Below are 55,660 nucleotides of genomic sequence, written 5' to 3' on the forward strand. Positions count from 1 at the left end.
GCTCGCCGAGGGTGAAGACGGCGCGACCGAGCAGGCCTGGCTCGCCCGGCAGCTCGAGGCCGCCGCCCGCTCGAAGGAGACGCTCACCGTCACGGTGCGCATGCCGGGCGGCGACACCGCCGACTACCTGCTGGCCCCCGCGAGCGTCGCCAACGGGCGGCTCCGCGCGCGCGACCGCAAGGCCGACATCGAGCGCACCCTGCCGCTGTCGGCGATCGCCGCAGTCTCGCCGGCGCCCGCCGAGGCATGACGGCTGGCGTCGACCGTCGCCCTCGGCTCACTGCCGTCGCCGTCCGCTCGGGCATCTGCACGGTTTCGGACCGCATCGGCCCGCGACATCCGATCGCGTGCAGATGCCCGTTCCGGTGCCGAACGGCCGACCTCCCACGAAGCGGGCGTAGACTCGACCGCTATGTCAGACGGCCCACTCATCGTGCAGAGCGACCGAACCGTCCTCCTCGAGGTCGCGCACCCGCTCGCCGAAGACGCGCGCCACGACCTCGCGGTGTTCGCCGAGCTCGAGCGCGCGCCCGAGCACATGCACACGTACCGCATCACCCGGCTCGGCCTCTGGAACGCGAGGGCCGCCGGGCACGACGCCGACGACATGCTCGCGACGCTCGAGCGCTACGCGAAGTTCCCGGTGCCGCAGACCGTCGCCGTCGACATGCGCGAGACGGTCGGCCGCTACGGGCGGCTCGTCGTCGACCGCACCGACGAGGGCGCCCTGCGCCTGCACAGCGACGACATCGCGGTGCTCACCGAGGTCGCCTCGGCCAAGCGCATCGCGCCGCTGCTCACCGAGCGCCTCGACGACCGGAGCTTCCTCGTCGAGGCGTGGGCCCGCGGCGCGCTCAAGCAGGAGCTCGTGAAGCTCGGCTGGCCGGCAGAGGACCTCGCCGGGTACACGCCCGGCACGCCGCACAAGATCGACCTCGAGGAGGCCGGCTGGCACCTGCGCGGCTACCAGCAGCAGGCGATCGACAACTTCTTCGACGGCGGCTCGGGCGTCGTCGTGCTGCCCTGCGGCGCGGGCAAGACGCTCGTCGGCGCCGGGGCGATGGCGACGGCCAAGACCACGACGCTGATCCTCGTGACGAACACGGTCTCCGCCCGCCAGTGGCGCGACGAGCTGCTCCGCCGCACGACCCTCACCGCCGACGAGATCGGCGAGTACTCGGGGCAGGTGAAGGAGGTCAAGCCCGTCACGATCGCGACCTACCAGATCCTCACCGCGAAGCGGAAGGGCGAGTACGCGCACCTCGCGCTCCTCGACGCCCTCGACTGGGGCCTCGTGGTCTACGACGAGGTGCACCTGCTGCCCGCGCCCGTGTTCAAGCTCACCGCCGAGCTGCAGGCCAGGCGCCGGCTCGGCCTCACCGCGACGCTCGTGCGCGAGGACGGACGCGAGGGCGACGTCTTCAGCCTCATCGGGCCGAAGCGCTTCGACGCCCCGTGGAAGGAGATCGAGGCGCAGGGCTTCATCTCCCCCGCGGCCTGCTACGAGGTGCGCATCGACCTACCGCAGTCCGAGCGGCTCACCTACGCGGCATCCGCCGACGACGAGCGCTACCGCCTCGCGGCGACCGCACCGGCGAAGCTCGGCGTCGTCAAGGACCTCGTCGCCAAGCACGCCGGCGAGCGCATCCTCGTGATCGGCCAGTACCTCGACCAGATCGACGAGCTCGCCACGGCGCTCGGCGCCCCGCAGCTGACCGGCTCGACGCCCGTCGACGAGCGCGAGCGGCTGTTCCAGGAGTTCCGCGACGGCCGTACCCCCGTGCTCGTCGTCTCGAAGGTCGCGAACTTCTCGGTCGACCTGCCCGAGGCGACGGTGGCGATCCAGGTGTCGGGTTCGTTCGGTTCCCGCCAGGAGGAGGCGCAGCGACTCGGCCGACTCCTGCGGCCGAAGGAGTCGGGCCTCAGCGCGAACTTCTACACGCTCGTCTCGCGCGACACCGTCGACCAGGACTTCGCGCAGAACCGCCAGCGGTTCCTCGCCGAGCAGGGCTACAGCTACACGATCCTCGACGCGCACTCGCTCGAGGCTGCCTGACCGCCGGGTCGGCTCGTACCGAGGTCAGCTGCGCGCATAGCGCAGCAGGAGCAGGTCGCCCGCAGGGATCGCGTGCACGAGGTGCATGCCGCGCTCGAGCTCGGGGGCGCCCCGCACGATGCGCCCGGCGTCGCCCGCGACGAGCATCGGGCTGAGCGAGAGGCAGAGCTCGTCGACGAGGTCGGCCACGAGGAGGCTCCCGAACAGGTGCGGCCCGCCCTCGCACAGCACCTGCCGGAGCCCGCGTTCGGCGAGCACGTCGAGCATCGCGCGCACGTCGACCGCGTGCTCGCCCACGACGATGACGTCGGCGACCGCTTCGAGTGCGGCTCGGCGCGCCGCGGGCGCGGCGGCGTGGGTCACGACGATCGGTCGCGTCACGGCGGTCGTGAAGAACGGCGACGCGGGGTCGAGCGCGAGCGACGAGGAGACGACGGCGAGCCGCGGTTGCTCGGCCAGGCCGTTCGACACGCGCCACGCGGCATCCGCTTCGCTCACCGCGAGGCCGCCGTAGCCCTCGACCCGCACCGTGCCGGCGCCGACCAGCACGACGTCGGCGAGGGTGCGCAGCACCTGCATGGCGAGCCGGTCGCTCGCATCGCCGAGGCCGCCGCTGCGGCCGTCGACCGTGGCCGCGCCGTCGAGGCTCGCGACGAAGTTCATCCGCACCCGCCGGGTCGCTCGATCGGGCAGCGCGTAGGCGGCGAGCAGCGCGTCGCGGTCGGGGGTCGGAGCCGCGGCGGTCACTGGTTGTGCTCCAGGAAGACGGGCTCGCGCCATCCCTCGATCGCCTCGACCATGCGCATCGCGTCGACGGTCTCGCGCACGTTGTGCACGCGCACGATGCGCGCCCCCTGCATGACGCAGTAGACGGCGGCGGCGATCGAGCCCTCGATGCGCTGCTCGCGCGGGCGGCCGAGGCTCTCGCCGACGAAGTCCTTGTTCGAGAGCGCCACGAGGGTCGGGTAGCCGAGGCTCGTGATCTCGCCCAGGCGCCGGGTCAGCTCGAGCGAGTGCAGCGTGTGCTTGTTGAGGTCGTGGCCCGGGTCGACGACGATGCGATCGGATGCCACGCCTCGCGACTCGGCGAGCGCCACGCGCTCCGCGAGGAATGCAGAGACCTCGGCCACGACATCGCCGTACCGCGGCGAGGGATACGGCGTACGGGGTTTCGCGAGGCTGTGCGTGACGACGATCGTGGCGCCGGTCTCGGCGACGACGTCGGCCATGGCGGGGTCGTGGATGCCGGTCGTGTCGTTGACCACGTGCGCACCGGCGGCGATGGCCGCTCGGGCGACCTCGGGCAGGAACGTGTCGACCGAGATGACGGCACCGGAGCCGGCGAGCGCGGCGACCACGGGGACGACTCGCTCGATCTCCTCCTCGGCCGGGATCGCGGGCCCCGGCGCGAACTTCGCGCCGCCGACGTCGATCCAGTCGGCGCCCTGCTCGATCGCGAGGGTCGCCGCGGCGACCGCCGCGTCGAGCGCCTCGGTGCGCCCCCGGTCGTAGAAGGAATCAGGCGTGCGATTCACGATCGCCATGACCGCGACCTCTCGCGCGAAATCGAACTCGCGGGGGCCGATGCGCCGGATCACCGGGGTTCGAGTCGCCATGGTGCCGAGTCTTCCACGCCTGCTGCACGGCACCAATCCGGATGACGCCGACACACCGGTTCCGCGACCCTCGAAGAATGTTCAGGAAAGTTCCAGCCGATGCGCAGAGAATCATCACATGAGCGACGGACCACGAATTCTCATCGTCGACGACGAGCCCAACATCCGCGACCTCCTCACGACGAGCCTGCGGTTCGCCGGCTTCGCGGTGCGCGCGGTCGGCAACGGCGCGCAGACCATCTCGGCGGTACTCGAGGAGGAGCCCGATCTCATCATCCTCGACGTCATGCTGCCCGACATGAACGGCTTCGGCGTCACCAAGCGCCTGCGCTCGGCGGGTTACACCGCCCCGATCCTCTTCCTCACGGCGAAGGACGACACCGAGGACAAGATCACCGGCCTCACCGTGGGCGGCGACGACTACGTCACGAAGCCGTTCAGCCTCGACGAGATCGTCGCGCGCATCAAGGCGATCCTGCGCCGCACGATGCACGCCGAAGAAGACGCCGTGATCCGCACGGGCGAGCTCACGATGGACCAGGACACGCACGAGGTGCTCGTCGGCGACGTGCCCGTCGAGCTCTCCCCCACCGAGTTCAAGCTGCTGCGCTACCTCATGCTGAACCCCAACCGCGTGCTGTCGAAGGCGCAGATCCTCGACCACGTGTGGGAGTACGACTTCAACGGCGACGCCGGCATCGTGGAGAGCTACATCTCCTACCTCCGTCGCAAGCTCGATCAGCACTCCGCGGAGCCGCTCATCCAGACCAAGCGCGGATTCGGCTACATGCTGAAGTCCTCCAAGCCCTGACTCAGGAAGGCCCACCTAGACTCGGCCCGCCATGAATCAGATCTCCGAGCGGTGGAACCGCATCTCGCTGCGTACCAAGATCACGGGCGTCACCGTGCTCATGCTCACGCTCGGGCTGCTCGTCTCCGGCATCGGCACCGCGGCCATGCTCCGCTCGTACATGGAGAACCAGGTGCAGGGCAAGCTCGAGACGATCGCCTCGGGCGACCTCCGCAAGTACTTCACCGACGAAGGTGCGGTGCCGAGCGACAAGGCGAACCTCAACGACCTCACCTTCCGTCCGAACCTCGACGTGTTCGTCGCCGTCTACGACGGCGAGACGGGCGAGCTCGAGAAGTACAACTGGCGGGACCGCGACCGCTCAGAACTGCCGGAGATCCCCGAGTTCCTGACCACCGCAGAGGTCAACGCGAAGAACCAGGGACAGTACGAGGTATTCGCACTGCGCGACGACGCCGGCAACCCGACCTTCCGCGCCGTCTACGCGATCACCTGGGCCGACAACCACGGCAACTATTCGCCGATCATCCTCGCGATCTCCTCCAAGGAGACCGAGCAACTGCTCGCGATGTACCTCACGATCTTCTTCGGCTTCGGCTTCGGCGTCGTGCTCGTCGGGGCACTGCTCACGCGCATGCTCGTGACGACGACCTTCATGCCGCTCCGCGAGGTCGAGCGCACCGCGGCGGCCATCGCCGACGGCGATTTCAGCCAGCGCCTCGGCGGCGCGACGCCCAACACCGAGGTCGGGCGACTGAACCGCTCGCTCAACACCATGCTGAACCGCATCGACCGGGCCTTCCGCGACCGCGCGCGAACGATCGACCAGATGCGCCGCTTCGTCGGCGACGCCTCGCACGAGCTCCGCACCCCGCTCGTGTCGGTGCGCGGCTACGCCGAGCTCTACCGCATGGGTGCGCTGCAGTCGCCCGACGAGGTCGGCCAGGCCATGGATCGAATCGAGAAGGAGGCCATCCGCATGGGCCTCCTCGTCGAGGACCTGCTCGCACTCGCCCGACTCGACGAGGCGAAGCCACTCGAGCTCACCGAGGTCGACCTCGTGCCGCTCGCACGCGATGCAGCCCTCGACACGATGGCCGCCCACCCGGCCCGCACGATCACGGTCATCGCGCCCGAAGACCTGAACACGACGGATGCCTCGGGCGAGCCCGCCCCCGAGCTCGAGGTCGAGCTCGACCCCTCGGGCGACCGCGCCGCATCGCTCACCGGACCGATCTCCTTCGCCGGGGCGACGCTCGCGCGCCTGCGGGGCCGCCGCCCGAAGGCCGAGCCGGCCACGTCGACCGGCAGCCGCCGGGCGGCCGCCAAGGCGAGCGGCGCACCGGCCGGATCGAAGCGCGCCGCTCGCGCGTCCGCGGCGGCAGCGGCTGCCGCAGCGGCCGCGTCCGACGCGATCGCGGCACCGTCGTCGACGCGCACGTCGACCCCGGGCGCCGGCCAGCCGATGCCGGTTCGCCGCACCGTGGTGCTCGCCGAAGAGAACAAGATCCGCCAGGTCATCACCAACCTGATGGGCAACGCGATCCGCTTCACCTCGCCCGAGAGCCCCATCGAGATCCGCATCTCGGTCGACGACGCGACCGAGCGGGCGATGATCGAGGTCATCGACCACGGCGAGGGCATCCCGCCGCAGATCCGCGAGAAGATCTTCCAGCGCTTCTGGCGCGCCGACACCTCGCGCACCCGCGAGACGGGCGGGTCGGGCCTCGGGCTCGCGATCGTGTCATCGATCGTAGCGGCGCACAACGGCACGGTCGACGTCGTCGAGACGCCCGGTGGCGGCGCCACCTTCCGCGTGTCGCTGCCGCTCGCGGGCTCGGCCGCGGCCCCGCAGTCCGTCACGGCCGACTGAGCCGCGCACCCCTCCTCACAGAACTCGGCCGCAGTACCGCAGTCGGTCACGGCCGACTGGTCCGCGCACTCCTCCTCGACAGGCGACCGAAGGCGGATGTCCGGGCACAATCGCTGCCGGCGACCGCTCGTTCCGCCGCCGCGCCGTAACGTGGCGCGCACACCGAACGAAAGGGGCCGAGATGGCCGTCTACCAGGTCGATGCCGAACAGGTTTCCGCCGCCACCCAGACCGTGCAGGGCACGATCGGGCGCATCCAGTCCGAGGTCGCATCGCTGCTCGGCCAGCTCACGGGGCTGCAGTCGTCGTGGTCGGGGCAGGCCTCGACCGCCTTCCAGGGCGCCGTCGCCGACTGGCGAGCCACGCAGTTGCAGGTCGAGGAGAGCCTCGCCGGCCTCAATCGCGCGCTCGGCGTGGCAGCCATGCAGTATTCCGACGCCGAACAGGCGAACGCCCGGCTGTTCCTCCGCTGACGTTTCGCCGCGAGGCACCGCGGCACCCCTTCCCTTCTCGGCATGGAGACATAGCATGGGGTCGAGACGTCGCCCCGATGACGGCGCCCCGACCAACGATGAGGGAGCGATGATGTCCGAATCGAACCGACCCGCTGATCCGCAGTCCTCCGAGGAGCCGGGTGCACCCGCCGACTCGGTCGATGCCACCGACGACCTCGAGGGCAGCTACACCGAGGTCGACGGCGAGGGGCCCCACGAGCGCACGGTCGCGGGCGAGTACACCCGCAGCGACGGCGTTGCCGACGACGAGACGAGCGTCGGCGACTACACGTCGACCGAGGCGCACCCCGATGAGCACGATGCCGCCGAACGACACGGCAAGTTCGTCCGCACGGAGCCGCCGAAGCCGCACCCCGGCCTGCACCACACCTGACCGGCGCACGCCGGCCGTTCAGCTGGCGGCGACGACTCCGGTCTCGCTCGCGAGCTGCGCGCCGGCGGCCTCGAGCCAGCGCAGCGGATCCGCCATCGCGGGTTCCGCTCCGCCGGCGAGCCCGGTCAGTGCGACGGATGCCGCGAAACCGCGTGGTTCCGCCGTGATCGCACCTGCCACGAGTGCGACCGGGACTCCGGTCGCCGCCGCGAGCCGGGCGACCTCGCTCGGCGCCTTGCCGGCTTCGGACTGGCCGTCGAACCTGCCCTCGCCGGTGATGACGAGGTCAGCGCCCACGAGGTCGCGGGCGAGACCGATGGCGTCGGCGACGAGCGCGGCTCCGCCGCCCATCGCAGCACCCCAGGCGAGCAGGCCGAAGCCGACTCCGCCGGCCGCACCGGCCCCTGGAGTCTCCGGCGAGAGGCCTGGGACGAGGCGCGCGAATCGCGCGAGGTTGCCATCGAGCACCGCGACGGTCGCGGCATCCGCGCCCTTCTGCGGGCCGAAGATGGCCGCCGCACCCTGCTCGCCGAGCAACGGGTTCGTGACATCGCCGAGGATCACCGCGCCGCCCGGCGGCAGGGGGCGCAGCCCCGTGAGATCGACGGTGACGAGGCCGCCGAGTCCGCGGTTGCCGAGAGCCACCTCGCGCTGCTCGCCATCGAGGAAGCGAGCGCCGAGGGCCGAGAGCGCGCCCGCGCCGCCGTCGGTCGAGGCGCTGCCGCCGACGGCGAGCAGGAGCCGTTCGACCCCCGCGTCGAGCGCGTCGACGATCGCCTCGCCGAAGCCCGTCGAGTGCGCGTCGAGCGGTGCGAGCGGGTCGAGCAGCGTGATGCCAGACGTCGCCGCGAGTTCGACGACGCCCGTGCCGTCGGGAAGCAGGAGCCAGTGCGTCCGCACCGGCACGGAGACCGGACCGCGCACCGTGAGCGGCATCCGCCGCGCGCCGGGCACCGCCGCCTCGAAGGCATCGAGCGTGCCTTCGCCGCCGTCGGCCATCGGACGGGTGACGACCTCGTCGGCGGGGCGCACCGAGTGCCATCCGAGGGCGATGGCCGACGCGGCATCCGCTGCATGCGCCGTGCCCTTGAACGAATCGGGCGCGATGACGACCCGGCTCACCGCTCGTTCGCCGTCGGCGCCGGCACGTGTGCGAGCCATTCGAGTGAGGCCGCGAGCAGGGCGCGGTGGCCGGCGGACTCGTAGGAGCGAGGATCGTGGCCGAGGGCGTCGTAGACGAGGCGCGAGCGACCGAACTCCCGCGCCCACACGAGCGGATGGCGGACGCCTTCGTGCTCGTGCTCGGCGATGGGTTCGATCACGTCGTCGAGCCGGAAGTCGGTGTACCGCTCGTCGAACACGGTGAAGTCCTCGAGGCCCTCGGCGATCGCATGATTGCCCACGAGGTGCACGGCGGCCTCGCCGATCGGCGGATGCCACGAACGGTCGCGAACCCAACGCGCACCGAGCGCATGTTCGAACGCGGGATAGTCGCGCAGGCTCGCCGCCGCGGTGTGCATCGCGAGGATGCCGACGCCACGCTCGATCGCCGCTTCGAGAGCGGCGTTCGCCGCGGCGACGACGGAGTCATCCGGCGGGGCGACGGCTTCGCCCTCGGGCGTCGGGCCGTGCGGGTCGCCGGCGTTCACGACGATGAGCGAGATGTCGTCGGGAAGGGACGCGATCGCCGCATCGATGTCGTCGACGACGTCGACGGTGAACCCGGCCTCCGCGACGAGTTCGGCGAGCGCCTCGCTCGTCTCGGCGTGCGGGTGCCAAGGATCGGCGTAGCGACCGGATCCGTTCAGAATGACGGCACGCATGGCGCCTCCTCGCGTTTCGGGCATCTTATCGCCGCCGCCGGATCGCGCGCCGTGAGCGCCCGGACCGTGACGACCGGCCACTTCCGGCCGTGCACGATGGGAAAGCGTTATCCTCCATGCACAATTCCTATCAGGCGAGCGACGAGCGGCCAAACCCGGGCACCACGCGCGATAGGGTCGAGCCGCAGAAGCAGCGCACCGAACGGGAGGCACGATGAGCGCCGGAGGCACGAGCGGCGAGCGGCGCGCACCGGCGACGCTGCACGACGTCGCACGCGAAGCGGGCGTCTCGCTGGCCACCGCGTCACGATCGCTCAACGGAAGCACCCGGAAGGTCAACGAGGAGTACCGTCAGCGAGTGCTCGCGGCCGCGGCGAAGCTCGACTACTCCCCCAATCTCTCCGCCCAGGCCGTCGCCCGCGGAACCTCGACGACCGTCGCGCTGCTCGTCGCCGACATCGCGGACCCCTACTTCGCCCAGATCGCCGCCGGAGTGGTTCGCGAGGCCGACCACGAGGGGCTCATCGTCACGATGGCGGCGACCGAGCGCGACTCGGAACGCGAGCTCGAACTCGTGCGGAGCCTCCGCGGCCAGCGACCCCGGGTCATGATCCTCGCGGCATCACGACGCGCCGGCGACGCGGCCTCGGCGTTACTCGCCGAGGAGCTGCGCGCCTTCGAGGCGAACGGCGGCCGAGTGGCGTTCATCGGCGCCGTCGAGGCTCCTTACCGCAGCGTGCCGCTCGACAACGCCGCCGGGGCGGAGTCGCTCGCACGGGCCCTCGTCGAGGCGGGCTACCGCGGCTTCGCCGCGCTCACCGGCGCCGAGGGGCTGCGAACGGCCGAGGACCGCCTCGGCGGATTCATCGCCGGGCTCGCCGCCTCGGGGATCGCGCTGGACCCGGCCCGGATCGTGCGCCCGGCGTTCACCCGTGACGGCGGCTACGACGGCATGCGCACGCTGATCGAGCAGGGCATCGACGACCTCGACGTGGTGTTCGCCGCCAACGACGTCATGGCCGTCGGCGCGATGTCCGCCGTGCGCGACGCCGGGCTCGTCCCCGGGCGAGACGTCGCCATCGCCGGGTTCGACGACATCCCGACCGCGCGCGACGTCACGCCCCCGCTCAGCACGGTCCGGCTCCCCCTCGAGGAGATCGGCCGCCGGGCATTGCGCCTCGCGCTCGGCACCCTCGACGCCGGCGAAGAACTGCCGGTTCACGCCGAGGTCGTGCTGCGGGCGTCCACCCCGACTCGCACCAGCTGAGCGCGTCGCGGCGCCACGCCGCGCGACGCCTCCGCGACATCCGCGGTCCCGCCCGGAACCGCAGCGATCGCCGCACGCCCCGCGACATCCGTCTCCAGCACCGCGCACTGCCGAGCCCCGCGACATCCGCCGGCGGCACCGCGCACCGCCGAGCCCCGCGACATCCGCCTGCGGCACCGCGCACTGCCGCGCCGCCGCGACTGCTTCGCGCACCGTGATGTTGCAGATCCGCCTGCTCTGTTCTACTCTCGGGTAAACGCTTTCCGGCAGCATCGACGGCACCTCGCCGCCGGCCGACGACTCGAGAAGGACGAAGCACATGGTCGACCACTCCGCCCCCCAATCCATCGGCATCATCATGAACGGCGTCTCGGGCCGCATGGGGTACCGCCAGCACCTCGTGCGCTCGATCCTCGCGATCCGCGAACAGGGCGGCGTGCTCCTCGCCGACGGCGAGACCCGCGTGCAGGTCGAGCCGATCCTCGTCGGCCGCAGCGAGAAGAAGCTCGCCGACCTCGCCGCCAAGCACGGCATCGAGCACTACACGACGAACCTCGACGAGGCGCTCGCCGACGACCGCTGGCAGATCTACGCCGACTTCCTCGTCACGAAGGCGCGCGCCCAGGCCATCAAGAAGGCGATCGCGGCCGGCAAGGCCATCTACACCGAGAAGCCCACCGCCGAGTCGTTCGAGGAGGCGCTCGAGCTCGCCCGCCTCGCCGAGGAGGCCGGCATCAAGAACGGCGTCGTGCACGACAAGCTCTACCTCCCGGGCCTGCAGAAGCTCAAGCGCCTCATCGACTCGGGCTTCTTCGGACGCATCCTCAGCGTGCGCGGCGAATTCGGCTACTGGGTGTTCGAGGGCGACTGGCAGCCCGCCCAGCGTCCGAGCTGGAACTACCGCGCCGAGGACGGCGGCGGCATCATCGTCGACATGTTCCCGCACTGGAACTACGTGCTCGAGAACCTCTTCGGCCGCGTCGAGTCCGTGTACGCGAAGGCCGTCACCGAGATCCCCGCGCGCATCGACGAGCGCGGCGAGGCCTACCCGGCCACCGCCGACGACGCCGCCTACGCGATCTTCGAGCTCGAGGGCGGCGTCATCGCCCAGCTCAACTCGAGCTGGACCACCCGCGTGAACCGCGACGAGCTCGTCGAGTTCCAGGTCGACGGCACGCACGGGTCCGCCGTCGTCGGCCTCTTCGGCTGCAAGATCCAGCCGCGGAACGCCACCCCGAAGCCCGTCTGGAACCCCGACCTCGCCGACGCGCACGACTACGCCGGCGACTGGATCGAGAGCCCCGGCAACCGCGAGTTCGAGAACGGCTTCAAGACGCAGTGGGAGGAGTTCATCCGCCACGTCGTCGAAGACGCGCCCAACGAGTTCGACTTCCTCGCCGGCGCGCGCGGCGTGCTGCTCGCCGAAGCCGGGCTCGAGAGCTCCAAGGCCGGCCGTCGCATCGACATCCCGGTCGTCTCCCTCGACGGGGCAGCGGATGCCTCGGCGGCCGAGTCCGCGGCACCGCAGCTCGCCGAGGTGCGCTGACCGTGTCGGCGCTCACCCTGCTCGACGCGAACGGCACGCTCGCGGCGGCGCCGCTCGCCGAGGCGCCCGCCTTCACCAAGCCGAACGCGCCGCTGCGCTCGCGAGTCGCCTACGCGGCCGCGCATGTCGTGCCGAAGCCGTTCGCCGACAACACGCCCGGCCGGCCGGCCGAGATCGACTGGGACGCCACGCTGGCGTTCCGGCACCACGTCTGGTCGTGGGGGCTCGGCGTCGCCGATGCGATGGACACCGCGCAGCGCAACATGGGCCTCGACGCCGCAGCCACGCGTGAGCTCATCTCGCGGAGCGCCGCCGAGGCGGCCTCGGTCGGCGGCGCGGTGGTGGTCGGCGTCAACACCGACCACCTCGAGACGGAGCACGCCTCGCTCGACGCGATCGCGGATGCGTACAAGGCGCAGCTCCACCACACTGAGGACGCCGGCGCCGGAGCCGTGCTCATGGCGAGCCGGCACCTGGCGCGTGCGGCGCAGAACGCCGACGACTACCGCCGCGTCTACCGCGACGTGCTCGGTGCCGCGAGCGCACCCGTCGTGCTGCACTGGCTCGGCACCGCGTTCGACCCGCAGCTGGCCGGGTACTTCGGCTCTGCGGACACGGAGGCCGCGGCCGACGTGCTCGTCGAGCTCATCGCGGAGCACCCCGACAAGGTCTCGGGCGTGAAGATGAGCCTGCTCGACGCCGACGCCGAGATCGCGGTGCGTCGCCGGCTGCCCGGCACGGCACGGATGTACACGGGCGACGACTTCCACTACGTGAGTCTCATCGCGGGTGACGACGCAGGGCACTCGGATGCCCTGCTCGGCGCGTTCGCGGCCCTCGCCCCGAACGCATCGGCCGCGATCCAGGCGCTCGACGCCGGCGACGAGGCGGCGTACCACCGCATCCTCGGCCCCACAGAGGCCCTCTCCCGGCAGGTGTTCGCCGCCCCGACGTACTTCTACAAGACGGGCGTCGCGTTCCTGGCCTGGCTGAACGGACACCAGTCCGCATTCCAGATGGTCGCCGGGCTGCACGCCGCGAGGAGCCTGCCGCACCTGTCGCGCATCGTGGAGCTCGCGAACGCGTCGGGCGCACTCGAGCAGCCGCAGCTTGCCGTCGAGCGGTGGCACGGGATGCTCCGCATCAACGGGATCGACCCGAACGCGGCGACCATGGTCGCCGCGAGCTCGGACGCCGACTCGGCGGCGCACGCGATGGAGGTCAACGCATGACCGCCCACCCGCGCCTCTCGATGAATCAGGCGACGATCAAGCACGCGCCCCTCGACGAGGCCCTGCGCCTGACACGGGAGGCCGGCTACGAATCGATCGGACTCTGGCGCGAGCCCGTGCAGGCCGTCGGCCTCGAGTCGGCCGCACGTCGTCTGGCCGATTCGGGACTGCGCGTCTCGAGTCTCTGCCGCGGCGGGTTCTTCACGCTCCCCGAGGGCTCGGAACGCCGCGCGGCGCTCGACGAGAACCGGCGTGCGATCGACGAGACGGCGACGCTCGCAGCCGCGGGCGCACCCGGCTCGGCCGCCGTGCTGGTGCTCGTCGCCGGCGGCATCCCGGGCGGGACGACCGACCTGGCCGGCTCACGCGAGCGGGTCGCGGACGCGCTCGCGGAGCTGGCCCCCGACGCGGCAGCCGCCGGCGTCACCCTCGCGATCGAGCCGCTGCATCCCATGTACGCGTCCGACCGGGCGGTCGTCTCGACGCTGAAGCAGGCGCTCGACCTCGCCGATCCGTTCGACGCGGCGACCGTCGGCGTCGTCGTCGACACGTTCCACCTGTGGTGGGACCCCGAGGTGTTCGAGCAGATCGCGCGCGCCGGGGCATCCGGTCGTATCGCGAGCTACCAGGTGTGCGACTGGGCGACGCCGCTGCCGGCCGACGTGCTGCTCGCGCGGCACTACCCGGGCGACGGCGTGATCGACTTCGCCGCGTTCACCACGGCCGTCGAGTCGGCCGGCTACACCGGCGATATCGAGGTCGAGCTCTTCAACGAGGCCATCTGGGCCACCCCGTGGCCCGAGGTCGTCGCCCGCACCGCGTCGTCGTTCGACGCCGTCGTGGCCCCGGCCCTGAGCGCCGTCTCCGCCTGACCTCGCGCGGGGCGCAGTTGAATTGTCGCTGCGCCCCGGGTGGGGAGACACCGGGGCGCAGCGACGTCGAATGAGCGTTCTGCTCGGTCAGTTCGCGGTGGTCGCGCCGTACGGGGCCGCGATCGTAGCTCCGTACGGTGCATCCGCGATGCTCGCCTCGACGCGCACGGTGACCGCACCGCCGTCGATCGATCGCGATCGGGTCGTGAAGGTGTGCGTGGCACTGCCCCCCGGGGCCACCGCCGGGAACGACTTCGTGCCGAAGTCCGACTCGAACTCGATCGCCACGGGAACGTCCTCGCCGTTCTGCGCCCGCACGGCGACGACGACGCGCCCACCGATCGAGCGCGTCGAGGTCTGCACCGCGACCTTCACCGGCGCGTCCTCGACCTGCACGAGGTTGCGTGCGCGCAGGGTGTAGATGCGCCCGGCCTCGTCGACGTTGAGGTGCGAGCCGCTGTACCAGGCGCCGTTGATCTCGGGAACGACCACGGTGACGGCGAACGTCCTCGGATCGAACCGGAACAGCGTCGTGTCGGACACGGCGTACACGACCCCGTGCTTCTCGACCATCGCGGCGAAGCCCGGGCAGAGCGTGCCGTGGTCGGCCGTGTGCACGATCGTGCGCCGTGCACGGTCGATCACCACGAGAGCGCCCTTGATCGTCAGGCAGTAGAGGTGGCGTCCTCGAACGGCGAGGGCGGCGATGCCGTTGGCCTGCGCGGTCTCGATGCGCCAGAGCTCGGCGCCCGCGACCGGATCCCACGCGACGACGGTGCCCCGCGTTCCGGTCTTCTGGGCGTTGTCACCGCCGAGGTAGGCGATGCCGTCGGCCGTCGCGATCGCGCGCACGAGCTGGATGTCGTCGATCGGGTCGATCGCGCTCGTCGAGGCCCCGCTCGCGGGGTCGAACGTCCAGAACGAGCCGCCACCCTCGGTGTCGGACTGCACGCCGACGAGGAGCAGGCCGTTGACCGCGTCCCAGGTCGTGTCGAGCGGCCGGTTCTGCTCCGAGGCGAACTTCGCCGCCTGCTTCGCATCCTGACCCGTCGACGGGTCGTACGACCAGATGCCCTGCGAGTTGTACTGGCCGGTGTACAGCACGCCGTCGACGACGTCGGCGTCCTTGGCCTCGCCCTTCGCCCGGAGGTTCACGACCTCGCCGGTCGCAAGGGTGTGGCGGGCGATCACGCCGTTGCCGCCCACGTAGGCGTAGCCGGCGCCGACGGCGATGCCCATGCAGGCCTGCGCGCTGACCGGCGCTCCGGCCTCGCCGAGGTCGGTGGTGCTCCAGGCACGGGACGCCACGTCGATGTCGGCGACGAAGCCGTATGCCGAGACGACGTACAGCTTGCCGCCGCGTGCGTCGACGCCCCAGACCTCGCCGAGGTCGAGCGTGCCGAGGTCGAGCCGGTCGATCGTGTTGGTCGTCGTCGAATAGGTGAGGATCTCGGTCTCGTTCGCGAAGAAGACGGTGCCGGCGTCGCTCGTGAGGTTCTTCGCCGTCTTGCCGATCGAGGTCGCGACGGCGTACGACGAGAGGTCGGCCAGGTCCATCAGGGCGACCTTCGACGACTCGGTCGACGCCGCGGTGGTGGCCACGAGTCGGTCGCCGACGATCGCGAGGTCGCGGATGCTGGGGTCGGCCGAGAATTCGGCCGGTGCCACCTGGCGGAACGTGGCTGCTGCCCGGTCGTAGGCGATCAGCGACGAGCGCGTCGCGCTGCCGCCGCCGCCGAACGTCGTGCCGCCGCCGACGAACACCGCCGAGGCCGTCGCCGTGACGGCGCGCGCGAGCGTGGAGGCGGGGTCGGGCACGCCGAGGCTGGCGACGACGCCGACCGCGGGATCGAACTGCCAGAGGGCGGGCGCAACGGCGGGGCCGCCGCCGCCGACGGCGAAGAGCACTCCGTCGGGGGCGACGGCGAGGTCGCGCACGTCACGGTCGCCGATCGCCCCGATCGGGGCCGCGGGCACGTCGGGCGTGCTGAGATCCCAGCGGTAGAGGTTCGGCTGCGGGCCGCTGGCCTTCTGGAGCACGCCGAAGTACAAGTATCTGCCGGTCGGGTCGGCCGCCATCGCCTGGATGCTGTGCCCCGTCGACACGCTCGTCGTCGCCGTGACGGTGCGCGAGGGGAGGTGGAAGGCGACCACGCCCGTCGGCACGATGTTGCGCGAGCCGATGTAGACGGTGTCGCCGACGAGCACGGCGCTCATCAGGCCGAACTGGCTGACGGCCGGCCCCAGGTCCGTGATGGTCGGGCCGAGGGGGGCGCGGGTGACCGACGGCGTCTCCGAGGCATGGGCCGGCCCACCGGAGACGAGGGCCGCGATCGCCGCGAGGCTGCCGGCGCCGCCGACCTGCAGGGCGAGGCGGCGGGTGAATGTGGGGGTTGCGGGCATCAGAACTCCTTCGGTCCGGTGGCGAGCAGTGCAGCCGGTGAATAGACAAGCCGCTTCGGAACCAAACTGCAACAAAACGCACAAACACGAACATGCTGCTCGGTTGGGCTCATGCCGTCACGGCGAAACGGAGGGGAATCTCCGAGACTTCCTTGCAACGACGAATCCACACAGATACGAACACGCCGATGCGGTCGCTCCCGAGATGTTGGGAGCGACCGCATCGGCGTGTCGCCGGGGTCACGCCGTGATCGAGAGCCGGTCCACTTCCACCTCGTGCGCGAGGTCCCGTCCGTCGACCAACCGCTGGAGCTCGTCGTGGACCACGTCGGCGAGGCGACCCAGCTCGACGCCGAGCGATCCCGCGACATGCGGCGTGAGGAGCACGTGCTCGTGGCCGTACAGCGGGTGATCGGCCGCGAGCACCCACGGCGTGGAGACGTCGAGGATCGCGAAGAGCTCGCCGGCGAGGACCCGCTCGGTGAGGGCTTCCTGATCGATGATCTCGCCCCGTGCGGTGTTGAGCAGGGTCGCACCGGCGCGCATCAGCCCGATGCCGCGCGCGTCGATGAGGCCGTGGGTGGCCGGCAGCGACGGTGCATGGACCGAGACGACGTCGGAGGTCGACAGCAGCTCGTCGAGTCCGACCGCCTCGACGCCGAGCTCCTCCGCATCGTCACCCGACAGGTACGGGTCGTAGACGACCACGTCGAGCTCGTACGCCCGCAGCAGCTCGATGACCTTGCGCCCGATCTTCGAGGCGCCCACGATGCCGATGCGCTTGTCGTAGTTCCCCATGCCGGGGAACGCCGCCTCCACGTCGAACTCCTCGCGGAGGGCGAGATACCGCGCGGCGATCGGCAGCACCTTCTTGTTGGCGAGGACGATCATCGCTGCCGTGTACTCCGCGACGGGCACCGCATTCGCGGACGCGGCAGTACTGACCCGGATGCCTCGCTCGAGCACGTCATCGGACAGGAACGGCTTGATCGTGCCCGCCGAATGCAGGACCGCCGTCAGGCGCGGCGCCGCGTCGAGCACGGCGGCGTCGATGAACGGGGCGCCCCACCCCGTCACGAGCACGTCAACCTCGGAGAGCACGCGGCGCGAGGCATCCGACTCGAACTCGCTGAGGAATCCGACGACCTCCGCGATCTCCTCGATCCGCGCGATGCGAGCGGCGGGGAAGACCCGCTCGCGCACGTCGGGCGCCATGGCGAAGGCGACCCGCACGCCGGGCGCGATCACTTGACGCTCCCGGCCGAGAGGCCCGAGCGCCAGAAGCGCTGCAGCATCACGAAGGCGATCACGAGCGGCACGACCGAGAGGAACGAACCGGCGATCACGAGGGGGAGGTACTCGGGGTTCTGCTGCACCTGGCTCTGCCAGAGGAAGATGCCGACGCTCGTGGGGAACAGCTGGCGATCCTGCAGCATGATGAGCGGCAGCATGAAGTTGTTCCAGACGGCGACGAACTGGAACAGGGCGATCGTCACGAAACCGGGCACGAGCATCGGGAGGCCGATGCTGAAGAAGCTCCGGATCGGCCCGGCGCCGTCGACCCGCGCCGCCTCGAGCGTCTCGTCGGGCAGGTACCCGGCGCTGAAGACCCGGGCGAGGTAGACGCTGAACGGGTTGCAGAACGCCGGGATCAGCACCGCCCAGATGGTGTTCGTCACGCCGAGCGAGGCGGCGAGCAGGTACAGCGGGATGACCGTCGCGGTGTTCGGGATGAGCACGCCGATGAGGACCGTTCCGTACAGCGTGTTCTTGCCGCGGAACTGGAACTTGTCGAAGGCGTACCCGGCCATGAGCGCCACGAATCCGCCGACGATGGCGCCGACCGCGGCGTAGAGCACGCTGTTGCCGAGCCAGCGGATGAAGATCCCGCCGTCTTCGGTGAGCAGGCGTTCGAGGTTGGCGAAGAACGCGCCGCCCCAGGTGAACGCGTCGCTGCCGTAGAGCGCCGAGGCGTCTTTGGTCGTGGCGAACACGAGCCAGAGCAGCGGCAGCACCATGTACGCCGAGCCGAGGATCAGGAGGCCGTTGACGCCGAACGTGGCGCCGATCCCGCCGCCGAGTGGACGGCGTCGCCGGCGAGCCGGGCGGTCGCCCGTGGTCGCAGCGGGGGCGAGGGGCGCCGCCGAGGTCGGCTGCGCGACCGAGGATGTCGTGCTCATCGGGAGGTCCCCTTCGAGGTGAAGCGCGTGACGACCCACGAGAGCAGGCCCGCGAGGAGCGCGAGGATGATGGAGGCGGCAGCGGCCTGCGGCAGGTTGTTGCGGTTGAACGCGGCGTCGTACGCCCACATGTTCGGCACCCACGTGCTCGTCACGGCGGTCGTCGCCGTCGAGAGGATCTTCGGCTCGGTGAAGAGCTGCAGCGAGCCGATCACCGTGAACAGCAGGGCGACGCCGAGCGCCGGGGCGATGAGCGGGGTCTTGATCGAGAACGCCGTCCGGATCTCCCCGGCACCGTCGACACGGGCTGCCTCCAGGACCTCCCGCGGCACCGACTGGAGTGCCGTGAACAGGATGATGACGTTGTATCCCGCCCACTCCCACACCGCGATGTTCACCATCGACGGCAGCACCATGTGCACCGACAGGAAGTCGATCTGGATGCCGCCCGTGGCGAGCGCCGAGACGATCGGGCTCACGCCGGGCGTGTAGAGGTAAGCCCAGATGAGGGCGGCGATCACGCCGGGAACCGCGTGCGGCAGGAAGAGGAGGAGCTGGAACGCGCGCTTGGCCTTGGCCACGACGGCGTCGAGCAGGAGGGCGAAGCCGAGGGCGACTCCGAGGAGCGTCGGCACGTAGAGCACGCAGTAGAGCGCGAGCCGGCCGAAGCCGGCGATGAAGGTGTCGTTCGCCAGCACGTCGGCGTAGTTGCCGAGGCCGACGAACACCGTCTCGGCGCCGCCGAATCCGAGCCCGCTCCGCTGCTCGGCGAACAGGCTCAGCCCGACCGCGTAGATGACCGGTGCGATCATCGCGACGAGGAAGACGGTGAAGAACGGCACCAGGAAGATCGTCGCGGTGCGGCCGCCGGTGCCCTGGATCGGCCGTCGCTTGGTCGCGGACCTTCTCGGCCCACTGGTTCTGACGCTCATGGTCATGCCCTTCGGTTCACGGTGCCGGCAGGGTGGCCCTGCCGGCACCGGAGGTTGCTACTCCGTGACGTCGAGCCCGAGCTGCTCGAGCCCGTCGACGGTCGCGGACTGCGTCTGCTCGAGCGCGTCGCCGAGCGTCGGGGCCGTCGTGACCGCGTCGCGCATCGCCGTGTTCGTGATGTCGTAGTCGGGGCCCCACGACCATCCGCCGACGACGCTCGCCGACGCCTCGTCGAAGACCTCGTAGATGTCGTTCGCGTAGTAGTCGGTCGGTGCGACCTTGCTGGCGACCTCGTTGAGGCCGGGGTAGGCGAGGTAGGCGGTGCCGACCTCTCCACGAGCCTCGACGGCTGCGGGGTCGGTCGTCAGGTACTCGAGGAACTTCGCGGCCGCGGCCTGGTTCTTCGAGTTCTCGGTGATCGCGAAGCTCGTGCCGCCGCTGAGCGCGCCGGTCGGCTCGTCGCCCCACGACGGGGGCACTGCGGCGATCCACTTGCCGGCCTGACCGGATGCCTCGGTGCGGGTCTTGAGACCGGACGCGCTCCAGGAGCCGCCGACCCAGCCGTTCACGACACCGTTATTGAGGTCGGCCGTCCACTCGTCGCTGAAGCCGAGCTGCGCCTTGACGAGACCCTCGTCGATGAGCTTCTGCCAGTAGTCGGCGACCTTCGTGCTGGCCTTGTCGGCGATCGCGACCTTCCACTTGTCGTCTTCGACGCTGAACCACTTGCTGCCGGCCTGCCACGACAGCGGTGCGAGCTGCGGCTCGTTCGTGAAGAAGCTCGTGAGGTAGGCGTTCGGGTTCGCGGCCTTCACGGCGCGCGCGGCGTCCTCGAACTCCTCCCACGTCGTCGGGACGTCGACGCCGGCGGCGTCCAGCACGTCTTGGCGGTACCACATGATCTGCGGCGGCGCGTCGTACGGCATGCCGTAGGTGGCGTCGCCGAAGGTGACGAGCTCGCGAACCTGCTCGCTGTACTCGCCGAGGACGTCTTCGGAGACGACGTCGTCGATCGGGACGACCTGCTCGGAGGCGGCGAACCCGGGAAGGCTGACGTACTCGATGCCGGCCACGTCCGGGCCGGTGCCCGACTCGATCGCCGCGGAGAGCTTGGTGTATCCGCCGTTGGCGGCGTTCGGGATCTCCTCGAACTTCACGGTGATGTCGTCCTGGCTCGCGTTGAACGCGGCGGCGACGTCGGCCATGCCGCTGAGCGACGACCAGAACGTGATGTCACCCGTGGGGTTCTCGGCCGCGGTCGGCTCGGGCTCGGGGGCGGCGGATGCCGCGCAGCCGGCCAGCAGCACGCCGGCGGACAGCAGCGCTGCCGCGGCGAACGAGGTGCGACGCAGGTTCATGATCGGATTCTCCTTTGAATGTGAAGCGTGAATGTGAAGCGTGCCTGCTACTGAACCCGCTTCACGAACCGTCTGCAAGAAAATCGCGCATATCGAACATTTCAGAACATTCAGGAAGCGATCTGGCGGGTCGATTCACGTTCGATCAGGGTCGGCAGCAGCGCCATCCTGGTCACCGCGTGCCCGGCGCCCTCCCGCTGCCGGATACGGTCGAAGCACAGTCGCAGCGCCGCGTCGCCGAGGTCGTGCTTCGGCGGCGCGACCGCGGTCAGCGGGACGGCCGCGTAGGCCGAGAACTCGTCGTCGTAGGCGACCAGCGAGAAGTCCTCTGGGATCCGGATGCCGCGCTCGACGGCGAGATCGGCGAAGGCCATGGAATCGACGTCGCCGAGCATCAGCGCCGCGGTGACCTCCCGTCGTCCGCACTCCTCGAGGAAGGCCTCGAGCGCATCGATCGTGGAGTCCGTGCCGACCTTGGGATCGGGCAGTCGCCATCGGAACGCCTCGTCGCCGAGGCCTGCACGCGCCATGGAGCGCTCGTATCCGTCGGTGAGGCCGGTGGTCGTCGCCGCCTCCCGGGCAGCGAGGGCGATCCGGCGATGCCCCCGATCCACGAGGTGCCGCACCGCGAGCTCGGCACCGTAGGCATGGTCGCTGCGCACCGACTCGAGTCGGCCGGCATGTCGTTCGTCGACGCTGCGTTCGACGAGCACGACCGGAATCGGCGCGTCGACGAGGAGCGCGTGCAACTCGGTTCCCTCGACGAGCCCGCTGCGCGGGGTGATCATCAGGCCGTCGACGCCGCCGGCGATGAGGCGCTCGGCCTGGCGGAGCTCTTCGCGCTCCGAGTAGTTCGTCGTCCCGAGCACGAGGCGGCAGTTGAGCTCCCGCGCAGCGTCGCTCGCGCCTCGGATGACCTGCGGGAAGTAATAGCTCGCCGACGGCGTGACCATGCCGATCGTGGCCACCGGCCGCCGTACCGGCGACCCGCTCCGCTCCCCCGCCGAGGCCTGCTGCTGCGCGACGGCGTTCGAGACCGCACCGCCGTGTGCACGGACCAGGAGTCCGCGTTCCTCCAGCTCGGCGAGATCCCGGCGCAAGGTCATGGCCGAGACGCCCATGCGCCCTGCCAACTGGGAGATGCGCAACGAGCCACGGAGCTCGAGCTCTCTCAGAATGGCGTCGTGACGTGCCGCTGCAACCATGTGCCGACCTCTCGAATGTGAGAACTTGTGTGATTCGTGAATATCACACATTCGATCAGGTGCGCCACCGTTCGACTCTCCCGACGACGAGCCCGGTCGCCCACAGCGCGCGCCGCCGCGCTGCCGTGCTCAGCGATCAGGAACGAGATGACGAGGATGCCGCGCGCTCGGCGACGAGCGAAGCGACACCGTCGAGCACGCGCTCGACGCCGAATCGCAGCGCGTCGTCGCGCGCCCCGTCATCGTCGGCTTCGGCGAACGCGCTCGCCGTCCACGGATAGAGCTCGGCGCGCGTGGCGAGGATCGACGCGAGGTTCGTCGCGAGTTGCTGTTCGGGCGCGCCTGAGGAATCGCGTTGGCGGACGAGCGACATCACGTGGCCGACGAGGAGGGTCAGCAGGTCGAGCTTCTCCCCGCCGCGAAGGGGAAGTTCGACCATCGCGCCGAGACCGGCCTCGAACCACGCGAGCTCGCGGGGGCCGGGCGTATGCGGCCGCTGCACGAGTTCGACGATCCACGGGTGCGTCATGGCGCGATCGTGGACTCCAGTGGCCCACGCCATCAGCGCAGGGCGCCAGTGCGCCTCTTCGGCTACGACGGGTGCGCCGAGTGCGGTGTCGAGCATGACCGCGTCGAGCTCCGCGCGCCCGGGAACGTAGCGATAGAGCGCCATCTTCGTGGTGCCGAGTCGTTCCGCGACGCGCTGCATCGTGACCTCGTCGAGCCCGGATTCGTCCGCGATGGCGATCGCGGCCTCGGCGATGCCGTCCAGCGTGTACTTCGGCTTCGGCCCGGGCCTACGCCCGGACGGCTGCGCCCAGAGGAACACCGCGGCTGCGACCCGCGACGCCGCGTCGACTTCACCCTCGGTCACGATGCTCCTCCGAACTGATTGCGTCCACTGTACGCGATCACGTTATTGTGTCCGTAGGACGCAATTAATGGACGAAGGAAGGCACACATGGCAACCACGAAGATCCTCATCTCCGGTGCGAGCATCGCCGGCCCGGCGCTGGCGCGCTGGCTCGGCCGCAACGGCTTCGACGTGACGGTCGTCGAGAAGGCGCCGGCCGCCCGTGCGGGCGGCCAGGCCGTCGACTTCAAGGGACGGACCCACCACGCGCTGCTGACCCGCATGGGCATCCTCGACGAGGTGCACGCACGGCAGACCGCGAAGACGGACTGGCGCATGGTCGACGCGAACGACCATGTGAACGCCGTCGTGCCCGGCGAGTTCATCGGCGGCGACGTCGAGATCCTGCGCGGCGACCTCGCCGGCATCCTGCTCGCACAGTCCGCCGCAGACGCCGACTACGTGTTCGATGACGAGATCACCGCGATCACCGAGTCGGATGCCGGCGTGGACGTCGCCTTCGCTCGTCGACCCGACGAGCGGTTCGATCTCGTGATCGGTGCGGATGGCGTGCACTCCGCGGTACGACGTCTCGCATTCGGGCCGGAGGACCGGTACGTCGAGACACGCGGGTTCTACTACGCGGTCGCGAGCGGGCAAGCCCCACTCGATGACCTCGAGACGAGGCTCCCCGATGGGCGCGGCATCGCCTACGGGTACAACGAACCCGGTCGGCTGGCACTCCTCGGCGGCCAGAAGGCGCCGAACCTGTTCGTCTTCCGCGCCGAACGGCCCGACTACGACCGGCGCGACATCGCGTCGCAGCGCGCCTTCCTCGAATCCGCATTCGCGGGCGCCGGATGGCATGTGCCCGCTGCGCTCGAGGCCAGCCGCGCGGCATCCGATTTCTACCTCGACGCCCTCGCGCGCACCAGGATGACCTCGTTCACGCGGGGTCGCGCGGCGCTCGTCGGCGATGCCGGCTACGCGAACACGCTCGGTGGATTCGGAACCGGGCTCGCGCTCATCGGCGCGTACATCCTCGCCGGCGAACTGATCGCCGCTGGCGGTGATCACGCGGCGGCGTTCGCGGCGTACGACCGCCGCATGCGGAAGCCCACGAAGATCGCCCGCTCCGGCAACGCCGGCCCGTTCCTCGCTCCGCCGTCGACCGGGCGCATCCGGATGCGGGACTGGACCTTTGCGAACCCCCTGATGTACCGCACGATGATGTGGATGACCGACACCTTCGCAACCGACGACAGCCTTCCCGACTATCGGATGCACTGACGCGGGTACGGGCCGGCCGGCGGCCCTTCCCTCACCGCTGGGCGTCACGACTACGATGGATTGATGTCGTTCGACCTGCAGGGCTTCCCCGCCGATTCCGCGGCACTCGCCTCGCTCGCAGCGAGGGGACTCGACTATCGGCTCGTCGACACGCGCGACGCCGCGGCGGCGTCGGCATGGGTCCAGGCCGACTTCCGCGGGTTCCACCACGCCCGACCGCGGCAGGTCGATCTCGACTACGACCTCGGCGTGCTCGCCGACCGGCGGGTGCATGGCGTGTACGACTCGAGCATCGTCGATCCTGCCGTTCCCGTCGCCACCGTCTCGAGCTGGCCGACCGGGCTCAGCGTGCCCGGCGGGCGCAGCGTCGATGCCTGGGCGGTGAGCTCGGTGACGGTCTCGCCGACGCATCGCCGACGCGGCATCGCGAGGGCCCTCATGCTCGCCGAGCTGCAGAACGCACGTGCGGCCGGCGCCGCGCTCGCGATGCTGACCGCGACGGAGGCCACGATCTACGGTCGGTACGGCTACGCACCGGCCGCACGTGCGTCGACCGTCCACGTCGACCGTCGGCGGGTGCACTGGGTCGGACCGGATGCCCCGGGGCGCGTGCAGTTCGTCGATGCGGCGTCCATCCGCGAGGCGGCCCCCGCGATCGCCCGGCGGGCGGTCGCGCGCACGCCCGGCGAGATCGACCGCTGGCCCGGCCTCCTCGACCGGGTGCTCGGCCTCCACGACCCCGACAGCGAGCGCTCCCGTGCACGACGCGTCGTGCGCTACGACGATGAGCGGGGCCAGGCGCAGGGCTTCGCCGTGTTCCGCGTGACGCGCGAGCCGAACGAGCCGGGCATCGCCGAGTTCGACTTCCTCGCTGCCGCGACCGACGACGCCGAGCGGGCGCTCTGGCGCTTCCTCGTCGAGCAGGACTTCGTGTCGGGCACCCGAGGGCTGCTCCGATCGGTCGACGAGCCGCTCCCCTGGCTCCTCGAAGATCCCAGGGCCGTCTCGTTCTCCGACGTCGTCGACCACCTGTGGCTTCGCGTGATCGACCCCGTCACCGCGCTCGCGGCCCGCCGATACAGCGCGCCCGGTCGACTCCTGCTCGAGGTCGACGACCCCGCAGGCATCGCGGGCGGACGCTTCGAACTCGTCGTCGACGATGCCGGCCGCGCGGAGGTCACCGCCCTCGAGCAGGCGGATGCCGCGGCATCCGCGAAGGGCGTTCGAAGCATCCGCCTCGGGGTGCGCGAGCTCGGCGCGATCTACCTCGGCGGGGTGCATCCCTCGGTGCTCGCGCGCGCCGGACGCGTCGACGAACGCACACCGGGCTCGATCTCGGCGGCCGATGCCATGTTCGCCGCGCAGCGCGCGCCGCACCTCAGCATCTGGTTCTGATCGTCAGTCGACGACTGCTGCGACTGCTTCCACCTCGACCAGCTGGTGCTCCCAGCCGAGCACCGTTACACCGAGCAGCGTGCTCGGCGCGTCGTGGGATCCGAATGCGTCGCGCACGACCTGCCAGACTGCGCCCAGGTCTTCGCGCCGTGACGACGCGACAAGCACGCGAGTGCTGATGACGTCATCGATCGTGGCACCCGCGGCGGCGAGCGCACGTGTCATCGTCTCGATGCATGCGGCCGCCTGGCCCACGTAATCGCCGACTGCGAGCGTCGCGCCGTCGTCGTCCAACGGGCAGGCACCGGCGAGGAAGACGAGTCTCGCGTCCTTCGGCGCAGTCGCCGCGTAAGCGTATTCGGCGACATCGGAGAGCGTCGAGGTCCGGATCAACTGAACGGCACTGGGCATCCGTTCAGCATGCCAGAGCGTCGGCGCATTCCGGGACTCCCGGCACCCGGCGGTCGGCCGATGCGATCGGCTACATCGTGTCCTGGCGGGGGAAGACGACCTTCTCCACGATGATGATGAGCGACGCCGCGACGGGGATCGCGACGAGGGCGCCGAGCACGCCGCCGAGCGTGCCGCCCGCGACCGCCGCGATCACGACGAGTGCTCCGGGCACGGCGACGGCGCGGCTCATGATGCGCGGGCTCAGCACGTAGGCCTCGACCTGCATGTAGATCAGGTAGTAGATGGCGGCGGCGAGCGCGGTCTCGGGCGACGCCGCGAACGAGACGAGCGTGATGATGATCGCGCCGGTGAGCGTGCCGACGAGCGGCACGAGCGAGAAGAGGAAGGCGATGAACGCCAGGAGGATCGGCACCGGCGCCCCGATGATCGACAGGTAGATGAGGCTCAGCACGCCGTTGATCGTGGCGAGGCCGACCTGCCCCATGACGTACCGGCCAACCGAGCCCGTGATCTCCTCCGACACGTCGCGGTAGCCGGGGCGCGAGCTCGCCGGCACGAAGCGAGCGGCGTAGCGCTTCATCGAGTCGAGCGACGCGAGGAAGTAGAGGGTGAGGATGAGCACGATCGTGGCGCCCGTGAAGCCGCCGGCGATGCCCGCGCCCACTGCGAGGAGGCCACCGCCGAGCGAGCCGAGGTTCTCGGGGTCGGCGAGCCAATCACCCGCGGACTCGATCGCGTCCTTGATCGCGTTGCCGCTGCCCGTGAGGCCGTTGAGCCACGTCACGAACGGGCTGTGCTGCACGTTGGCGACGATGTCGTCCCAGTTCTCGACGATGTTCGTCGTCTGCTCGACCACGATCGGCACGATCGTCGCGATCAGCCCGACGAAGATGCCGATGACCCCGGCGAAGACGATGAGGATCGCGACCCAGCGCGCCATGCCTCGACGCTGGAGCCAGCTCACGATCGGATCGAGGCCGAGCGCGAGGAACAGCGCGAGCGCGACGTAGAGGATCACGGTGCCGAGCTCGCCGACGATGCCGCCGAGGAGCACCGCGAGGAGCACGCCCAGCGCCCCGACGAAGCCGATGCGGAAGGCGTTGATCCGCACTTCGGGCGCGCGGGAGTCGCCGTCGGTCGTGATCTCCGCCGCGGCGGGAGGCGGCGGGGCGACCGGGCGTTTCGTGCGGATCCTCATGGGATCGACGGTAGTGGGCAGGGCCCGCCGGAGCACGTGCTTGACCCGGCGAGTTCGTTCCGGTATCCACGCGATGCCGTTCGGAGCATCGACGGCCGTGTGCCCTTCATCGTGAGCCGCGGCATCCGCGGAATGAATCGGCGCCACGGGCGTTGCCTTTCATGGGAGCGTCGCTGCGCGCCCGGAACCGAGGGGGAACGTGACCGAGACGACTGCCGTGGGATTCCGTTCGGCGCGTGGGCCGGTGCTCATCTCCGTGATGCTGGCCACGGGCCTCATCGCGATCGATTCGACGATCCTCGCGACCGCGGTGCCGTCGATCGTGGCCGACCTCGGCGGCTTCACGCAGTTCCCGTGGCTGTTCTCGATCTACCTGCTCGCCCAGGCCGTCTCGGTGCCGATCTACTCGAAGCTCGCCGACACCGTGGGGCGCAAGCCGATCATGCTGATCGGCATCGGCATCTTCCTCGTCGGCTCGGTGCTGTGCGGCTTCGCATGGGACATGACCTCGCTCATCGTCTTCCGCGCGATCCAGGGCCTCGGCGCCGGCGCGGTGCTGCCCGTCTCCATCACGATCACGGGCGACATCTACACGGTGCGCGAGCGCGCACGTGTGCAGGGCTACATCGCGAGCGTCTGGGCGATCTCCTCGGTCGTCGGCCCGACCCTCGGCGGCCTGTTCGCCGAGTTCGCCTCGTGGCGGTGGATCTTCTTCGTGAACATCCCGCTCTGCCTGATCGCCGGGTGGATGCTGCTGCGCTCGTACCACGAGTCCGTCACGCGCGAGAAGCACCGCATCGACTTCGCCGGCGCGACCGTGCTGACGATCGCGTCGACCCTGTTGATCCTCGCCGTGCTCGAGGGCGGACAGGCGTGGGAGTGGCTCTCCTGGCAGTCGATCGGCGCGTTCACGATCGGGGCACTGCTGCTCGTCGCGTTCGTGTTCATCGAGCGACGTGCCGCCGAACCGGTGCTGCCGCTCTGGGTCTTCTCCCGGCGGCTCATCGTCACGACGTCGCTCATCTCGCTCGGCGTCGGCGCCGTGCTCATCGGGCTGACCTCGTACGTGCCGACCTTCCTCGAGGCGACCGCGGGGGCCTCCCCGCTCGTGTCGGGGCTCGCGGTGGCGGCGCTGACCCTCGGCTGGCCGATCGCGGCGAGCCAGGCGGGCCGGCTCTTCCTCCGCATCGGCTTCCGCCGCACCGCGCTCATCGGCCTCGCGGTCTCCGTGCTCGGCTCGGCGGCACTCGTGGCGGCCTCGCTCACCCCGAACGTGTGGACCACGGCGATCGCGTGCTTCATCGTGGGCCTCGGCCTCGGCCTCGTGGCCTCGCCCACGCTCATCGCCGCGCAGTCGTCGGTGCCGTGGTCGGAGCGCGGCGTCGTCACGGGCGCCAACATGTTCCTCCGCTCGATGGGCAGCGCGGTCGGCGTCGCGATCTTCGGCGCGGTCGCGAACGGCGTGATCGCACGCTCGGGCCTCGGCGAGCACTCCCCCGTGGCGATCCACGGCGCCTCGACGGCGGTGTTCGTCGCAGTGCTCGTCGCGGCGGTCCTCACGATCGCCGGCGGCATCGCGATGCCGAGCGCGCACGTCGACGACATCGAGCACCAGCCGGCGAAGGCGTTGCCGGTCGAGTAGGCCCGCGTCACGCGCCCGCCAGAGCGGCGGAGAACTGCACGACTTCGGCGGGAACCGGTCCTGTGGTCCGAGACTGTGCAGACCTCCGAATCTGTAGAGCGGTTGCGTCAGCCGAGCCCCGACGCGGGCACGACCTCGCCCTCCAACGTGCGCACCCAGCGGTCACCCGTCTGCCGGAACTCCGCCCGCGTCGTGAACCGGTAGTGGTAGGCCCGAGCCCGGATCCAGCGCGGGGCGGCGCCGCCGAACGGGTCGGTGTCGAGCAGCGCGAGCGTCGGTGCGTCCGCTTGGAGCAGTCGCAGGAGGAACACCTCGAACCACGGTTCCCACATGCGCCCGAGCGGCAGGAACCACATGAGCCAGTCGAGTCGCAGATGGTACGGCGCCCATTGCCGCGGGATGGCCCCCAGCGCCCCGGGCTTGCCCTTGAACGCGTACTCCCGCCACTCGGTGCCGTCGCCGGGGGTCTCGACGAGGGTGCCCTCGACGACGATCTCGATGCGCCGCTTCGTGACCGTGCCGAAGGCGCCGTAGGCGTTCACGAGCATCCAGCGGTTGAACGCGGCGTTCATGAGCTGGCGCCGTGAGAACAGGTTCCTGATCGGCCAGAAGCTCAACACGATGAGCAGAGCGGATGCCCCGAGCACGACGACCGCCCACCAGATCGGCGTCGCCGCGGCATCCGTGCCCAGATCGGAGGGGATCGCGGGGATCAGCCAGTGCCAGGCCGAGTCGGTGACGGCGGATGCCGCGAGCACGACCGTGATCCAGTTGAGCCACGCGAAGTTGCCGGTCACGATGAGCCAGAGCTGCGTGAGGATCACGATCGCCGCGGCCGACGAGCCGACCGGGCCGGGCACGAAGAGCAGGAACGGCACGACGAGCTGCGCGAAGTGATTGCCGAGCACCTCGCCGCGGTGGAACCACTTCGGCAGCAGGTGCGCCTGCCGGCTGAACGGGCCGGGCATCGGCTGCGTCTCGTGGTGGTACATGAGCGCGGTCAGGTCGCGCCACTCGCGCCCGCCGCGGATCTTGATCATGCCCGCGCCGAATTCGAGGCGGAACACGAGCCACCAGACGGCGATGACGATGGTCAGCGGCGGCGGCGTCTGGTCGGAGCCGAGGAACGCCACCGTGAAGAGCGCCTCGCAGAGGAGCATCTCCCAGCCGAAGCCGTAGAAGGTCTGGCCGACGTTCACGATCGACAGGTAGAGGATCCAGAGCACGAGGAAGACGATGAGCGGCACCCACGGCGGTCCGAGCTGCGGCAGACCTGCCACGACGGATGCCGCGAGCACGAGCCCGACGACGGCGACCACGACGAGTCTCCGATCGGAGTACCCCCAGCGGAAGACGCTCGGCCCGCGGAGCCGCGACGCGTGGCGCAGCAGCTCGGGCACCGGCAGCAGGCCGTGCTCGCCGAGCAGCGGTCGGAACTGGTTCAGTGTCGAGAGGAAGGCGACGAAGGCGAGCGCACCGACTCCGCGCTGCAGGATCTGCCGTGCGATCTCGTAGTCGTGCGCGTCGAACCAATCGGTCCAGTCCACGTCCCAACGCTACGCCGACCGGCGCTGTCAGCGCAGGCCGAAGCGCTCGCGCAGGGCGAGCTTCGCGGCGAACCAGCCGTTCATCCCGTGCACCGCGGGGCCGGGAGCCGTCGCGCTCGAGCAGAGGTAGACGCCGTCGACCGGCGTGCGCCAGGGCTTCGGCGAGACGACCGGCCGCTTCAGCAGCTGCGCCATCGTGAGCGCGCCCGAGTAGATGTCGCCGCCGACGTAGTTCGCGTTGTACCGGCCGAGTTCGGCCGCCGAGCTCGACGCCGAGGCGAGCACGACGTCGCGGAAGCCCGGCGCGAAGCGCTCGACCTCGGCCGTGACGAGTTCGGTCGCGTCGAGCGTCGACCCCGCGGGCACGTGCGTGTAGGCCCACAGCACGTGCTTGCCCTCGGGCGCGCGGGTCGGGTCGGCGACCGTCGGCTGGGTGACGAGCACGTACGGATGCTCCGCTCCCCCGACGCCCGCGACGCCGGGCTGGAAGCCGCGGGCGACGGCGTTCTCGGCCGCCGCGATCTCGGCGCGGCTGCCGCCGAGGTGCACGGTGGGGGCCTGCCGAACCTCGGCGTTGCGCCACGGCACCGGGCCGCTCAGCGCGAAGTCGACCTTGGCCACGCCCGAGCCGTAGCGGTATCGACGGAGGGCCCGCGCGTAGCGGCCGGGCAGCTCCGCGGTGAAGAGCAGCTCCGGCGAGGTGTCGAGCAGTACCGCGCGCGAACCCGTGACCTCCGCGAGCGAGGCCACCGGGGCATCCGTGACGATCTCGCCGCCGCGCGCGCGGAGTTCGTCGGCGAGTGCGTCGGCGATCGTCTGCGAACCGCCGACCGGGAGTCCCCATCCGGCGCCGTGACCGTGCATCGCGATGAGGAGCCCGGCGCCGGCGGAGGCGAGCGAGGGCATGCCGCCCGCCGCGTGCGCGACGACGCCGCTGAAGAGCGCGGGCGCGACGTCCCCGACGAAACGGATGTTCCACGCTGCCGTGCCCTGTTCGAGCGCGCGCAGGCCGAACTGCAGGGCCGCGATCGGGTCGCGGGGTACGCGCAGCAGCTGCGATCCCGTGAAGTCGACGACCCCGCGGCTGCGGGCGAGGAGCGGAGCGAGGAGGCTGCGCCAGGCGGCGCCGTCGGCCTCGAGGCCGTCGGCCGTGCGATCGAGGTCGCGCCAGGCGACGCCGGCGCGGCCGCCGTCGAGCGGGTGCGCGTACGAGATCTCGGGCACGACCCAGTCGATGTCGTCGAGGAGGCCGAGCTTCCGGAACACGGGCGAGGCGAGGCCGGCCGGATGCACCGTCGAGCACACGTCGTGCCGGAAGCCGGGCAGCGTGAGCTCGGCGGTGCGCAGGCCGCCGCCGATCGTCGGCGCCGCCTCGACCACCCGCACCGAGAGCCCGGCCCGCGCGGCGACCACTGCGGCGACGAGCCCGTTGGGCCCGCTGCCGACGACCGTGACGTCGGTCACGGGGTCAGAACCCTGCGCCGAGGGTGTTGATGTAGATCCACGGCAGCCGGTCCATCATGAGGCGGTGACGATTGCCGTCGGCATCGGGTCCGTCGTCGGGCACCGAGGGGTCGCGGGCCTCCCGCTTGTGCTCGGCCACGAACTCGTCGTCCTCCTGCCAGAGGATCATCTGCCCGTCGTCGACCGCCTTCGCGACGAACGGCGTGACCGAGCCGCTGCGGAGTTCGGCGAGCGCCTCGTCGACGGATGCCGCGTGCGACAGGCCGTGCAGGGTCACCCAGGTCGGCGGCCACAGCGTCATGCCGCCGCCCGCGTGCCGGTCGAGCGCATCGGTCGGACGCAGCCACGCGGCCGCCTCGACCTCGTCGGGGGCCAGACGCAGCTCGCCGTCGGGCACCCGCACGGCGAAGAACGTCGTGGTCAGTCGCTTCGGGGCGTTGGCGGGCGGCGTCCAGTGCGAGAACGGCACGAGCTCGTCACCGTCGAGCACGAGTCCGACCTCCTCGAAGGTCTCGCGCACGGCGGCACGGCGTGCGGCATCGATGCCGTCGAGGGGGTCGCCCGCGGCATCCGCTTCGTCGACCGCGCCGCCCGGGAAGACCCAGGCTCCCGGAAACGAGCCGCGATCGCGCGGGCGTTCGGCGAGCAGCACCTCGACGCCGCGTTCGCCGTCGCGCAGCAGCACGACGGTCGCGGCCGCGCCCGTGGCCGCCGGGTTCGTCAGTGACTCCAGCTCGCTGTTCATCACCTCAGACTATGACTCGGCACGCCGGTGCGCACGGGCGTCGCCGATACACTTTCCCGCATGGATCACGCTTCCGGCACGGGTCGGGCTCCCGCCGGCGGTGACCGCGTGTCGACGTTCGCTCGTCTCGTGCGGGCCCCGAACGCCGGGCCGATGACCCTCGACGGCACGAACTCCTACGTGCTGCGAGCACCCGGATCCGACGCCGTCGTGGTGGTCGACCCCGGCCCGTCGGACGCCGCGCACCTCGCGGCGCTGGCGGGCTCCGGCAGGGTCGAGCTCGTGCTCGTCACCCACCACCATCCCGACCACACCGAGTCGCTCGAGGCGTTCCACGCGATGACGGATGCCCCGGTGCGCGCGATCGACCCGGCATTCTGTCTGGCCGGGGCGCCGCTGGTCGACGGCGAGCGCATCCGGGCGGCCGGCCTCGAGATCGACGTGGTCGCGACCCCCGGGCACACGGCCGACTCGGTGTGCTTCTCGCTGCCCGGCGACCGCCTCATCGATGGCGACGATGACCGCGGCACGGTGCTCACGGGCGACACGATCCTCGGCCGCGGCACGACGATCATCGCCGATCCCGACGGCGCCCTCGGCCCGTACCTCGACTCGCTCGACCGGCTCTCCGTCCTCGGCGCACCGGTCCCGGTGGGTGTGCTGCCGGGCCACGGCCCCGTGCTCCCCGACCTCGCGGAGATCTGCCGCGCCTACCTCGCGCACCGGGCCGAGCGGCTCGACCAGGTGCGCGCGGCGCTGCGCGAACTCGGTCCGGATGCATCGACGGCCGCCGTGACCGACCTCGTCTACGCCGACACGGATGCCTCGGTGCGCACTGCAGCCGAGGCATCCGTTCGAGCGCAATTGGCCTACCTGCGCAGCGAGGTCTGACGCGGGAGACCCGCGAGCCGGGCTAGGCGACGAGCGCGATGCCGGCGTCCCAGCCGACCTTCTCCTGCACGGCGAGGGTGAGCTGCAGGAAGCCGACGGCCTCGAGCTCGCGAGCACGCGAGAGGCGGCCGGCGTCGACGGCGTTCACGCCGCCCGCGCGCACGACCTCGGCGAGGGCGAGCTTCGCGTCGTCGTCGTCACCGGCGATGAGCACGGTCGTGGGGTTCGAACCGACGGTCTTCGCGGCGAGCGTGGCGGCGAAGTTGGTGTTGAACGCCTTCAGCACCTTCGCGTCGGGCAGGGCTGCTGCGAGTTCGCTCGCACGCGAGCCGTCGGCGGGCACGACGAGCGAGTCGAACGTCGAGAAGTCGAGCGGGTTCGTGATGTCGACCACGACCTTGCCGGCGAGCTCGGTGCCGCGCGCGGCGACGATCTCGTCGATCGCGAAGTGCGGCACCGCGAGCACGACGATGTCGCCGGTGATCTGCTGGGCGGTATCGCGCCCGATGAACTCGACGGTGTTGCCCCCTGCGGCGACGATGCCGCCGATGGCGGTGCCCATGTTGCCGTTTCCGATGATGCTGACGGTCGTCATGTCTTTCCTCCCCGCGCCCTTCGACGCGTTTACTTGTTGCGACAACCAACACTCTACGCTCATTCAGTTGTTGCGTCAACCAATGCGGTAGACTCGTGGGCATGACGGATGACACGAGGTGGCTCGCCCCCGAGGAGTCGGCCGCGTGGGTGCGCCTCGTGGCGCTCGCCGAGCTGCTCCCGGGTGCCCTCGACGCGCAGCTGCTGCGCGACGCCGGGCTCACGCACTTCGAGTACGGCGCCCTCATGGCGCTCGGTGCGGCACCCTCGCGCACCATGCGCATGACCGAGCTCGCCTCGCGCACGAACGCGACGCTCCCCCGCCTCTCGCACGTCGCGAAGCGCCTCGAGGAGCGCGGGCTCATCGAGCGCTTCCCGTGCCCCGAAGACCGCCGGGCCACGAACGCGACGATCACCGACGCCGGCCTCGCCCTGATCTCGGAGGCCGCGCCCGGCCACGTCGAGACGGTGCGGGCGAACGTGCTCGACGCCCTTGCGCCGGAGCAGCTCGAACAGCTCTACGTCATCGCGGGCGCGGTGCTCGCACGGCTCGACCCCGAGGCACGCCTCTCAGCCACGTCGTGCCAGTTCAGCGAGGGCCCCGTCGACCACGTCGTGGCCTGACGCCCTCGCTCGTCGAGCTCCCTGGCTCAGCGCGGGTCGTAGGTGAGGCAGTCGGCGTCAACCGCGCCGGGGCCGACGCGCACCGACGGCGCGGTGCACTCGAGCGACTCGTTGTGCACGCACTCCGAACGCTGGCAGGCGCCGACGTGCGTCACGACCTTGTCGAGGCCGCCCTTGGCTCCCAGCGGGATGAAGGTCGCGCACTCCGCATCGCCGACCGAGCCGCCGATCGTGACCGCGGCGGCATGGCAGTGCGAATGGTCGTTGTAGGAGCATCCGGCCACCGAGCATTCGGCGACGGCGGGCAGTTCGTCGAGCGTCATGCTCATGGTGACCTCCCAGTGCGGTGTACCGCGGTTCGATACGGCGATGGTACGCCCGGGAAGGTCGAGGACGCAGCAGGGAAGGGACTGTTTTCCGCAGATCAACGCGACTTTCTTCTGAGGCCAGCCTTACCTATCCGACGCTCAGGGATGCCCCGCGCCGCCCCATCGCTCAGCGGGTGACGGTGCCCATGCGGCTCGCGACGGGCTTCAGCACCGACGGTCGAACGGCGAACCAGCCGCCGATCATGACGGCGAGCGACACCGCGAAGATCGCGAAGCCGAGCCACGACGCGCCATCGCGGCTCGCGTACATCGCGTCGAGGTTGCGCAGCGCACCCGTCGCGAACACGAGGGTCACGTGCACGATGACGAAGGCGACGAACACGAGCATCACCGGATAGTGCACGGCCCGTGCGAGCTTCGCCGGGTAGACGACGTTCAGCCGCTCCGCCCGCTGCGGCCAGACCGATGAGAGACGCAGCCCGGTGAGCACCGCGAGGGGCGCGACGACGAACACGATCGCGAAGTAGCTGAGCAGCTGCAGGCTGTTGTAGTTGACCCAGGCGTGCTCGACCGGCCAGTCGAGCGAGGCGTACTGCAACCCTGCCGACACGGCGTTCGGCCAGATGTCGGCACTCGTCGGCACGATGCGCATCCACTGCCCGGTGACGAGGAGCAGCACGATGAAGACGATGCCGTTGAGCACCCAGAGCACATCGACCGTGTAGTGCAGCCAGAGGTGGATGCTGACCTTCCATGGCGGGTTCTTCGTGCGGATGAGCCCGTCGTTGTTGCGAACCCAGCGAGCCGGCGGGCGGCCGCCCTTCTTGAGCAGGAGGCCCGAGCGCACGAGGAGCACGAGGAAGAAGGCGTTCAGGAAGTGCTGCCAGCCGAGCCATGAGGGAATGCCGACCGGCGCCCCCTCGGGCAACGGCGTCGTGCCGGGGTACCGCGTGAGGAACTCCTGCACGGCGGGCTGGGCGCGCAACCAGATCGCAAGCAGCACGACCCCGCCGAGCAGCACGATCCCGGCGAACACGGCCAGCGCGACGGGCAGCCACCGGATGCGTCGACGAGTCGCGTGATGCGCGGTCGGGTCGGTGAGGCGGGTCACCGGAGTATTTTGACATGACCGCCCGAGCCCCTGCCGAGGCGGACGACCCGCAATGTCACGGATGCCGCGGCGCACGCTGCTCTCGGCAGCACTGCTCGCAGCAGCACTGCTGTCAGCGGCATCCGCCCCGCGCCTCGCCCGCGGCGCGCACGCTGGGGACATGAGCGAACACGACACCCCACCGATCCATCCGATCGACGCCGAACTCACGAGGCGCCTCTTCCACGAGCGCATCATCGTGCTGGGAGACGAGCTCGACCAGGCGGGCGGCAACCGCCTCATCGCGCAGCTCGTCACGCTCGCGGCCGACGACCCGCGCCGCGACATCCGCTTCTGGATCAATTCGCCCGGCGGCTCGGTCTCGGCGATGCTCGCGATCGCCGACGTCATGCGCTCGATCCCGAACGACGTCTCGACGATCGCCGTCGGCATCGCGGCGAGCGCGGGCCAGTTCCTGCTCTCGGCGGGCACGAGGGGCAAGCGCTTCGCGCTGCCGCACTCGCGGATCCTCATGCACCAGGGCTCCGCCGGCATCGGCGGCACCGCGGTCGACATCGAGCTGCAGGCCGACGACCTGCGGTACACGCGCGACACGGTGCTCGGCATCACCGCCGAGAACACCGGCCAGCCCATCGAGCGCATCGCCGAGGACTCCCTCCGCGACCGCTGGTACTCCGCGACCGAAGCCGTCGACTACGGCTTCGTCGACGCCATCGCCCACGGCTTCGGCGAGATGTTCCCCGGGGGCGACCGGCCCCTGGTCGGATTGCAGGCCGGCGCCGGAACAGGAGCAACGTCATGACGAGCTACACGATCCCCTACGTCGTCGAGAAGCGCGGCAACAGCGAGCGCTCGCTCGACGTCTACAGCCGGCTGCTGTCGGAGCGCATCGTCTACCTCGGCACAGAGATCGACGACGGCGTCGCGAACGTGCTCATCGCGCAGTTCCTCCACCTCGCCTCGGAGTCGAGCGAAACGCCGATCAGCCTCTACCTGAACTCCCCCGGCGGTTCGCCCGGTGCAGCACTCGCCGTCTACGACACGATGCAGCACATCAGGCCGGATGTCGCGACGACGTGCGTCGGCCAGGCGGGCGGGCCGGCCGCGGTGCTGCTGGCGGGCGGAGCGAAGGGCATGCGGGCGATCCTGCCGCACGGCCGCGTCGTGCTGCACCAGCCGTCGACGCAGGGACGCGGCACGATCCCCGACCTGATCCTGCACGCCGACGAGGTCGTGCGCGTGCGCGCCGAGCTCGAGGCCGCCCTCGCCGCCGACACCGGTCGCGACGCGATGACCCTGCGTCACGACACCGATCGCGACCTCATCCTGCCGGCCGCGGCCGCCGTCGAGTACGGCCTCGCCGACCACGTGCTGACGGCGCAGGTCATGGTGCCGGCGATGCGCGGATAGGGCCCGGCGAGGGCGCGGTCACGCCGCCGCGGCCCTCACGCCGGGCGGACGGCTCAGGCGGCGAGGAGGTACGCGTTCGTCGCCGCGTCCCCGAACGCGGCGTCGGGGAGTGCCGCGAGCGCATGCTGCGCGTCGACGTCGAACGGTGCCAGCTCCCCGGCACGGAACGCGAACGAGGTCTCGATGCGCAGCAGCTCCCGATGCTCGGCGGTGCGCCGCTCGCGCTCCCGACGTTCCCCGAGCAGGGTGCCGACGCGCTGCACGATGTCGACGAGGTCGAGCTCGAGTGCCTCGGCGACCGAGCCGAGCACCTCCGACGACGGCTCCTTGCGACCGCGCTCGATCTCGGAGAGGTACTGCGGCGAGACGCCGGCCGCCGCAGCGACCTCGGTCAGGATCCGTTCCTGCCCGAGGCGTTCGACGCGCAGCACCTCGCCGACTGCGTGCCGCCACAGGGGCTTCGCAGCGCCCCCATCCGCATTCGGCTTCGACGTCTGCGAACCAGGAACCCGTGTGAACTCGACGACCTTGCCCATGCCGCGAGGTTAGCCGCGGCATCCGCTCGCCGTCAGCTCGATCCGCTCAGAGCAGAACGGGCCGAGCCGCTACGCCGGCGGGTTGTCGGGATCGAGGGTCTCGAGCGAATCGGCCTCGACCGCATTGTCGGCCTCGAAGTCGTTGGGGTCGTCGCCCTGGGAATCCGCGTCCTGCGCGGCATCCTCTTCCGCCGTCTCCATCTCGTCGGCCGCGGTGCGCTCGTCGTCGGCCGGGTCTCGGACGCCCGCGTCGACGTTGCGAGGATCGTGTCGTTGCGTCGTTTCTCGTGGATCGGTCATGATGTCCTCCGCGGTCGGGATCTCTCCAGCGTGCGCCGCGCCCGCCCTGCGGTCAACGGGTTGACGCCCGCCCGGAGATGTTCACGCAACAGCCGACCGTGCGAGACCCTCGTTGTGAGAAGGTGGGTGCGACCGAGCCCGATTCGGGCGCCGAGACGAGGGGACACCGCAGATGGGCTTGTTCGACAAGGCGAAGAACGCATTCACCCAGGCCGGCAGCCAGGCCACGGGCCAGGCGGCAGGGCAGGACTGGGCGGCGCAGGCGCAAGCCGCGCAGGAGCTCGCGAACCAGGCGATGCGCGACGCCGGGTACACCGACGGAACTCCCGTCACCATGGCCAATGCGAGCGAGGTGAGCGCCGCCATGTCGGCCGACCACGACGTGCTGAACGCCTACGGCCAGGAGCTCAATCGCATCATCGCGATCGGTCAGCCCGGCACCTCGGTGATCAAGAGCGCTGTCGACACCGGAGAGCGCATCTCGGGCAACCCGTGGTACCAGCTCGAGATCGAGGTGACGCTTCCCGGCCGCGAGCCCTACACCGTGCAGAAGCGCGAGATGCTCGCACCCCAGTTCCTCGCCAACTACGCCGAGGGCAGCGTGCACGACATCGCGGTCGATCCGGCCGACCCGAACAAGACCGCCTTCACGAGCTGATCGAGCCGCGAATGGGCGTGTTCCGCGACCTCTTCCGCCTCACCAAGGCGGGCTATACCCAGACGGTCAACACCGACTACCGCGAGAATCTGCGCCAGTCGGCGGACCTGGCCGAGCAATTCGCAGGGCTCGGGCCGAACGACGTCACGGGCACGCACGGCGCTGCCGTCGCCAATCCCTTCACCAACATGGCGGCCTACGGCCAGATGATCCAGGGCTCGGGAACGGTCGTCTCGCTGACCGACACCGGCAAGCGCCTCGGCGAGACAATCGTCTACGCCGTGCAACTCGACGTGACCCTGCCGGGCGATTCGCCGTATCGAACGCTCTACCAGACGGTCATCGCCGAGGGCGCGCTGCACAACTGGCAGCCCGGCGCCGTACTGCCGGTGCGCGTCAGTCCCAACGACCGCAACTCGGTGATGCTCGGCTGACACGCGACCGTCGCTCGCACCGGATGCTGGCGGTCGCGAGCGCCCGCGTGCAGAATGAACCCACTGACATGGAGGTGGGCGATGTCGACGGAAACGGTGATCTGGTCGATTCTCGGAACGTTCTTCGCGGTCGGAGGCCTCTTGGGGCTCGCGGCGCTCTGGTCGCTGATCCGACGACCACGCGAGCACTGATCGTCCCGGCGCCCGTGACAGCGCTCGATCGGCGTCGGTCAGCCGAGCGCTTCGGCGATCGGCGTGCCACCGCCGTTGAAGCGGACGGTCCGGCGCACCGTCGAGTCGCGGTGCACCGTTTCGGCGGCGACGGCCGCGACATCCGCTCGGTCGACCGTGCCGCTGCTCGGCGGCCCGACGTCGATGGCGCCCGTGCCCTCGCCGTCGGTCAGCGTGCTCGGGCCGAGGATCGTCCAGTCGAGGGCCGTGCCCGCGAGGTGCTCGTCGGCCGCCGCCTTCGCCTCGGCGTAGGCGCGGAACGAGTTGCCCTCGGGCACGGTGTGGTCGGGCGAGCCGAAGTACGACACCATGACGTACCGCATGACGCCTGCGCTCTCGGCGGCCGCCATCGAGCGGATCGCCGCGTCGCGATCGACGGCGTACGTGCGTGCGGGGTCGCCCCCGCCGGCTCCCGCCGACCAGACGACGGCATCGTGGCCGTGCAGGATCTCGGCGAGGTCGTCGACGTCGAGCCGTTCGATGTCGGCGACGACCGGGCGTGCCCCGGCGGCCGTGACGTCGCCCGCGTGGTCGGGATTGCGGATGATCGCGTCGACCTCGTCGCCGCGGTCGGCGAGCAAGCGCTCGAGCTGCAGGGCGATCTTCCCGTGGCCCCCGATGATCACGATGCGTGCCATGTGCTCCTCCTCCGGCTGATTCGACCCACGCTACTCCCGGCCGCTGCGAGCGGCCCCGGGCGAGGCGGTGCACCGTGCCGGTGACGAGCGCGGGCCTGCTGCTCTACCGCGACCTCCGTGAGCTCCGAGGGCTCGAGGTCTTCATCGGGCACATGGGCGGGCCATTCTGGGCGCGCAAGCAGGCGGGCGCCTGGTCGATCCCGAAGGGCGAGTTCACCGACGAGGATCCGCTCGTCGCGGCCCGGCGCGAGTTCGCCGAGGAGATCGGTGCCCCCGCGCCCGAATCCGAGGTCATCGACCTCGGCACGTTCCGGTACACCTCGGGCAAGACCGTGCGGGTGTTCGCCTGCCGCGCCTCCGACTTCGAGATCGACGAGCTGCGGTCCAACCTGTTCGAGATCGAGTGGCCGCCGCGTTCGGGGCGCCGCCAGCGGTTCCCCGAGATCGACGAGGCGCGATGGACACCGGTGTTCGAGGCGCGCGAGCTGCTCGTCACCGGCCAGCGCCCGGCCCTCGACGCGCTCCTGGCGGCGCTCGACGGGTCGATCGAGTGAGCTCGACCCGGCCTAGAGAGCCAGGAGGAGTTGATCAGCCTGAGTGACGCCGGACGAGTACGACGACGACACGGTGCTGGTGCGCATGCCTGCCCAGTACAGGACGCCGCCGACGGTTGCGGCCATGTCGCTCGAGCTGCCGCCGCTGCCGTACGGGCCCCATGAGTAGGGCTCGTTGGCCCAGTCCGTCATCACGGCCTTGTGGTACTGCAGGCCGGGGTCACCTGCCGACTTTCGCACGACCTCGAGCACGGCTTGATACTTCTGCTCGAGCGGGAGCGCGTGGAGTTCTCGTGCTGCCGCGCCGGTCTCCCATCCGACGATGACCTGACCCTTGTAGCCCGGGTAGGCGATCGAGGCGTTCCAAAGCGTGGTCGGGAAGTGGTCCATCGATTCGGCGTAACCCCAGTTATCGGTGCCGTTGGGCGTGAACACCCTCTCTTTGAACTCGAGCACGCACTTGAAGATGTCGTGGTACTCGAACGCGTCGAAGGCGGCCCACTTTGCGGCAGGCAGGCCGGGGGTGAACGCAATGTCGCGGCGCTGCATGACTCCCGCGGGGACGGCGAAGACGACTCGGCGTCCGAACATCGTGCCCTTGGAGGTGAGGAGCTCGACACCGTTGGTGGTGTATCCGACCTCTTGGACCACGGTCCGCAACATGACCGGAACGTCGCCGGCGACGAAGTGCAGCAGCTGGTCGTAGCCGCCGATGATCTTGTAGTCTCCGTCGTCGTAGCGCGAATCGTTCGGATCCAGGATCTCCGGCTCCGGCGCCTGGTCGGGATGCAGCGTGTACCGGATGCAGTCCCGGAGCGGTGCGGCGACGCGAGCGGCGGCCGTGGCGTACAGCGGTTCGCTGTCATCGGTCAACTCGTAGTTGAGCCCGGTCGGCGTGTTCGCGGCCGTCACTCCGAGGCGCAGCAGGTACGCGTCGGCCATCTCGCCGTCGACCACGGTCGGCAGCGGGAGGTTCTGCCCAGCCGGGTCGTACGGGTTGAGCGCCTCCGGCATTCCCAGCGGGAACAGCCAGGAGGTCGGAGAGTCCCACTGATGCCATTGGGCGGACGGCGAGGACATCGGCGCATCAGCCTGGCGGATGTAATTGTTCTGGAACATCCGCATGTCGAACCCGGCCTGCTCGATCCACGGGTACGTCGACGCGTAGGGGCCGCCATGGACGAGTTCGCAGCCGCGCTCGACCGGGATGCCCATCGATGTCCGGTCGGTGTACATGCGGCCGCCGATCCGGTCGCGGGCCTCGACGATCACGACGCGCAGGTCGGGGTTCTGGTCTGTGAGGCGCCGTGCCGCGCCGATACCCGCCGCGCCGGCCCCGACCACGATCACGTCCCAGGCATTCTTGTCGCCCTTCGCGTGCTTCAGCGAGGGCGTCCCGTTGCCATGACCGTTCCCGGGGCCGATCGGCTGCCCGCCGGCGGCGACATCGGCGAGACCTGCGGCGGCGGCGAGTCCGCCCATCAAGAGCCCGCGACGGCTGATGTTCTCCATGGGTGCTACTCCTTCGTAGTCGAATCAGTGGAAGCGCAACGGCCGCGATCGCGATGATGGCCGCGCGTCGGCATGGCCGGAGATTCGGTGCTCATGATGGGTGTCGCACTCTCCGTCGAGTGCAGTCCACGGCTGCTCGTGTCGATCTGAGAGTCATCTTCACCGGAATCTGCCGAATGCACAACAGTTACGAGAATCTTTGTTGAATCAACAGTGAAGGTTCCTCTTTCATCACGAATCGCCATTCTCAGCAGATTCACTCATCGCTGCAGAAGGCGCGGTGCCGGGTGCGCGTTGCCCCCTCACCCGGCACCGTGCTGGCGCTAGGTTCGTTGCATGGCCGCACCATTCGAGATGGACGACATCGACCGTCGCATCATCGCCGCCCTCCAGGTCGACGGGCGCCGGTCGTTCCAGCGTCTCGCCGACGACCTCGGAGTGCCGGCTTCGTCGGTGCGCTACCGCACGAAGCGACTCGAGGACGCCGGGATCCTGCAGATCGTCGGCATCGCCAACCCGCTCGCGATCGGCTTCGACCGGCTGGCGATGATCGGCATCCGCGTGACACCCGGCACCGCCCGCTCGGTCTGTGCGGCGCTCGCCGAGCTCCCCGAGACGAGCTACGTCATCCACACCACGGGCCGCTTCGACGTGATGGCCGAGGTGATCTGCGAAGACGTGCCGCACTTCATCGACATGCTGAACGGACGCATCGCGGCGATCACGGGCGTCGTCTCGACGGAGTCGTTCTTCGTGCTCGAGGCGCACAAGCTCTCGTACGGGTGGGGCGTCGGGAGCGTTCGTCCCGCGATCGAGGAGCCGAGCGGAGGATGACGCATGGCGCCGGTTGACTCGCTCGACGACAGGCTCGATGACGCCGCGACGGCGCTGTACGCGATGCGCCCCGACGAGTTCACCGCCCGGCGCAACGCGCGGGCGCAGACCGTCGCCGCCGACGATCGCGCGCTCGCGGCCCGCATCCGCGAACTCCGGCGCCCCTCCCCCGCCGCCTGGCTCGTGAACCAGCTCGTGCGGCACCGATCCGACGAGGTCGAGGCGGTCCTCGAACTCGGCGCCGAGGCCCGTGAGACTCAAGGCAGCTTCAGTGCCGTCGAGCTCGCCGAGCTCGGCCGGCAACGTCGGCGGCTCGTCTCGACGCTCGCGCACGAGGCCGGAGCACTCGCCGACGAGCTCGGCTCCCCAGTGCGCACGCCGGTGCTCGACGAGGTCGCCCAGACGCTGCAGGCGGCGATGTCGGATGCCGCTGCCGCCGACGCCGTGCGCACGGGCCGGCTCGTGCGGGCACTCGAGGCCGTCGGCGTCGAGGTCGACCTGAGTGACGCCGTCGCGGGCGGGCCGGCACCTCGCACGGAACCGGCTCGGGACGCGCACGCGGGCGACTCCCCCGGTCTGCTGAGCGCCGCAGCGACGAAGCGAGCCGAGGTGGCTCGAGGGCGCGCCGAGCGCGCGGTCGCGGAGGCCGAGGAGCGGGCGGCCGCGGCATCCGCTGCGCTCGACGCCCTCGATGCGCGGCTCGCCGATGCCGACCGCGAGCACCGCGATCTCGCGTCCCGCCGCGACGAACTCGACGCGGAACTGCGCAAGGTCGAGGCGGAGATGGCCGAGGCCGATCGGGCGAAGCGCACGGTCACCCGCGAGCGGGATCGCGCCGCCCGCGACGCCGAGGCCGCGGAAGTCGACGCCGATGAGGCGCGCGAGGCGCTGGAGAGCCTGGGGTAGCGCTCACTCAGCGCCGCTCGAGCAGCCAGTCCATCGCGTCGGGCACGACGTCGAGCACCGAGACATGGCCGTCGTCGAGGCGCATCCAGAGCGAGGCGCGGGGAATGTGCGCGACGAGCCACGAGGCGTGCTTCGACGGCACCACCCGGTCGCCATCGCCCTGCACGAGGAGCACCGGAGCGACGATGCGCCCGAGGTCGAAGCCCCACGGTGAGGTGAAGGCGACGTCGTCGTCGATGAGGCCGCCGGGCCCGGCTTCACCGGCGCGTGCGGCGTCGGCGCCGAGCGACGCCCAGCGCTCCTCGAGGGCCGCCCAGTCGACGGGCAGGAACTGCGACGGGTCGAACTCCGCATCGGCGGCGAACGCAGCGCGGGCGGCGCGCCCCTCGACGGCGGCACGCAGGCCGCCCGGGGCGGTCATGCCCGCGAACCAGTCGTAGGCGTCGGTGCGCGGCGCGATGCCCGCGAGCGTGACCGCGCCCGTGACGCGCTCGGGCAGCAGGGCCGCGCAGGCGAGCGCGTGCGGGCCGCCGCCCGAGGCGCCCATCACGGCGAACCGCTCGACGCCGAGCGCGTCGGCGATCGCCGCGACATCCGCCGCCGCCGAGGCGACGTCGCGGCCGGGGCGCGGGGTCGAGCCGCCGTACGACGGGCGCCCATAGGAGACGAGGCGGATGCCACGAGCGGATGCCGCGGCGAGCACGGGCTCGAGCGGCGCGCCGGTCTGCGGGGAGCCGTGGTGCCAGACGAGCGTGAGCGGCGACGCGGCATCCGGTCCGGTGTCGTAGGCGTGCAGGCTGCCGCCGTCGCGAAGGGGCACGTCGAGTTCGGTGACCATCATCGTCACTCCTGCACGCCGGCGGCTCGAGCCGCAGCGGCGCTGAACGCAGGGCGCACGCGCTCCCACCCGTCGAGGTAGCCGCCGACCATGGCCGCGTCGCGCAGCAGCACGAGCTGGCCTGCCGCCCCTTCGGCGTCGGGCACCTCGGCCGCGGACAGCACCGACTCGAGTTCGGAGCGGAACCACTCGCGGTGCTCGGCGACGGCCTTGCGCACGCCGCTGTCGGCGGCGGGGTACTCGGCGGCGGCGTTGATGAAGGGGCATCCCCGGGTGTGGTGGCGCGCGACGTCGTCGGCGAGCCCGTCGATCACGAGGCCCACGAGCTGCTTCGGCGCTGCTCCGGATGCCTCGGCGGCCGCGAACGCGCCCCGGATGTTGGCGTCCTCGACCTCGAGGTAGGCCTCGACGAGGTCCTCCTTGCTCGGGAAGTGCCGGTAGAACGTCGCGCGGGTGACGCCGGCCTCGCCGATGATGCGGTCGACGCCGACGGAGTGGATGCCCTCTCGATAGAAGAGTTCCGACGCCGTGGCGAGCAGCTTCTCGCGAGCGAGGGAGCTGCCGGTTGAAGTCGTTCGTGTTGCCATGAGGTAAATGATAGAACGATCTTTCTCTTTTTGCTTGACATGAGATGGAGCCGGGAGTAACTTCACAGACAGAGACAGAACGATCGTTCTACCAAAGGGTGGGACGCAGTTGAAGGAGAGAGAACATGACCGCCACCAAGACCCCCATCGTCCTCATCCACGGACTCTGGATGACCCCGAAGAGCTGGAACACCTGGGCCGAGTACTTCCGGGCCCGCGGCCACGAGGTCATCGTTCCGGGCTGGCCCGGCATCGACGACCGCGAGGTCGCCGACATCCGCTCGAACCCCGAGCCGCTCGAGGGCATCGGCCTCGCGCAGATCGCCGACCACTACGAGCGCATCATCCGCGCACTCCCCCAGAAGCCCATCATCATGGGCCACTCCTTCGGCGGACTGCTCACCCAGATGCTCGCCGACCGCGGCCTCGGCGTCGCCTACGTCGGCGTCACCCCCGGCCAGCCCGCCGGCATCACGACCCTGCCGGCCTCGACCCTCTGGACCGGCACACCGATCCTCTCGAACCCGTTCGCGAAGAACGGCGCCAAGCCGCTCTCGAAGGGGCACTTCCACTTCACGTTCGGCAACGACCTCGACCGCGAGGCATCCGATCGCCTCTGGGAGGAGTTCGCGGTCAACTCGTACAACCGGGTGTTCTTCGAGGGCGTCGCCGGCGCCTTCAACGAGAAGGGCGGCGTCAGCCACGTCGACTACGGCCGCACCGACCGCGCGCCGCTGCTCGTCATCACCGGCGAGATCGACCATGTCGTGCCGCCGGCCATCGGCAAGGCGATCGTGAAGAAGTACCACGCGACCGGCAGCCCCGCCATCGTCGAGTACCGCGAGTTCGCCGGCCGCACGCACCGCATCGTCAGCCAGGACGGCTGGGAGGAGGTCGCCGAGTACGCCCTCACCTGGGCGACCGAGCACGCCGAGGCGGCCGCACCTGCGGCCTGAGCCCGGTGGCCCCATGACGGGACCACTCGTGTCGCACCGGACCCGTGATATCTCGGGTCCGGTGCGACACGAGTGGTCCCGCTGTGCTTGAGGGGCTCAGCGCTCGATCGAGTCGGGCCCGTCGCGGCGGGCGAAGACGCTCCGCAGCACGAAGAACACGACGACCGCGACCACGGCGACGATCACGAGCTTGCCGATGAACCAGAGCAGGCTGAACAGCACGTCGACGAGGAACCACGCGATGACGACGGCGACGATCACGCCGATGACGGTCCAGACGGTACGACTCATGTTCCGAGGCTAGTCGAGCGGATGCCCCGGGCCACCGCCGGTCGCAGCCGACTCACGGCGCGTGGCCGTCGAAGAGCAGGGTGGGCACGGGGCCGAACGGCATCGACCGGACGCGGAACGGCCGCACGTCGTCGCCGACGAAGCCCGCCTCCACGAGGGTTCGAGCGGTATCGCGGTCCCAGTGGCATCCGTGGCAGAACCTCGCCGTGAACGGGGTCGCGATGCGCTGCACCACCCGCTTCGCCGTACGGGGCGGCGCCGCGACGTGGTCGACGAAGACGACCCGTCCGCCGGGCACGAGCACTCGACGCACCTCCGCCAGTGCGACCGACGGGTCGGCCACCGAGCACAGCACGTAGGTCGCGACGACCGCGTCGACGGAGCGGTCTGGCAGCGGGATCGCCTCGGCCATGGCATCGAGTGGCGCGGCCTGATGCCCCCATTCCCGTGCGCGCTTCGCGAGCTCCGCGCGGCGCTCGGCGTCGGGCTCGAGGCCGATCCACTCGACGTCGAGGTGCAGGGCGCCGAAGTTCTCGCCCTCACCGGCACCGATCTCGAGCACGCGCCCGCGCACTCGACCGACGAACTCCCGCTCGAGGTCGTCGAGGCGGTCGTCGTCGATGAGGTCGGATGTCGCGGCCTTCGCTTGCTCCATGCCGCCATGCGAGCACGTCGGCGGGCGCGCGTCAAGCGGGTGCCGCGGACCGACTCCGAACGCGACCCGGCCGTAGGCTGGTGCGATGCTCAGGCGATTCCTCTCCGGCGCCGGCCTGCTGCTGCGCGGCTTCGGATTCTGGGGCCGCCGGCCGGGCGTGATGGCACTCGGGCTGATCCCCGCCGCGATCGTCTTCGCCGCCGTGCTCGCCGCGCTCGTGGCGCTCGGGATCCAATTGCCGGCGATCGTCGAATGGGCGACGCCCTTCGCCGAGCGGTGGGACGCGTTCTGGACCGCGTCGCTGCGCATCGCCATCGCCGCCGTGACGTTCGCCGGCGCCGTGCTGCTCGCGGCCGTCACGTTCACCGCGCTGACACTCGCGGTCGGCGATCCGTTCTACGAACGCATCTGGCGGGCGGTCGAGGTCGAGCTCGGCGGCGAGGTACCCGATCGGGGCGCGGGCTTCTGGCGGGCCGCGGGCGACGCCGCCGCGCTCATCGCGCTCGGCGTCGTCTCGGCACTCGCCGTCGGCCTGATCGGCCTCGTGCCGATCGTCGGAACGGTCGCCGCGCCGGTCCTGGGGGTGACACTGTCGGGCTGGCTGCTCGCCCGGGAGCTCACCGGGCGTGCGTTCGAGGCCCGAGGCATGACCGCGGCCGATCGCAAGGTAGCGCTCCGCGGCCATCGTGCGCGCATGCTCGGGTTCGGCGTCGCGACCCAGCTGTGCTTCATGGTGCCGCTCGGCGCGGTGATCGCGATGCCGGCTGCGGTCGCCGGGTCGACGATGCTCGCGCGAGCGGCGCTCGATGCACCGCGCCCGGCGGATTCCCGGCCGACGACGCCGTCGGTGTGAACAGCAGAGCGGATGCCGCGGCTCGAGCCGCAGCATCCGCTCTGCTGGTTCGTCGTCAGCGCAGCCCGGCGAAGAACGCCCGGATGTCGCCGGCGACGAGCGCGGGCACCTCGAGCGCCGCGTAGTGACCGCCCTGCTCGAACCGGCTCCAGTGCACGATGTTCGAGTTGTCGCGCTCGGCGAAGACCTTGATCGTCTGGAAGTCGTCCTTGAAGACCGCAACGCCGGTGGGCGCATCGTTCACCTGCGGCTCGGCCTCGGCGCGCGCGTTGTCGAGGTAGCTGCGGCTCATACCGGCGGCGGCATTCGCGAACCAGTTGACGCTCACCTCGGTGACGATCTGCTCGAGGGTGACGAGCGAGGTACCGTTGCCGAACGAGTTGAAGAGCTCGCTGTAGGCGAGGAGCGCGATCGGCGAGTCGCTGAGCCCGACCGCGACCGTCTGGGGCCGGCTCGCGTTCATGGTGTTGTAGCCGCCGACCGACTGGAACCACTGCATGTGCTCGAGTCCCGCGTAGTCCTGCGGCTCGAGTCGCTCGAACTCGGCGGGGTCGCCGCTCGGGAACGAGAACAGCTGCAGCACGTGGAGGCCGAGGAAGCCCTCGGGCTTCGCGAGCCCGAGCTCACGGGCGACGAGCGCGCCGTTGTCGGACCCGTGGATGCCGTACTCGGCATATCCGAGCCGGTGCATGAGCTCGTCGTACGCGCGGGCCACTCGCGCGGTGGTCCAGCCGGGCTCGGCGACGGGGTTCGAGAAGCCGTAGCCGGGGGCATCCGGAATGACGACGTCGAACGCGTCCTCGGCGCGGCCGCCGTGCGCGACGGGGTCGACGAGCAGGTCGATGAGATCGAGGTAGTCGACGGATGACCCGGGGTAGGTGTGCGCCAGGAGCAACGGGGTCGCTCCGGGGTGCTCCGAGCGCACGTGGATGAAGTGGATGGGCTGGCCGTCGACCTCGGTCGTGAAGTGCGGCACGGCGTTGATGCGCGCCTCGGCGGCCCGCCAGTCGAACGCGCGCCACGCCTCGACGGCCTCGCGGAGGTAGGCGTTCGGCGTGCCGGCGTCCCAGTCGTCGGTCGGCGCCGGCTGCGGCAGCCGAGTGCGCGCGAGTCGCTCCATGAGGTCGTCGACGTCGGCCTGGGGGATGTCGATCGTGAACGGGCGGATGTCGGCGGGAGAGGTGGTGTTCTTCATGTCTTCGACGGTACGGTGCATATAGGAACATCCAGTTCCTAATGATGGATCGAGTTTTCACCCATGTCAGACACCGCCGCCCGACTGCTCTCGCTGCTCGCCCTCCTGCAGACCCGTCCCGACTGGACGAGCACCGAACTCGGCGCTCGGCTCGGGGTGACGCCGCGCACCATCCGCAATGACATCGACCGCCTGCGCGAGCTCGACTACCCCGTCGACGCCACCCGCGGCGCCGCCGGCGGCTACCGCCTCGGCGCGGGGGCGAAGCTGCCGCCACTGCTGCTCGACGACGAGGAGGCCGTGGCCGTGGCGATCGGCCTGCGAGCGGCCACCGGCATCGCGGGCGTCGAGGAGTCCAGCACGCGGGCGCTCACGAAGCTCGAGCAGGTACTGCCGTCGCGACTCCGCCCGACGGTCGAGGCGCTCGCGACCGTGATCGAGCGGGCGCCCGAGAACAACGACACCGACGCACCCGACCCCGAGGTCGATGCCGCCGTGCTCACGGCCGTCGCGAGCGCCATCCGCGGGGTCGAGTGGATCCGATTCGACTACCAAGGCGACGCCCGCCTCGTCGAGCCCTACCGCCTGCTGAGCTGGGCTCGCCGCTGGTACCTCGTCGGCCGCGACCCGTCGAGCGGCGACTGGGGCACGTTCCGTGCCGATTGGATCGAACTGCGCATGCCGACGCGGCGCCGGTTCGAACCCGTCGCACTGCCCGGCGGCGACTACACGGCCTTCGCGATGCGCTCGATCGCCGAGAGTGGCTGGAAAGTGCACGCGCGGCTGCGCGTCGCGGCGCCGGCCGACGCGGTGCTCGCGCGGATCCACCACGCGGTCGGGGTCGTCGAGGCCGTCTCCGACTCCGAATCGGTGCTCGTCACCGGCGCCGATTCCCTCGACACGATCGCCGCCTACATCGGCATGCTCGGCATGGACTTCATGGTCGAGTCCCCCGACGAACTGCGAACGCTGCTCCTCACCTACAGCGAGCGCTACGCGAGGGCAGCTCGCCGACCCGACTGAAACGCCGAGCGGGCTATACATCCGATCTCTCCTTGGGCAGAATGGGCCGTGGCCGCTGTTCGAACGAACATGCCTCCCTTCTCGGTTCCAAACACCTGATCAATGACGCGCAGGAGATCTCGATGAATTTCACGTTCGACCCCCAACGCCGCCGTGTGCTCCAGATCGGCGGTGTCGTCGTGACCGCACCGCTCCTCGGCGACCTCTTCGCTGCGCGGCCCGCTGCGGCCGCACAGCTCACCGCCTTCGGCACCACGGTCGCCACGAGGCGGGCCCCGATCGAGGTCCCCGAGCTCTCGGCGAAGTCGCTCTGGTACGGCACGCCGGCCACGAACTGGGAGTCGCAGGCACTGCCGATCGGCAACGGCCGTCTCGGCGGCATGATCTTCGCGAACCCCGACGAAGAAGTCGTGCAGTTCAACGAGCAGAGCCTCTGGGGCGGCGTCAACAACTACGACAACGCGCTCATGGGCCAGCCCAACGGGGCCTACGACACGAGCGTGACGGGCTTCGGCTCCTACCGCGACTTCGGCACGCTGCGCTTCGCGTTCGCCGCCGGCCCGCGTGTGACCTCGCCCGGCGGGCCCTACAACGTGTCGACCGCCTCCGAAGACGTCGATCGCACGATCGATGCCAAGGCGAGCACCAAGTGGTGCATCATCGCACCGCCCGCGCAGGTGCTCTGGCAGGCGGAACTGCCGACGGCTGCGACGGTCACGAGCTACAGCTTCACGAGCGCCAACGACGTTCCCGTCCGCGATCCCCAGGAGTGGACCCTCTCGGGCTCGTCCGACGGGACGAACTGGACGGCGCTCGATGCCCGCACCGGTGCGCCCTTCGAGACCCGCGGCCAGACGAAGCAGTACACCTTCACCAACGCCACGGCGTACCGCTTCTACCGGTTCACGTTCGTGCCGAAGGCCGGCGTCAGCCACTTCCAGATCGCCGAGATCTCGCTGGGCGGCGTCAGCCTCTCGGGCGGCGCACTCGCCTACGTCTCGTCGCCGAGCGGCGCAGCAGCCGGCACGGATGTCTCCAGCGACCTCACCCGCAGCGTCGACGGCGACCCGACCACAGCCTGGCGCGTCGCCGAGCCGGGCGCAGGCGTGCAGTGGCAGCTCGACCTGCCGACCGGCGTCGCGGCGACGTCGTACGTGCTCACCGCGGCATCCGACGCACCCGAACACGACCCCGGTCGCTGGCAGCTCGCGGGCTCGCGTGACGGCGGCGTCACCTGGGTCGCGCTCGACTCGCGCGAACCGGGCGCACCGTTCGCGGCCCGCGGGGAGGCGAAGACCTACACCTTCACGAACTCGACGGCGTACACCTCCTACCGGTTCACCTTCGCGACCGCCTCGGCTGCGACGCCGTTCGCGATCGGCGAGGTCGCCGTCGTCGGCTCGTCGTTCGACTCGCGCGCCCTTCGCACGGTCGCCGAATACCGTCGCGGTCTCGACACGGCCGTCGGCATGCACGTCACCCGGTTCGACACGGTCGCCGGTCGGGTCGTGCGCGAGGCCTTCGCGAGCCGCGCGGCCGACGTCATGGTGCTGCGATACACGACCGACGCCGAGTCGGGCATGTCCGGCATCCTCTCGCTGACGTCGGGCCAGTCCGTGCCCTCGGCCGCAGCGGGCAGCGGCGTCGGTGCCCAGCTCTCGTTCAGCGGCGTGATGGCCAACGCGCTGAAGCACGCCTGCACGGTCCGCGTGGTCGAAGCCGACGGCACCGTGACGGTCGAGGGCAACACGCTCCGCGTCGACGGGTGCGGCACCCTGACCCTCGTGCTCGACGCCCGCACCGACTACAAGCTCAGTGCGGCCGACGGATGGCGCGGCGCCGCGCCCGAGCCCGGCATCGTCGCCGCGATCGACGCGGCGGCGGCACGCTCCTACGCCGACCTGCGCGCCGAGCACACCGCCCAGGTGTCTGAGCTGATGAACCGGGCGACCGTGAACTGGGGCGAGACGGATGCCGCGGTGCAGGCGCTGCCCACCAATGCCCGCCTCGAGCGGTACAAGACGGGCGGGGCCGACCCCACTCTCGAGCAGGCGCTCTACCACTACGGCCGCTACCTGCTCCTCAGCTCGTCACGACCCGGGGGCCTGCCCGCGAACCTGCAGGGGCTCTGGAACAACAGCAACCAGCCGCCGTGGGCCTCCGACTACCACACCAACATCAACGTGCAGATGAACTACTGGGGCGCCGAGACCACGAACCTCTCGGAGTCACACTCCGCGCTCGTCGCGTTCATCGAGCAGGTCGCGGTGCCGAGCCGGATCGCGACCAGGAACGCGTTCGGCCAGAACGTGCGGGGGTGGACCGCTCGCACCTCGCAGTCGATCTTCGGCGGCAACGCGTGGGAGTGGAACACGATCGCGAGCGCCTGGTACGCCCAGCACGTCTACGAGCACTGGGCCTTCACGCAAGACAGCGCCTACCTCGAAGACGTCGCCCTCCCGCTCATCACGGAGATCTGCCACTTCTGGGAGGACGAGCTGAAGGAGCTGGCCGACGGCACGCTCGTCGCGCCCAACGGCTGGTCACCCGAGCACGGGCCGCGCGAAGACGGCGTCATGCACGACCAGCAGATCATCTGGGACCTGTTCCAGAACTACCTCGACGCGACCGCGACGCTCTCCCCCCAGCCCGCATACCGGGCGACGATCGCCGACCTGCAGTCGCGGCTCGCGCCGAACAAGATCGGCAGCTGGGGCCAGCTGCAGGAGTGGCAGACCGATCGCGACGACCCCAACGACCTGCACCGCCACACCTCGCACCTGTTCGCCGTCTATCCCGGTCGTCAGATCACGAGCGAGACCCCCGAGCTCGCGGCCGCGGCCCTCGTGTCGCTCAAGGCTCGCAACGGCGAGCGCGACGGCGTGCCCTTCACCGAGGCGACGGTCTCGGGCGACAGCCGTCGCTCGTGGACCTGGCCGTGGCGGGCTGCACTGTTCGCACGTCTCGGCGACGGCGAGCGCGCACGCTTCATGCTGCGGGGCCTGCTCCGCTACAGCACGCTGACGAACCTGTTCGCGAACCACCCGCCCTTCCAGCTGGACGGCAACTTCGGCATCTCGGGCGCCCTGACCGAGATGCTCATGCAGAGCCACGCCGGGGTCATCCACCTGCTCCCGGCCCTGCCTGACGAGTGGAAGGCCAGTGGTTCGTTCACCGGTCTCCGCGCCCGCGGCGGCTACGAGGTCAGTGCCGAGTGGCAGAACGGCCAGGTCACGGCCTTCACCGTGACCGCCGACCGTGCACCCCATGCCGGCCCCGTCACCGTGCGGGTCAACGGCGAGGACCGCCAGGTCACGCCCGTCGATCCGAACCCGGACCCGACTCTGAACGTGCCCGTCGTCGCGAGCACGCGGATCCTCGGCGGGAAGGTCGTCGTGGCGGTGAAGGCGACGAACAACGAGAGTGTTCCGATCACCGTCGCGTTCGCCTCGGCCTACGGCACGAAGTCCTTCGCCTCCGTGGCACCCGGCACGAACGCGGTGCACTCGTTCACCACGCGGAAGACCTCGATCCCCGCGGGAGCGGTCACCGCGACGGTCTCGACGCTCAGCGGCGCACCGGTCACGGCGACGATCGAGGCGGGCTACGACGCGGCATCCCGCTGAGTTCCGCTCGCCGGCGCGGCTTGACCGTCTTCCGAGACGGGCATGCCGCGCCGGCGGGTGAGCGGCGGCCCCGCTTCAGTGCCTCAGCGACATCCCTTCGACCGCTCGATGAGTTCGTCGGAGGGTCGACCGTAGAGCCACTCGCCGTTGCCGTTGGGGTCGGTGTGCCCCATGCCGATCGCCCAGGCCACGGCCCACGGCTCGTTGTCATCGGCGTACTCGCCGACGAGGTCGTAGCACTTCGAGGTGATCGCATGCCCCACCTCGTGGGTGACGAGCGCGGCCATGACCGGGTCGCCCCACTGCTCGGCGATGCTGTTCGAGAGGGTGATCGTCGAGAGGCCGCCCTCCCAGGTGTCCCAGGTGGCGGTACCGCCGGCTGAGCCGTTGTCGCCGTAGCCGATGACGATCGGGGCCCAGTCGAACTCGAGCAGCACGCCGCCCGCGATCGAGCGGGCGTACGTCTCGACGGCGACGCGGCGGTCGTAGAGCGGGCCCGCCTTCTCCGCCTCTTCGGCCGCGTGCGTGGACTGCAGGGCGGCGGCTGCCGCGACGTACTCGTCGATGCGCGCGGCGGCGTCGTATCCCCACGTGCTGCTCGCGAGCTGCTCGACGCTGTTGCGGAACTCGATGCGCTCGACGTTGCGCGCCGATCCGTTCGCGCCCTCGACCGCGGCGGCGACCGGGGCGATCGCCTCGATGTACGCGTCGCCCGAGACGGTGACCGTGTCGTCGGCGACCGCCAGGTCGGCGGCGTAGGCGTCGGCATCGGCGGCCAGGTCGGTGAGTCGCTCAGTCTCCCCCTTCAGCAGGTCGGAGGCGGCGTCGAGATCGGCGAACCAGACCGGGCGCGAGAGGGGCCTGTTCGGCTCGGCGAACTCCGTCTCGGGAGCTGCGGCCATGAGGGCGTCGAGTTCGCCGGCGGCTGTCGCCAGCGCCGACTTCGCTGCGGCGTCGACGAGGGGGTCGGGCGCGGCGAGCGCCGCTGCCGCGATCTCGGCGGAGGCGCCGGCATCCGCCTCGACGGCCGCTGCCGACTCGCCGGCCGCTGCGGCATCGGCGACTGCGGCGCGGTGGGCGACGACCGCCGCATCGAAGCGGAGGTTCGCGATCGCGGTCGCCGCGAGCACGGCGGCCGACAGCAGCAGGAAGATCGCGACGCCGACCACGGTCCAGGCGGTGGTCGCACCGGATCGGCGCGAGGGCGGCGTGTCGCGCCCAGACGGGCTCTGGCCGATCGGGTCGAGCGTCGCGCTCGGGACGGATTCGAGGGTCACCCGTGAAGTATCCCCGCTCACAGGCGGTCGGGCAATCCGGAAGGGCGGGCACGCGCCACGAGTTGGACGCTTGACTGGGACGAGCGACCCACAATACGCTGCCTCCAACGAGCAAGGAGGCTCAGATGGCGATCGATCATGCACGCCCGAACCGTGTCCGTTCCGAACGCACCACCGAGCAGGGAAA

General features: G+C 70.6%; 56 protein-coding genes (2 of these 56 only partly in view). 27 read left to right on the top strand and 29 right to left on the bottom strand.

The window, feature by feature from the left end:
• Together ASD23_RS00265 and ASD23_RS00270 are read left to right on the top strand one after the other, a co-directional pair.
• Positions 1–250, top strand: the final stretch of a protein-coding gene (locus tag ASD23_RS00265) for a helicase-associated domain-containing protein (RefSeq protein ID WP_056004849.1). The gene continues 1,613 nt to the left of window position 1, outside the view; 250 of the gene's 1,863 nt are visible here — the last part of the coding sequence; its start codon lies beyond the left edge, outside the window; it ends in the stop codon at positions 248–250.
• 162 nt (positions 251–412) lie between these two features.
• Positions 413–2,056, top strand: a complete 1,644-nt coding sequence (locus tag ASD23_RS00270) for a DNA repair helicase XPB (protein ID WP_056004852.1) — start codon at positions 413–415, stop codon at positions 2,054–2,056.
• Positions 2,057–2,080: 24 nt separating this feature from the next.
• Here ASD23_RS00270 and ASD23_RS00275 read toward each other — a convergent pair whose 3' ends face one another.
• Complete coding sequence (locus ASD23_RS00275) at positions 2,081–2,803, bottom strand: pyrimidine reductase family protein (RefSeq protein WP_056004853.1); 723 nt, start codon at positions 2,801–2,803, stop codon at positions 2,081–2,083.
• Positions 2,800–3,672, bottom strand: a complete 873-nt coding sequence (gene folP / locus ASD23_RS00280; protein ID WP_056004855.1) for a dihydropteroate synthase — start codon at positions 3,670–3,672, stop codon at positions 2,800–2,802. Before folP ends, ASD23_RS00275 begins: the two co-directional genes overlap by 4 nt.
• 118 nt (positions 3,673–3,790) lie before the next feature.
• Between folP and ASD23_RS00285 the strand changes: the two genes are divergently transcribed.
• The 4 genes from ASD23_RS00285 to ASD23_RS00300 all read left to right on the top strand — a co-directional run bounded on the left by ASD23_RS00285 (position 3,791) and on the right by ASD23_RS00300 (position 7,243).
• Positions 3,791–4,483 carry a response regulator transcription factor gene (locus ASD23_RS00285; RefSeq protein ID WP_022894322.1) on the top strand — a complete coding sequence of 231 codons (693 nt, stop codon included), beginning with the start codon at positions 3,791–3,793 and terminating at the stop codon, positions 4,481–4,483.
• A 31-nt stretch (positions 4,484–4,514) separates the two neighbouring features.
• A complete protein-coding gene (locus ASD23_RS00290; protein ID WP_056004857.1) occupies positions 4,515–6,356 on the top strand; it encodes a sensor histidine kinase in 1,842 nt (613 codons plus the stop codon).
• A 181-nt stretch (positions 6,357–6,537) separates the two neighbouring features.
• A complete protein-coding gene (locus tag ASD23_RS00295; RefSeq protein ID WP_056004859.1) occupies positions 6,538–6,828 on the top strand; it encodes a WXG100 family type VII secretion target in 291 nt (96 codons plus the stop codon).
• A gap of 112 nt (positions 6,829–6,940) precedes the next feature.
• Positions 6,941–7,243 carry a hypothetical protein gene (locus tag ASD23_RS00300; protein ID WP_147305694.1) on the top strand — a complete coding sequence of 101 codons (303 nt, stop codon included), beginning with the start codon at positions 6,941–6,943 and terminating at the stop codon, positions 7,241–7,243.
• Positions 7,244–7,261: 18 nt separating this feature from the next.
• Here the strand turns inward: ASD23_RS00300 and ASD23_RS00305 are convergent, their stop codons facing one another.
• Positions 7,262–8,404 carry a glycerate kinase gene (locus ASD23_RS00305; protein WP_200941659.1) on the bottom strand — a complete coding sequence of 381 codons (1,143 nt, stop codon included), beginning with the start codon at positions 8,402–8,404 and terminating at the stop codon, positions 7,262–7,264.
• Positions 8,362–9,066, bottom strand: a complete 705-nt coding sequence (locus ASD23_RS00310; protein WP_056004865.1) for a ThuA domain-containing protein — start codon at positions 9,064–9,066, stop codon at positions 8,362–8,364. The genes ASD23_RS00305 and ASD23_RS00310 overlap by 43 nt, the downstream gene beginning before the upstream one ends.
• Positions 9,067–9,280: 214 nt before the next feature.
• Here ASD23_RS00310 and ASD23_RS00315 point away from each other — a divergent pair, with 214 nt between their 5' ends.
• The 4 genes from ASD23_RS00315 (at position 9,281) to ASD23_RS00330 (ending at position 13,983) form a co-directional block, all read left to right on the top strand.
• The gene (locus ASD23_RS00315) at positions 9,281–10,333 is read left to right on the top strand and encodes a LacI family DNA-binding transcriptional regulator (protein WP_056004867.1); all 1,053 of its coding nucleotides are present in this window, start codon (positions 9,281–9,283) and stop codon (positions 10,331–10,333) included.
• A gap of 319 nt (positions 10,334–10,652) precedes the next feature.
• Positions 10,653–11,879, top strand: a complete 1,227-nt coding sequence (locus ASD23_RS00320) for a Gfo/Idh/MocA family protein (protein WP_056004868.1) — start codon at positions 10,653–10,655, stop codon at positions 11,877–11,879.
• A 2-nt stretch (positions 11,880–11,881) separates the two neighbouring features.
• Positions 11,882–13,111: a DUF993 family protein gene (locus ASD23_RS00325; protein ID WP_082571063.1), complete on the top strand. Its 1,230-nt coding sequence runs from the start codon at positions 11,882–11,884 to the stop codon at positions 13,109–13,111.
• Complete coding sequence (locus ASD23_RS00330; protein WP_056004871.1) at positions 13,108–13,983, top strand: sugar phosphate isomerase/epimerase family protein; 876 nt, start codon at positions 13,108–13,110, stop codon at positions 13,981–13,983. The genes ASD23_RS00325 and ASD23_RS00330 overlap by 4 nt, the downstream gene beginning before the upstream one ends.
• Positions 13,984–14,070: 87 nt before the next feature.
• Here the strand turns inward: ASD23_RS00330 and ASD23_RS00335 are convergent, their stop codons facing one another.
• The 7 genes from ASD23_RS00335 to ASD23_RS00365 form a co-directional block, all read right to left on the bottom strand.
• A complete protein-coding gene (locus tag ASD23_RS00335; RefSeq protein WP_157376958.1) occupies positions 14,071–16,386 on the bottom strand; it encodes an outer membrane protein assembly factor BamB family protein in 2,316 nt (771 codons plus the stop codon).
• Positions 16,387–16,626: 240 nt separating this feature from the next.
• Positions 16,627–17,634, bottom strand: coding sequence for a hydroxyacid dehydrogenase (locus tag ASD23_RS00340; RefSeq protein WP_235507584.1), 1,008 nt, complete (start codon positions 17,632–17,634; stop codon positions 16,627–16,629).
• Positions 17,631–18,566, bottom strand: a complete 936-nt coding sequence (locus ASD23_RS00345) for a carbohydrate ABC transporter permease (protein WP_056004873.1) — start codon at positions 18,564–18,566, stop codon at positions 17,631–17,633. Before ASD23_RS00345 ends, ASD23_RS00340 begins: the two co-directional genes overlap by 4 nt.
• Entirely contained in the window at positions 18,563–19,498 is a 936-nt protein-coding gene (locus ASD23_RS00350) for a carbohydrate ABC transporter permease (protein WP_235507585.1), read from the bottom strand. Before ASD23_RS00350 ends, ASD23_RS00345 begins: the two co-directional genes overlap by 4 nt.
• A 57-nt stretch (positions 19,499–19,555) precedes the next feature.
• A complete protein-coding gene (locus tag ASD23_RS00355; RefSeq protein WP_056004876.1) occupies positions 19,556–20,857 on the bottom strand; it encodes an ABC transporter substrate-binding protein in 1,302 nt (433 codons plus the stop codon).
• Between the two features lie 110 nt (positions 20,858–20,967).
• Positions 20,968–22,062 (bottom strand): substrate-binding domain-containing protein, encoded by a 1,095-nt coding sequence (locus tag ASD23_RS00360; RefSeq protein WP_158556791.1) that lies wholly within the window; start codon positions 22,060–22,062, stop codon positions 20,968–20,970.
• Positions 22,063–22,198: 136 nt separating this feature from the next.
• Complete coding sequence (locus ASD23_RS00365; protein WP_056004880.1) at positions 22,199–22,936, bottom strand: TetR/AcrR family transcriptional regulator; 738 nt, start codon at positions 22,934–22,936, stop codon at positions 22,199–22,201.
• Positions 22,937–23,023: 87 nt separating this feature from the next.
• Between ASD23_RS00365 and ASD23_RS00370 the strand changes: the two genes are divergently transcribed.
• Both ASD23_RS00370 and ASD23_RS00375 read left to right on the top strand, forming a co-directional pair.
• Positions 23,024–24,205 carry an FAD-dependent monooxygenase gene (locus ASD23_RS00370; RefSeq protein ID WP_056004882.1) on the top strand — a complete coding sequence of 394 codons (1,182 nt, stop codon included), beginning with the start codon at positions 23,024–23,026 and terminating at the stop codon, positions 24,203–24,205.
• 63 nt (positions 24,206–24,268) lie between these two features.
• Entirely contained in the window at positions 24,269–25,600 is a 1,332-nt protein-coding gene (locus tag ASD23_RS00375; RefSeq protein WP_056004884.1) for a GNAT family N-acetyltransferase, read from the top strand.
• A gap of 3 nt (positions 25,601–25,603) precedes the next feature.
• Here the strand turns inward: ASD23_RS00375 and ASD23_RS00380 are convergent, their stop codons facing one another.
• On the bottom strand, positions 25,604–26,011 hold the full coding sequence (locus tag ASD23_RS00380) for a RidA family protein (protein WP_056004886.1): 408 nt from the start codon (positions 26,009–26,011) through the stop codon (positions 25,604–25,606).
• 70 nt (positions 26,012–26,081) lie between these two features.
• On the bottom strand, positions 26,082–27,212 hold the full coding sequence (locus tag ASD23_RS00385) for an AI-2E family transporter (protein WP_115963006.1): 1,131 nt from the start codon (positions 27,210–27,212) through the stop codon (positions 26,082–26,084).
• Positions 27,213–27,411: 199 nt separating this feature from the next.
• On the opposite strand from ASD23_RS00385, the gene ASD23_RS00390 reads away from it, so the two are divergent.
• Positions 27,412–28,854: an MDR family MFS transporter gene (locus tag ASD23_RS00390; RefSeq protein WP_056004888.1), complete on the top strand. Its 1,443-nt coding sequence runs from the start codon at positions 27,412–27,414 to the stop codon at positions 28,852–28,854.
• A gap of 107 nt (positions 28,855–28,961) precedes the next feature.
• Here the strand turns inward: ASD23_RS00390 and ASD23_RS00395 are convergent, their stop codons facing one another.
• From ASD23_RS00395 to ASD23_RS00405, 3 genes are read right to left on the bottom strand one after another with little or no spacing between them, the layout of a single operon-like run.
• Positions 28,962–30,401, bottom strand: a complete 1,440-nt coding sequence (locus ASD23_RS00395) for a lipase maturation factor family protein (RefSeq protein WP_056004890.1) — start codon at positions 30,399–30,401, stop codon at positions 28,962–28,964.
• Between the two features lie 27 nt (positions 30,402–30,428).
• Positions 30,429–31,865: a phytoene desaturase family protein gene (locus ASD23_RS00400; protein ID WP_056004892.1), complete on the bottom strand. Its 1,437-nt coding sequence runs from the start codon at positions 31,863–31,865 to the stop codon at positions 30,429–30,431.
• Positions 31,866–31,869: 4 nt separating this feature from the next.
• Positions 31,870–32,610, bottom strand: coding sequence for an NUDIX hydrolase (locus ASD23_RS00405; protein WP_056004894.1), 741 nt, complete (start codon positions 32,608–32,610; stop codon positions 31,870–31,872).
• Between the two features lie 60 nt (positions 32,611–32,670).
• Here ASD23_RS00405 and ASD23_RS00410 point away from each other — a divergent pair, with 60 nt between their 5' ends.
• Positions 32,671–33,501, top strand: coding sequence for an MBL fold metallo-hydrolase (locus ASD23_RS00410; protein WP_082571065.1), 831 nt, complete (start codon positions 32,671–32,673; stop codon positions 33,499–33,501).
• A 22-nt stretch (positions 33,502–33,523) separates the two neighbouring features.
• Here the strand turns inward: ASD23_RS00410 and ASD23_RS00415 are convergent, their stop codons facing one another.
• Entirely contained in the window at positions 33,524–34,096 is a 573-nt protein-coding gene (locus tag ASD23_RS00415) for an NADPH-dependent F420 reductase (protein ID WP_056004896.1), read from the bottom strand.
• 101 nt (positions 34,097–34,197) lie between these two features.
• Between ASD23_RS00415 and ASD23_RS00420 the strand changes: the two genes are divergently transcribed.
• Positions 34,198–34,719, top strand: coding sequence for a MarR family winged helix-turn-helix transcriptional regulator (locus tag ASD23_RS00420; protein WP_056004898.1), 522 nt, complete (start codon positions 34,198–34,200; stop codon positions 34,717–34,719).
• Between the two features lie 26 nt (positions 34,720–34,745).
• Here ASD23_RS00420 and ASD23_RS00425 read toward each other — a convergent pair whose 3' ends face one another.
• The gene (locus tag ASD23_RS00425; protein ID WP_056004900.1) at positions 34,746–35,048 is read right to left on the bottom strand and encodes a DUF1540 domain-containing protein; all 303 of its coding nucleotides are present in this window, start codon (positions 35,046–35,048) and stop codon (positions 34,746–34,748) included.
• 166 nt (positions 35,049–35,214) lie between these two features.
• Positions 35,215–36,159 (bottom strand): cytochrome b/b6 domain-containing protein, encoded by a 945-nt coding sequence (locus tag ASD23_RS00430; protein ID WP_442854313.1) that lies wholly within the window; start codon positions 36,157–36,159, stop codon positions 35,215–35,217.
• A 160-nt stretch (positions 36,160–36,319) separates the two neighbouring features.
• Between ASD23_RS00430 and ASD23_RS00435 the strand changes: the two genes are divergently transcribed.
• On the top strand, positions 36,320–36,961 hold the full coding sequence (locus ASD23_RS00435) for a ClpP family protease (protein WP_056007471.1): 642 nt from the start codon (positions 36,320–36,322) through the stop codon (positions 36,959–36,961).
• Positions 36,958–37,569 carry a ClpP family protease gene (locus ASD23_RS00440; RefSeq protein WP_056004901.1) on the top strand — a complete coding sequence of 204 codons (612 nt, stop codon included), beginning with the start codon at positions 36,958–36,960 and terminating at the stop codon, positions 37,567–37,569. Before ASD23_RS00435 ends, ASD23_RS00440 begins: the two co-directional genes overlap by 4 nt.
• 53 nt (positions 37,570–37,622) lie before the next feature.
• On the opposite strand, the gene ASD23_RS18480 is transcribed toward ASD23_RS00440, so the two are convergent.
• Positions 37,623–38,105, bottom strand: a complete 483-nt coding sequence (locus tag ASD23_RS18480) for a helix-turn-helix domain-containing protein (protein WP_082571067.1) — start codon at positions 38,103–38,105, stop codon at positions 37,623–37,625.
• A gap of 69 nt (positions 38,106–38,174) precedes the next feature.
• Positions 38,175–38,405 (bottom strand): hypothetical protein, encoded by a 231-nt coding sequence (locus tag ASD23_RS00450; RefSeq protein ID WP_056004903.1) that lies wholly within the window; start codon positions 38,403–38,405, stop codon positions 38,175–38,177.
• A gap of 172 nt (positions 38,406–38,577) precedes the next feature.
• Between ASD23_RS00450 and ASD23_RS00455 the strand changes: the two genes are divergently transcribed.
• Entirely contained in the window at positions 38,578–39,063 is a 486-nt protein-coding gene (locus ASD23_RS00455) for a hypothetical protein (protein ID WP_056004905.1), read from the top strand.
• 11 nt (positions 39,064–39,074) lie between these two features.
• Positions 39,075–39,497 (top strand): hypothetical protein, encoded by a 423-nt coding sequence (locus ASD23_RS00460; RefSeq protein WP_056004906.1) that lies wholly within the window; start codon positions 39,075–39,077, stop codon positions 39,495–39,497.
• Between the two features lie 230 nt (positions 39,498–39,727).
• Here ASD23_RS00460 and ASD23_RS00465 read toward each other — a convergent pair whose 3' ends face one another.
• Positions 39,728–40,366 (bottom strand): NAD(P)H-binding protein, encoded by a 639-nt coding sequence (locus ASD23_RS00465; protein WP_056004908.1) that lies wholly within the window; start codon positions 40,364–40,366, stop codon positions 39,728–39,730.
• Positions 40,367–40,440: 74 nt separating this feature from the next.
• On the opposite strand from ASD23_RS00465, the gene ASD23_RS00470 reads away from it, so the two are divergent.
• On the top strand, positions 40,441–40,920 hold the full coding sequence (locus tag ASD23_RS00470; RefSeq protein ID WP_056004910.1) for an NUDIX domain-containing protein: 480 nt from the start codon (positions 40,441–40,443) through the stop codon (positions 40,918–40,920).
• Between the two features lie 12 nt (positions 40,921–40,932).
• Here the strand turns inward: ASD23_RS00470 and ASD23_RS00475 are convergent, their stop codons facing one another.
• Positions 40,933–42,432 (bottom strand): flavin monoamine oxidase family protein, encoded by a 1,500-nt coding sequence (locus ASD23_RS00475; protein WP_056004912.1) that lies wholly within the window; start codon positions 42,430–42,432, stop codon positions 40,933–40,935.
• A gap of 336 nt (positions 42,433–42,768) precedes the next feature.
• Here ASD23_RS00475 and ASD23_RS00480 point away from each other — a divergent pair, with 336 nt between their 5' ends.
• Positions 42,769–43,266 carry an Lrp/AsnC family transcriptional regulator gene (locus tag ASD23_RS00480; RefSeq protein ID WP_056004914.1) on the top strand — a complete coding sequence of 166 codons (498 nt, stop codon included), beginning with the start codon at positions 42,769–42,771 and terminating at the stop codon, positions 43,264–43,266.
• Between the two features lie 3 nt (positions 43,267–43,269).
• The gene (locus ASD23_RS00485; protein ID WP_056004916.1) at positions 43,270–44,172 is read left to right on the top strand and encodes a hypothetical protein; all 903 of its coding nucleotides are present in this window, start codon (positions 43,270–43,272) and stop codon (positions 44,170–44,172) included.
• A gap of 7 nt (positions 44,173–44,179) precedes the next feature.
• Here the strand turns inward: ASD23_RS00485 and ASD23_RS00490 are convergent, their stop codons facing one another.
• Both ASD23_RS00490 and ASD23_RS00495 read right to left on the bottom strand, forming a co-directional pair.
• A complete protein-coding gene (locus ASD23_RS00490) occupies positions 44,180–45,013 on the bottom strand; it encodes an alpha/beta fold hydrolase (protein WP_327019768.1) in 834 nt (277 codons plus the stop codon).
• Between the two features lie 2 nt (positions 45,014–45,015).
• Positions 45,016–45,597 carry a TetR/AcrR family transcriptional regulator gene (locus ASD23_RS00495; protein WP_056004918.1) on the bottom strand — a complete coding sequence of 194 codons (582 nt, stop codon included), beginning with the start codon at positions 45,595–45,597 and terminating at the stop codon, positions 45,016–45,018.
• 125 nt (positions 45,598–45,722) lie between these two features.
• Between ASD23_RS00495 and ASD23_RS00500 the strand changes: the two genes are divergently transcribed.
• Positions 45,723–46,553: an alpha/beta hydrolase gene (locus ASD23_RS00500; RefSeq protein WP_056004920.1), complete on the top strand. Its 831-nt coding sequence runs from the start codon at positions 45,723–45,725 to the stop codon at positions 46,551–46,553.
• Between the two features lie 96 nt (positions 46,554–46,649).
• Here ASD23_RS00500 and ASD23_RS00505 read toward each other — a convergent pair whose 3' ends face one another.
• Positions 46,650–46,844 (bottom strand): hypothetical protein, encoded by a 195-nt coding sequence (locus tag ASD23_RS00505; protein WP_056004922.1) that lies wholly within the window; start codon positions 46,842–46,844, stop codon positions 46,650–46,652.
• Positions 46,845–46,896: 52 nt separating this feature from the next.
• Positions 46,897–47,499, bottom strand: a complete 603-nt coding sequence (locus tag ASD23_RS00510) for a class I SAM-dependent methyltransferase (protein ID WP_056004924.1) — start codon at positions 47,497–47,499, stop codon at positions 46,897–46,899.
• An 85-nt stretch (positions 47,500–47,584) separates the two neighbouring features.
• Here ASD23_RS00510 and ASD23_RS00515 point away from each other — a divergent pair, with 85 nt between their 5' ends.
• Positions 47,585–48,352 (top strand): EI24 domain-containing protein, encoded by a 768-nt coding sequence (locus ASD23_RS00515; protein WP_056004926.1) that lies wholly within the window; start codon positions 47,585–47,587, stop codon positions 48,350–48,352.
• A 55-nt stretch (positions 48,353–48,407) separates the two neighbouring features.
• Here ASD23_RS00515 and ASD23_RS00520 read toward each other — a convergent pair whose 3' ends face one another.
• Complete coding sequence (locus ASD23_RS00520; RefSeq protein WP_056007479.1) at positions 48,408–49,547, bottom strand: epoxide hydrolase family protein; 1,140 nt, start codon at positions 49,545–49,547, stop codon at positions 48,408–48,410.
• 63 nt (positions 49,548–49,610) lie between these two features.
• Between ASD23_RS00520 and ASD23_RS00525 the strand changes: the two genes are divergently transcribed.
• A complete protein-coding gene (locus ASD23_RS00525; protein ID WP_056004928.1) occupies positions 49,611–50,570 on the top strand; it encodes a helix-turn-helix transcriptional regulator in 960 nt (319 codons plus the stop codon).
• A gap of 122 nt (positions 50,571–50,692) precedes the next feature.
• Positions 50,693–54,196, top strand: coding sequence for a glycosyl hydrolase family 95 catalytic domain-containing protein (locus ASD23_RS00530; protein WP_082571068.1), 3,504 nt, complete (start codon positions 50,693–50,695; stop codon positions 54,194–54,196).
• Between the two features lie 83 nt (positions 54,197–54,279).
• On the opposite strand, the gene ASD23_RS00535 is transcribed toward ASD23_RS00530, so the two are convergent.
• Positions 54,280–55,473 carry a hypothetical protein gene (locus tag ASD23_RS00535; RefSeq protein ID WP_056004930.1) on the bottom strand — a complete coding sequence of 398 codons (1,194 nt, stop codon included), beginning with the start codon at positions 55,471–55,473 and terminating at the stop codon, positions 54,280–54,282.
• A gap of 125 nt (positions 55,474–55,598) precedes the next feature.
• On the opposite strand from ASD23_RS00535, the gene ASD23_RS00540 reads away from it, so the two are divergent.
• On the top strand, positions 55,599–55,660 hold the 5' end (the start) of the coding sequence (locus tag ASD23_RS00540; RefSeq protein WP_082571069.1) for a galactose-binding domain-containing protein. The gene runs 2,074 nt beyond the window's last position; 62 of the gene's 2,136 nt are visible here — the first part of the coding sequence; the start codon lies at positions 55,599–55,601; its stop codon lies off the right edge, out of view.

Origin of the sequence: Agromyces sp. Root1464 (assembly GCF_001427265.1) — a bacterium.
Lineage (GTDB): Bacteria > Actinomycetota > Actinomycetes > Actinomycetales > Microbacteriaceae > Agromyces > Agromyces fucosus.

Bases quoted from the DNA above. Each gene is read 5' to 3' on its own strand.
- ASD23_RS00270 (WP_056004852.1), top strand. From the start codon at position 413: ATGTCAGACGGCCCACTCATCGTGCAGAGCGACCGAACCGTCCTCCTC.
- folP (WP_056004855.1), bottom strand. From the start codon at position 3,672: ATGGCGACTCGAACCCCGGTGATCCGGCGCATCGGCCCCCGCGAGTTC.
- ASD23_RS00285 (WP_022894322.1), top strand. From the start codon at position 3,791: ATGAGCGACGGACCACGAATTCTCATCGTCGACGACGAGCCCAACATC.
- ASD23_RS00290 (WP_056004857.1), top strand. From the start codon at position 4,515: ATGAATCAGATCTCCGAGCGGTGGAACCGCATCTCGCTGCGTACCAAG.
- ASD23_RS00295 (WP_056004859.1), top strand. From the start codon at position 6,538: ATGGCCGTCTACCAGGTCGATGCCGAACAGGTTTCCGCCGCCACCCAG.
- ASD23_RS00300 (WP_147305694.1), top strand. From the start codon at position 6,941: ATGTCCGAATCGAACCGACCCGCTGATCCGCAGTCCTCCGAGGAGCCG.
- ASD23_RS00305 (WP_200941659.1), bottom strand. From the start codon at position 8,404: ATGGCTCGCACACGTGCCGGCGCCGACGGCGAACGAGCGGTGAGCCGG.
- ASD23_RS00310 (WP_056004865.1), bottom strand. From the start codon at position 9,066: ATGCGTGCCGTCATTCTGAACGGATCCGGTCGCTACGCCGATCCTTGG.
- ASD23_RS00315 (WP_056004867.1), top strand. From the start codon at position 9,281: ATGAGCGCCGGAGGCACGAGCGGCGAGCGGCGCGCACCGGCGACGCTG.
- ASD23_RS00320 (WP_056004868.1), top strand. From the start codon at position 10,653: ATGGTCGACCACTCCGCCCCCCAATCCATCGGCATCATCATGAACGGC.
- ASD23_RS00330 (WP_056004871.1), top strand. From the start codon at position 13,108: ATGACCGCCCACCCGCGCCTCTCGATGAATCAGGCGACGATCAAGCAC.
- ASD23_RS00335 (WP_157376958.1), bottom strand. From the start codon at position 16,386: ATGCCCGCAACCCCCACATTCACCCGCCGCCTCGCCCTGCAGGTCGGC.
- ASD23_RS00345 (WP_056004873.1), bottom strand. From the start codon at position 18,566: ATGAGCACGACATCCTCGGTCGCGCAGCCGACCTCGGCGGCGCCCCTC.
- ASD23_RS00350 (WP_235507585.1), bottom strand. From the start codon at position 19,498: ATGAGCGTCAGAACCAGTGGGCCGAGAAGGTCCGCGACCAAGCGACGG.
- ASD23_RS00355 (WP_056004876.1), bottom strand. From the start codon at position 20,857: ATGAACCTGCGTCGCACCTCGTTCGCCGCGGCAGCGCTGCTGTCCGCC.
- ASD23_RS00360 (WP_158556791.1), bottom strand. From the start codon at position 22,062: ATGGTTGCAGCGGCACGTCACGACGCCATTCTGAGAGAGCTCGAGCTC.
- ASD23_RS00370 (WP_056004882.1), top strand. From the start codon at position 23,024: ATGGCAACCACGAAGATCCTCATCTCCGGTGCGAGCATCGCCGGCCCG.
- ASD23_RS00375 (WP_056004884.1), top strand. From the start codon at position 24,269: ATGTCGTTCGACCTGCAGGGCTTCCCCGCCGATTCCGCGGCACTCGCC.
- ASD23_RS00380 (WP_056004886.1), bottom strand. From the start codon at position 26,011: ATGCCCAGTGCCGTTCAGTTGATCCGGACCTCGACGCTCTCCGATGTC.
- ASD23_RS00385 (WP_115963006.1), bottom strand. From the start codon at position 27,212: ATGAGGATCCGCACGAAACGCCCGGTCGCCCCGCCGCCTCCCGCCGCG.
- ASD23_RS00405 (WP_056004894.1), bottom strand. From the start codon at position 32,610: ATGAACAGCGAGCTGGAGTCACTGACGAACCCGGCGGCCACGGGCGCG.
- ASD23_RS00410 (WP_082571065.1), top strand. From the start codon at position 32,671: ATGGATCACGCTTCCGGCACGGGTCGGGCTCCCGCCGGCGGTGACCGC.
- ASD23_RS00415 (WP_056004896.1), bottom strand. From the start codon at position 34,096: ATGACGACCGTCAGCATCATCGGAAACGGCAACATGGGCACCGCCATC.
- ASD23_RS00420 (WP_056004898.1), top strand. From the start codon at position 34,198: ATGACGGATGACACGAGGTGGCTCGCCCCCGAGGAGTCGGCCGCGTGG.
- ASD23_RS00425 (WP_056004900.1), bottom strand. From the start codon at position 35,048: ATGAGCATGACGCTCGACGAACTGCCCGCCGTCGCCGAATGCTCGGTG.
- ASD23_RS00435 (WP_056007471.1), top strand. From the start codon at position 36,320: ATGAGCGAACACGACACCCCACCGATCCATCCGATCGACGCCGAACTC.
- ASD23_RS00440 (WP_056004901.1), top strand. From the start codon at position 36,958: ATGACGAGCTACACGATCCCCTACGTCGTCGAGAAGCGCGGCAACAGC.
- ASD23_RS18480 (WP_082571067.1), bottom strand. From the start codon at position 38,105: ATGGGCAAGGTCGTCGAGTTCACACGGGTTCCTGGTTCGCAGACGTCG.
- ASD23_RS00450 (WP_056004903.1), bottom strand. From the start codon at position 38,405: ATGACCGATCCACGAGAAACGACGCAACGACACGATCCTCGCAACGTC.
- ASD23_RS00455 (WP_056004905.1), top strand. From the start codon at position 38,578: ATGGGCTTGTTCGACAAGGCGAAGAACGCATTCACCCAGGCCGGCAGC.
- ASD23_RS00460 (WP_056004906.1), top strand. From the start codon at position 39,075: ATGGGCGTGTTCCGCGACCTCTTCCGCCTCACCAAGGCGGGCTATACC.
- ASD23_RS00465 (WP_056004908.1), bottom strand. From the start codon at position 40,366: ATGGCACGCATCGTGATCATCGGGGGCCACGGGAAGATCGCCCTGCAG.
- ASD23_RS00475 (WP_056004912.1), bottom strand. From the start codon at position 42,432: ATGGAGAACATCAGCCGTCGCGGGCTCTTGATGGGCGGACTCGCCGCC.
- ASD23_RS00480 (WP_056004914.1), top strand. From the start codon at position 42,769: ATGGCCGCACCATTCGAGATGGACGACATCGACCGTCGCATCATCGCC.
- ASD23_RS00485 (WP_056004916.1), top strand. From the start codon at position 43,270: ATGGCGCCGGTTGACTCGCTCGACGACAGGCTCGATGACGCCGCGACG.
- ASD23_RS00490 (WP_327019768.1), bottom strand. From the start codon at position 45,013: ATGATGGTCACCGAACTCGACGTGCCCCTTCGCGACGGCGGCAGCCTG.
- ASD23_RS00495 (WP_056004918.1), bottom strand. From the start codon at position 45,597: ATGGCAACACGAACGACTTCAACCGGCAGCTCCCTCGCTCGCGAGAAG.
- ASD23_RS00500 (WP_056004920.1), top strand. From the start codon at position 45,723: ATGACCGCCACCAAGACCCCCATCGTCCTCATCCACGGACTCTGGATG.
- ASD23_RS00505 (WP_056004922.1), bottom strand. From the start codon at position 46,844: ATGAGTCGTACCGTCTGGACCGTCATCGGCGTGATCGTCGCCGTCGTC.
- ASD23_RS00510 (WP_056004924.1), bottom strand. From the start codon at position 47,499: ATGGAGCAAGCGAAGGCCGCGACATCCGACCTCATCGACGACGACCGC.
- ASD23_RS00515 (WP_056004926.1), top strand. From the start codon at position 47,585: ATGCTCAGGCGATTCCTCTCCGGCGCCGGCCTGCTGCTGCGCGGCTTC.
- ASD23_RS00520 (WP_056007479.1), bottom strand. From the start codon at position 49,547: ATGAAGAACACCACCTCTCCCGCCGACATCCGCCCGTTCACGATCGAC.
- ASD23_RS00525 (WP_056004928.1), top strand. From the start codon at position 49,611: ATGTCAGACACCGCCGCCCGACTGCTCTCGCTGCTCGCCCTCCTGCAG.
- ASD23_RS00530 (WP_082571068.1), top strand. From the start codon at position 50,693: ATGAATTTCACGTTCGACCCCCAACGCCGCCGTGTGCTCCAGATCGGC.